Raw genomic sequence first — 54,603 nt, forward strand, 5'->3', positions numbered from 1 at the left:
GAGGGGACCGAGCGGATCGAGCCAGAGGGCGGGTTCGAGCAGGCTGGCGCCGGCAAGATAGGCGAATGACACGGCCAGCATGCCGAGAAGGGCACGTTTCGCCAGCGGGCGAAGGAGGACGGCGGCGCCGAGAGCGATGTCGATCAGGCAGGTTGCAAGCGTCAGCGCCGTGGCTGCGGTCTCCGGCATGAACGGCAGGAAGTGAGCGGATGTCTTCTCCAGCGTCAGCAGCGGGATCAAACCTGAGAGCAGCCAGAAAGCGGATAGGCCCGATATGACGAGCGGCTTCAGAAGATAGAGCCTGGCAAACCAGAGATCCTGTACGCCGGACGGATTGGCCGAGAGCGTCGCTGCCGCGGGTGTCGTGGCAAGACCGCTCTCCGCTTTCAAGCTCCGCACACCTTCCGACATGATGGTCATCGCCGTGGAGCGCAGCGGCGAACGCCAACCGAGCAGTCCTGATAGATCGGCCAGCCACGTGACCGGGCTGGCAAGCCAGCGAGGGAGAGCGAACACGCGGGCTGGCGCCAGGCCGAGCCACTGGCGGTGAAGGCGGACGAGATCGGCGAGCGTCAGAACTTCGGCGGCGGCAAGATCGATATCGCCGGAGATGCCGCCGGAGACCGCCCGCGACACGGCTTCCGCCACATCGTCCAGCGAAAGCGTTTCGACCGGACTTTCGGCATGGACCAGCGGGAGCACCAGGGGAAAGGCGGCAAGCGCCCGCAGCAGCGCCGAGCCGCCATGGGCATTGCGGCCAAGAACGAGGGCAGGGCGCAGGATGAGGTAAGGCAGGCCGCTTGCCGCCAGCGCCTCGTCGGCCCGCCGCTTGGTGGCGAGGAAGGGAAGATCGCCAGCGGCTCCCGTCGTCCTTGCCGATATCTGCACGATCAGCGGGCGCGACGAGCGTTTGGCGGCGGAATAGAGCGCCAGCATCGCCTCTGCCTGGGTGGCCGACAGATCATCCGACAGGCCGTCCTGCAGGGTGCCGGCGCAATTGACGACGACATGCTGGTCTTTGAGGAGATCGTCCCAGTCGTCAGCCTCCGTCATGCGCGAGAGATCGGCCTGGCGCCAGTCGATCGCAGGCTGCTTCAAGCGCGCACGCACTGGATTGCGCCCGAGCCCGGTTACGGCGTGGCCATCGGCCACGAGCCGGGCCGCGATGACGGAGCCTATGAAGCCGGTTGCGCCGAGAATCAGGATGTTCATGACAGGAGATTAGCGGAAAAGCGTGAGTGGTATAGGAGGGCTTGGCGGGCGTGCGGTGTGTGATAGAAGTAGCAGAGAGGACGTTTTTAGGGACGCGACAGGCTGCCACGATTCCGCTTCTCCCCAGCGGGGAGAAGATGCCGGCAGGCAGATGAGGGGTGAGCGGCAACGCCGTGAATGCGCTAAGCGCAAGCGAAGGGCAACAATGGATGGCGTGCCGTGCGGCCCCCTCATCCGACCCTTCGGGCCACCTTCTCCCCGCTGGGGAGAAGAGGGAACCAAGCCGCGGACCTCGCTTACTTTTCAGACCCGCCAGAGAGGGTGAGAGCCGCCTTTCTGCCGTACCGGGAGGACATTGCCTTGCACGACCATCATCACGATCACGACAACCATTATTCCGACATGCAGGCGCGCGTGAAGGCGCTGGAAACGCTGCTGACGGAGAAGGGGCTGATCGATCCGGCGGCGATTGATGCCATCGTCGAGACCTACGAGACAAAGGTAGGGCCGAGGAACGGCGCGCATGTCGTGGCAAAAGCCTGGAGCGATCCTGATTTCGCCGACTGGCTGAAGCGCGATGCGACGGCGGCCATCGCCAGCCTCGGTTACACTGGCCGGCAGGGCGAGCACATGCGCGCCGTCTTCAACACCGCCGATACCCATAATCTCGTCGTCTGCACGCTCTGCTCCTGTTACCCCTGGTCGGTGCTCGGCCTGCCGCCGGTCTGGTACAAGGCGCCGGCCTATCGCTCGCGCGCCGTCATCGATCCGCGCGGCGTGCTGGCCGAATTCGGCCTGATGCTGCCGGAGGATAAGAAGGTGCGCGTCTGGGATTCGACGGCGGAGCTGCGTTATCTCGTCATCCCCGAGCGGCCAGAAGGTGCAGAGGAAATGGACGAGCAGTCGCTCGCCGGCCTCGTCAGCCGCGATGCGATGATCGGCACGGCCGTTGCCCGCAAGCCGGAGAGCTCCACATGAACGGACCGCACGATCTCGGCGGGCAGATGGGCTTCGGTCCCGTCGCGCCCGAACAGGACGAGCCTTATTTCCATGCCGAATGGGAAAAGCGGGCGCTCGGCATCACGCTTTCCTGCGGCGCTTTCGGCGCATGGACAATCGACGAAAGCCGGCATGCGCGCGAGAATATTCCGCCGGCCGATTACCTCGCCGCCAGCTACTACGAGATCTGGATCCGCGGCATCGACAAGCTGCTCGAACGACACGGCTTCGCGACGCGTGAGGAGCTGCTTTCTGGGCGGAAGCTGCAGGACGGCGCTGTGCCGAAGCGGGTGCTGAAGGCGGACATGGTGCCAGCGGTGCTGGCCAAGGGTGGGCCTTGCGATCGTCCTGTCGAGGCAGCGCCGCTCTTCGTGGTCGGTGAAACGGTAAGGACGAAGAACTTTAATCCGGCGACGCATACGCGCCTGCCGCGTTATGCCAGGGCCAGAACCGGTGTGGTCGAGGCGGTGCAGGGTTCGTTCGTTTTTCCTGACGACAATGCACACGGCAAGGGCGAGAACCCGCAATGGCTCTATACGGTTGTCTTCGATGGTGCGGAGATCTGGGGCGAGGATGCCGATCCCACGCTGACGGTGTCGATCGATGCCTGGGAGAGCTATCTTGAGCCGGCATGAGATATCGCCGCTGACGCTATCGTCCGGGCTGCCGAGATCGCCGGAGGGCGAGCCGGTTTTTCCCGAGCCGTGGGCGGCCGAAGCCTTTGCCATAACCGTGCACCTCAACGCAAAAGGCCTGTTCAGCTGGAGCGAATGGGCTGAAACGCTTTCCGCGCAATTGCACAAGCCTGGCCGGGCCGAAGATGGCAGCGACTATTTCGACTGCTGGGTGGCGGCACTCTGCGACCTTCTCGTCAGCCGCGGCATCGCCGATGCGGAAACGATCCTGGCACTGCAGCAGAGCTGGCAGCGGGCGGCGGAAGCGACGCCGCACGGACGGCCGATCGAGCTTAGCAACGATCCCTCGCGCTGATCCTTAGATCGGTTCAGCTGTCGAAGCGCAAAACCGCTCTAACCTTTTGTTTCTTGAGGCAATTCCGGGCGGAAAACCGCTTTGCCTTTCCTGGAATTGCTCTAGGACGGGAACTGCTTGTAGCACTCCTCGGCTATCTCCCGCAGCGTCTCGCGTGAGATTTCGCCGGTGACGGCATAACCGAGTTCGCCATCGATCCAGTAAAAGGTTTCGAGATTGCCCGATGAGGCGAAGCGGAAGCTCGTCGTGCGATTTTCCGTGTTGCGGCCGACCATGACAGTCAGGCGCTCGCCGGGCTGGTTCTCATACATGAACAGGGCGCCCGGCCTACCGTCGACCGGCAGCAAGCGGCCGCCGACCAGCTTGAACCCGAGCGGCTGCAGGTTCGGGATCTTGAGGTTCTGAATTGCCAGGCGCTTGCCGAGCCAGGTGGCGAGGTGGACCTCCTCGTTTGCGAAGACCTCGACGGGGTGGCGAACCTCGGCGGCATAGACCATGAAAGCGGTCTGGGCCTGTTTCGGCAGGGCTTCGGAGCCGGCAAGCTGCAACTCCGGCTTTTCCAGAAGTGCGGGGCCATAATGGCCGCTGGCGGCGCCGAGCGTGAAGACGAGGAGGGCTGATGCGGCGATCGCCCAGCGTTTCGGTCCCGATGAAACGGCGCGCGGGGGGACGACGAGCAGAGGATCGGTGTCCTTCGCCTTCTCATAACCGGCAAACAGCGATCGGACGCCCGAATTCTGCGCCTGCCATTCGGCGACCATCGCCGCCTCGTCGGGATTGTCGGCCAGGAAGGCCTCGATGCGGGCGCGCGCCGTTTCCGGCAGCTGGCCGTCGGCATAGGCGTGAAGGTCGGCTTCGGTGACGCTCGGATTGGTCTCGTTCATTTCGGTCTCCGAAGCGTGATGATGTTGTCGGCCTTCAGCCGTTCGGCGACGCGCCGGCGGGCGCGCGACAGTCGCGACATGACGGTGCCGATCGGGATATCGAGCGCGGCTGCGACCTCGCCATAGGTGTATCCCTCGATGACCACGAGCATCAGCACGGCGCGGTGTTCTTCCGAAAGGCTGTTCAGCGCATCGTCCAGCCGGGCACGTTCCAGCGGATCGGCCGGCGGTTCGGGCGCGGCCAGATTGTCTGCGGCATCGAGCTCGACAAGGCCGTCGCGCGTCTTGCCGCGCCGGCCGTTGCGGTAGAGATTGGTCATGATGGTCAGGACCCAGCCGCGCAGGTTGAGGCCGCGCCATTGGCCGCGGCGCGTGAGAACTTTTTCGACGCAATCCTGGAGCAGGTCCTCGCCATCGGCATCCGAGCGCGTCAGGCTGCGCGAATAGCGCCTGAGCGAGGGGAGGAGGGCCAGAATCTGGCCCTCGAAGGTTTCGGGTGCGGGTATCTTCATGCCGGCTCTCTTGGCATCAGGGTCCGACTATCAAGGTTTGGCGAGATCCCAGTTGCCGCCGACGCCGTCGCCGGTGATGTCGCCCGTCTTCTTGTCCTTGACCCAATAATAGAGCGGCATGCCGTCCTTGGCCCATTGCTTCGTGCCATCCTTACGGTCGATGATCGAATATGCACCATCAGCCTTGGCATCGGAAGCCGCCATCAGCGGCGGCCAGTTCTTGGCGCAATCGTCGTAGCAGTTGGAAACGCCCTTGACGTCCTTCTTGAAGGTGTAGAGCGTCATGCCGTTTTCGCCGGCAAGCACCTTGCCCTTGGCGGATTCCACGGTCGTGACAGGAGCGGCGGCGAAAGCAGCGGTCGCGGCAAGGATGGCGGCCGCCACGACGGACAGGAATTTCACGGATTTCATGATGTCTCTCCTCAGATTGGGCACGCAATCTTGCGCTACCTGAGATGAGACACGAGGCGCGGTGGTTTTATTCCAGGCGCAGTAAAAGTTTTCATGGCGGGCGAGGAGGGCCGAAGCCCGTTTCGCCCGCGCATGGCGCGTCGGGCGCCTTGCCGGCTATTCTCCGGTGGCGGTCGCCGCCGCCATGTCGACCCACACCGCCTCGAATATATGGCCATCGGGATCTTCGAAGGCACGGTTGTAGAGCCAACCCATGTCCGTCGGCGCGCGCGGATCGGCTTTGCCCCCGGCGGCTGCGGCTGCCTCGACGATGGCGTCCACCTCTTCGCGGCTGTCCATCGTCAGCGCGATCAGCACTTCGCTCGCCTTTTGCGCTTCGGCAACGGGTTTGGGCGTGAAACTCGCGAAAAAATCGCGCGTCAGCAGATGGAAGAAAATGGCGTCGGTCCAAACCATGTTCGACGCCTGGTGATCGCTGAACTGTTCGTTCTTGCTGCAGCCGATCGCTTCATAGAAGCGGGTCGCAGCGGCAAGGTCTTTCACCGGCAGGTTCACGAATATCATCTTGGGCATTGCAGTTCTCTCCTTCTTTTGTCTCCAGGCTTTGTCTTAAAGGCGAGGGCTTTGCCTCACACAAATTCCTGCACGATGGTGTCGCTGGCATGAATGCAGACGATTTCGAGCCGTCCGGTGCCGACATTCTCGAAGCGGTGGGGAATGTTGGCGGCCACGACGACGATATCGCCGGGAAAGGCGCGGGTCTTGGCGTCGCCCACCGTGAATTCCGCTTCGCCTTTCCTGACAGCCCACGTTTCGGAATAGGGGTGGACATGCAGGTCAGGCCCTTGGCCGGGCTCATTGTCGACCAGGAAAAGCGATATCTCGCCGCCATGGTCGCGGCCTTCGAAACGGACAGTGCGACTCTGATCGGGTCGCGGTTCCTGGTGGCGAAGAATCCTGAACATCACGTGCCTCCTGCTGGTGCTGTCTATGAACAAAACTATCTTCGCGAGAAGATATATTCCTAAAACTATCTTCCTGTCAAGATATCTTCCGTAACTCGGATAGAAGGTGTATGTCTCGCTTGTGGTGATATGAGGCAGAAGATGACGAATGGATCTAAAGGAGACGACTCCTGCGAGGATCATGTCGACCGGCTGCGCCGGCAATGGGCGGTGGAACTGCCCGACCTCGACACGGAGCCGATGGCGATCCTGGGGCGAGCCTTTCGATTATCCAACCTAGTGCGCCCCAGCATCGAGGCGACTTTCGCCGATTTCGGCCTCGACCGCGGCGAATTCGATGTGATCGCAACGCTTCGCCGTTCCGGGCCGCCTTACCTGATGACCCCGACGGAGATGTATTCGGCGCTGATGATCTCGTCCGGAGGCCTGACTCACAGGCTTGACCGGCTGGAGAAGGCGGGACTGATCCGCCGGGAGAAATCGCCGCGTGATGGGCGCAGCGTGCTGGTGGCTTTGACCGAGGCGGGTGCGGCACTCGCCGAAAAGGCCTTCCGCACCGACATGGCGAGCGAAGCTTTTTTTCTGCAGGCTCTTGACGGAAAGGAGCGCGAGGCGCTCGCCGTGCTGCTGCGCAAGCTGATCGCCGGAATTGAAAATGAGCAGGCGAGGGGAGAGGACGAGAACGAGGGCTGAGGGGAGATCGGAGCCCGCATCGCCGTTCAGGCACCAACACGCTGCTTCGCAGCTCATTTACATCGCGTGGCTTTTCGGATAAGATATGTCCTTAATTACATTGCAGAGCCAGCCATCACACGAGTTGCTGAATGATCCTGAAAAGCCAGGTCGAATGGGCGCTTCACTGCTGCGCCATTCTCGCGGGCCTGCCAGAGGGCAGGTATCTTTCCACCAAGGCGCTCGCCGAGCTTCATGGTCTGCCGAAGGAATATCTCTCCAAGGCGTTGCAGAGCCTTTCGCAGGCGTCGCTGGTCGAGACCACGCTCGGTCCGAGTGGCGGCTACCGGCTTGCCAAGACCCCCTCGGATATCAACTTTCTCGAGATCGTCGAGGCAGTCGAGGGGAAGGCCCGCAGCTTCACCTGCACGAACATCCGGGAGAACAATCCCTGCCGGCCGGCCGGTTATTGCGACAGCAAGCCATGCGCGGTGGCACGCATCATGTGGGAGGCCGACGAGGCCTGGCGGGATGCGCTGAGGCGCGTCCGGCTTTCCGATCTGGTCGGCACCTTGTCCGAGGAAGTGCCGGCCGACATTTGGCGGAGCACGTTCGAATGGGTGCTCAAGCGCGCCGGCTGAGCGGGGTGCCGATCTCTATGCCTTGAAGATGGTTTTGATGGTCTTCAGAATGGCATGGGCGCTGTGGGCATGTTCCGGGGGCAAGGAGGCGCCATTGCGGAAACGCTCGGCGCGGCTGGCGAGGTGGTCGGCGATTTCTTCCGCCAGCGCCGGGCGTTCGCTTAAGAGCGGCGCGAAGGCCTCCTGATCGATCTCATAGGCGGTCACGGCGGTCAGAGCCTCCAGGGTGCAGACTTCCTGCATGCCGGCGAGCAGTCCGGTCTCGCCAAAAAAGTCACCCGGCGCGAGCCGTCCGCGTTCCTCGCCTGCGTTCCGCGCCGCGATGATGCCGGCGCGCACCATCATCAGTGAGGGCAGCATTTCGTCCTCCCGCACGATCACATCGCCCTTGCGGAACTCCCGGACAGTGGTGGTTTCGGCGAGCCTGCGCTTTTCATCTGATGTCAGCGTCGTAAAGACCGGAATGGCCTCGATCAGGGCAAGCGGCGTTATGCTCGGCGGCTTTGCGCTTTCTTCCGTCGGCAGATCAGCGGTCAGCACCGTCGCCGACGGCGGAATGGCCAGCAGCAGGCCGGCGGATTTGCAATGGCGATAGACGAGATCGAGCACTTCGTTGCGCGCCGGCACCCGCTGGCTCGGGCTTGTCACCCGAAACTGCAACTCGACCTCAAGTGCCGTGGCATCCAGCCCTTTCAGCGCGACGACCGGCGGCGGTTCGCGCACGATCGAATTGCAGCTCGCAAGTGCCGTTGCCATGACGTGGCGGACCGATGCCGGCATGCGCGTCGGGGCGATGCGGATGGTGAGGATCAGGAGATGGCTCTCGTCAGGCCGGCTGACATTCGTCAGGCCGAGCTTTGCCAGAAAACTGTTGGGCAGTACGACGACATTGTTGGCGCTGGTCAGGATGTGTGTCGCGCGCCAATTGCTTTCGACGACGCGCCCCTCCGTGCCGTCGCTGAGAAGGATCCAGTCGCCGATGATGTACGGCCGGCCGAGTGTCAGGGCGATGCCGGAGAAGACGTCAGCGAGCGTGTTCTGCAGCGCCAGGCCGAGAATGATGGCGACCACGCCCGAGGTCGCGACGAGGGTTCCGATCGGCACGCCGAAGACGAAGGCCAGAACCGACAGGGCCATGCCGATATAGACGACGCCGATGACCAGATCCTGGAGCAGGCGAGCCTCTCGCGGACTGCCCTCCAGCACCAGATAGAGCCTGATGAAACCGATGACGGCCCATGCCAGATGGATCCACCAGAGCGTTTTTGCGACGATGACCAGCAGGGCCCGCGGATCCTCGGACTCATATCCTTGAAACCGGTGGGGTTCGATGCCGCTGCCGACGAGGATCAGCGTCATCACTGCAAAGAAGAGGATCTGCACCACCAGCCGCGTCGTCGGCCGCTGGCGGGAGAGCAGATGCCAGACGACGATCCCGGCGAATCCGACTGTTATCAGGGATATCAGAGGTTTGCCGAAGAGGGCGTCGTCAATCATCTCTTTGTCTCCGGGGTGCGTGCTATACATGATTCAGCATCTCGGCCGCCCGCGCAAGCATCAGGCCCGCCCGGGCAGCATCGCATCGGCCCGAAAATCGGAACCGATTTTCGGAAAGCACGATGCGTAGATTCAAAGTGTTACAGCGTCCTTTGCGCGTCTGAAAGACGCGCGGCGCTGTAATGCGATCGTCACTTCTTGAGCGGATAGGTCAGCTCTTTCTGGTTGGTGTCGACGACGAAGACGGCGAGCAGGCGGGCGGGCTTGATCTCGCTGTCGTTGGCGCTGACGCCGTGGCGGTCGCCCGGCATTTCGGAGAAGCTTTCTCCGGCCTGATAGACCTTGACCGGGCCGTCATTGACCTGGCTGCGGATTGCTCCTTCAAGCACGGTGGCGTAGATGAAGGCGGTGTCGGGATGAGTGTGGCCTTCGGAGAAGCCGCCCGGGCCGTATTCGACCAGCACGCCTTTGATGCTCTTACCCGGCACGTTCGGAAGCTCGTGCTCATAGACGAGTGTCACCTTCGCAGACTCGCTGCTGTCATAGGCGCTGACGCCGGTGGCAGCCGGAAAGGCGAGGGCGGCGGCGAGGAAAAATGTTTTGATCATCGGAATCTCCATGGTTGCTGGGTCGGGGGAAGACGCGCCCGAGCGGTCGCGTCTTGAGGGCATGTCAATCATGTCGGCTGGGTGGACTTTGCGAACCACTGCTCGAAGGTGATTGAACCAAGCCGCGGATTGTCGTCGGAAACGAGCGACTGGTCGTTCAGTCTTGCGCCGAAATATCTCGCCTCGACGTCAGCCTCGGTGGTGCGCGGGTCTTTCATGGCCTTCAGATAGCGGGCGACGAGCTCGCTGAGGCGCGCCCGTTCCGGACCAGCGATCTCGATCGTCGCATTGGCGGGAGCAGAGAGGGCCACGTCCGCCATGGCGTCTGCCACGTCGTCGGAAGCAATCGGCTGCACATAGGCCGGCGACAGGTGGACCGTCTGGCCGACCGTTCCCGATTGGGCGATGCCGCCGAGGAATTCCATGAACTGCGTCGAATGCACGATGGTGTAGGGAATTCCCGATGCCTTGATCAGTTTTTCCTGGGCAAGCTTGCCGCGGAAATAGCCGCTTTCCTGCAGACGCTCGGTGCCGACGACGGAGAGGGCGATATGGTGCTTGACGCCGGCGAGTTTTTCGGCGGCGAGAAGATTGCGGCCCGAGGTCTCGAAAAATTCGAGCACGGCCTTATCCTCGAAGGACGGCGAATTGGCGAGGTCGAGCACGACTTCGGTGCCCGAGAGCGCCTCTGCCAGTCCTTCTCCCGTGATCGTGTTGACGCCGGAGTTCGGCGAGGCGGCAATCACGTCATGGCCGCGTTTGCGCAGGCGTTCGACAGTCTTCGAACCGATGAGGCCGGTTCCGCCGATGACAACGATTTTCATAATGGATCTCCGTTCGCTGTCGTGGTGCGGCAGCGTCAAAGGTGAATCTTCTCAATGAATTGCGCGGTTTAGTTCAGGCCAGCCTTATCGAGACCGTAGGCCTTGTCGGCCGTGCCGGGCACGGTCTTGAAGCCGACATTGACGCGGTTCCAGGCGTTGATCGCCATGACGACGAAAGTCAGATCCGAGATTTCCTTCTCGGAAAGCTGGCCGCGCACCCGTTCGTAAATCTCGTCGGGAACGCCGCCTTCGGGAAGCTTGGTCAGTGCTTCGGTCCAGGCAAGGGCTGCGCGCTCGCGGGGGATGAACAGGTTCGATTCCCGCCAGATGGCGACGTGGTAGAGCCGCAGTTCGGTCTCGCCATGGATCTTGGCCTGCTTCACATGCATATCGAGGCAGAAGCCGCATCCATTGATCTGCGAGGCGCGGATCTCGACGAGGGCCTGCAGCTTCTCATCGATCACGCTGCTTTTCAGCGCCATGCTGAATTCCATGAATTTCTTGAAAAGCTCGGGGGACTGTTGGGCGTAGTTCAGTCGCTGGGTCATGTGTCTCTCCTTTAATTAAGGATACTAGATATCCTTATGGATATAAGATATCCTTAATTGCTGGACTGTAAAGCCATTCTCGCTTAGTCTGGCTGCATAAAGCCTATGCGCAAAAGTATGAGGGGCAGGGGATGGATATCGTTTCGGCATTGCGGACCTTTCAGCGCGTCGTGGAGACGGGTTCATTTTCGGCGGCGGCGCATGATCTTGACGTGACGCAGCCAGCGGTCTCGCGACAGGTCGCAGCCCTCGAAGGCCATTTCAACACCCGCCTCCTCCATCGCACGACGAGCGGCCTGTCGCTGACGGCAGAGGGGGAGCGGATGTTGCCGATGGCGCTGCGGATTCTCGAAGCGGTTGAGGAGCTTGGCGATGCGGCCGGATCGGACGGAGCCATGGCCTCGGGAAAGGTCAGGCTCAGCGTTCCAGCACCACTCGGTCTCTATCTCAGCGAGCGGCTCGGCGATCTTCTCGCCGCCCATCCGAAGCTCTCGGTCGAACTCATCTTCAGGGAGCAGGGCTCGGATATGATCGAGGAGCGCCTGGATCTCGAAGTGCGCTTGGGCCCGGTCGCCGACAGCAGCCTCGTCTGCCGGCGGATCGGCTGGACGACCGCCTTCCTCGTTGCGTCTCCCGCCTATCTCGCGCGCAGGGCGGCTCCCCGCGCACCGAAGGAGATCAAGGACCATGAATGCCTGTGCTACAACAGGGCAGGCGAGGCCAATAGCTGGTCCTTCTCGAATGGTTCGGAAGACATATCGGTGCGGATCTCACCGCGGCTGACCGCCTGCAATGCCGTCGCCATTCACCGGGCAGCCCTTGCTGGAGCGGGTCTTGCGGTGCTTTCGCACATCATCGCGATACCCGATATCGCCGCCGGCCGACTGGTCCCCGTCATGAAGGATTTCCAGCCGAGCCGGCTGCCGGTTACCGTCGTCTATCCCTCGCGGCGCAACATGCCGTTGCGCGTCAAGACGGTTCTGGATTTTCTCACCGACGCTATGGGCCAGGACCCGTCGATGTGCGCCAGCGGCGCGGACCGGCAGTGGAACTGATGATCGTCCGGCCGGGCGATTTGCCGTTTTCCGCCTTGCCTAAATCCCGCGAATCCTGCCAAGTCCTGCGATCATGCAATTTGCGCCGCAACAAGATGAAGCCCTGAAGGCTGTTTCGAAATGGCTGAAGGAAGGGCGCTCGCCGCTCTTTCGCCTGTTCGGCTATGCCGGAACGGGAAAGACGACGCTTGCCAAGCATTTCGCCGAAAATGTCGATGGCGACGTGCTGTTTGCCGCCTTCACCGGCAAGGCGGCGCAGGTGCTGCGCTCGCGCGGCGCCTCCAACGCCCGGACGATCCATTCGCTGATCTATCGGCCGCGCGGCGAGGAGGCCGTGGAAGACGAGGAAACAGGCAAGACCTCGATCGCGCCGATGTTTTCGATCAACCGGCAAAGCCCGGTCGCCAAGGCGGCGCTGATCATCGTCGACGAATGTTCGATGGTGGACGAGGCGCTCGGCAAGGATCTGATGAGCTTCGGCACGCCGATCCTGGTGCTCGGCGATCCCGGCCAGTTGCCGCCGGTCACAGGCGGCGGCTACTTTACCAATCAGGATCCGGACTACCTGCTCACCGATATCCACCGGCAGGCGCGCGACAATCCGATCATCAAGCTCGCCATGCAGGTGCGCGAAGGCAATGAGGTGATGTACGGCGATTACGGCACGGCCAAGGTGATCTCGAAGAACGAGGTGACGCAACAGCTGGTGCTCGATGCCGATCAGGTGCTCGTCGGCACCAACCGCACGCGGCGGCGCTACAATCAGCGCCTGCGTGAGTTGAAAGGCTTCAATGCCGATTATCCGCAGACCGGCGACAAGCTCGTCTGCCTGCGGAACGATCCGGCCAAGGGACTGCTCAACGGCTCGCTCTGGCAGGTGATGACCTCGTCAAAGGAAACGACGAAGCCCGGTATCAATCTGCTCGTCCGGCCAGAGGATGACGACATGGACCGAGGAGCGGCCAAGATCAAGCTGCTGAAGCAGGCCTTCGAGGATGTCGAGGGCGAGATTCCCTGGAACACCCGCAAACGCTACGACGAGTTCGACTATGGCTATGCGCTCACCGTTCACAAGGCTCAGGGTTCGCAATGGAACGATGTCGTGCTCTTCGACGAGAGCTGGGCATTTCGCGATACCCGGGAACGCTGGCTCTATACCGCGATCACGCGCGCGGCGGAGACGCTGACGATCGTCCGCTAATCCCGATCGCACCCGTGATCCCAGTCGCATCTACGACCAGGTCGCATTGCCGATCTGGACTGGCGAGGAAGAAACGGTGGCGGCCGTGTCTCAGGCGGATGGTACTAAGCCTGCACGATGCCGAGCAGAACTGCCTTGGCAATGGCCTGGAAGCGGTTGTTGGCGCGGAATTTCAGGATGATTCCGGCCTCCAGGTCACGGGTTTCGTCATGCTTCAGGTCGAGCGCCCGAGCGATGCGTTGGGTGGAATAGCCTTCCGCCATCAGTTCCAGGCAACGCCGCTCCTGTGCGGTCAGGCTTGCACTGTCCTGATTGTCGTTCAATGGCGGCGACTCGACGCCGCCGTCGAAATCCAGGAGGTCGCCAACCTGCTGGAGCTGGCGGTGCAGCGTCGACATCTCGGCCGTCAGTTCGCGCTTGCGCACCTGCAGGGCCTCGCGGAACATCGCCTCAGCCGTTTCCTGCGAATCGGCGTTGCGGAGTTCGTCCATCAGTTCCTGGATAACGGCGATCGGCATGCCGGTTTCGCGGCAGACTGTAATAACGGCCATGCGCATCACGTCATCCTGGCCGTAGACCCGCATCAGGCCGATGCGGTTGGCTGAAATCAACCCTTTCTCTTCATAGAAATGCAGTGTCCTGTGCGTGACGCCGAATGCGTTTGCCATGTCGGCAATGGGCACCGGACCATCAGGTAGATCCGGCGGTAGCGCGGCCGAAGGCAGGAACCGATACTTCGATCGGGCCTCCGAAGCGATACCGGCGGTGGCAAACAGGCGTTTGGAACCGTCTGGCATGAACCCTCCTGGGGCATGTTGTTGCACCTCATGCGGCTTTGCCAGTTGCTTCCCATGCGCGGCGAGTGGGGTTTCCTCTAGGCGTTCTTCTCATTGGGAAAGAAGCAGTACACGGCGTACTCTACGCGATACGATCTCCACGTTATGCGTGAACGATCTTTTTTATAAGTGCTAAAAATAATCTCTTTTAAATGGGATAGCAACTTGACGGCATATTTTGCCGAGGTTTTCGAGTGTGCTGCAGCAAAACATGCGCTGCTTTGCGGTATCGGTCGGTCGTCTTCACGGGCGACGAGAATTACTGTTTGCGGTACGCAGGTGCGGTCGAATGCCCACCCAACAGCGATGCGCATCAACGATCGGCATCGCACCCATCTGCGAATCTCGTTGGCCATCGCACGGCCCTTGGCTTAAAAGCAGGGCCTCCCGTTTCCGTGACCGATGGATATCTGCCATGCCCGCCAAGCTCTCCGTGAACCTCAATGCCATCGCCATGCTGCGCAACCGGCGCGATCTGCCCTGGCCGAGCGTCGAAGCGCTCGGGCGGATCGCGCTTGCCTCCGGCGCCAGCGGCCTGACGGTGCATCCGCGCCCCGATCAGCGGCACATTCGTTTCTCCGACCTGCCGGTCATCCGCAATCTGATCGACGATGAATTCCCCAAGGCCGAGTTCAATATCGAGGGTTATCCCACAGAGGAATTTTTCGAACTCTGCGCCGGGGCAGCACCCGAGCAGGTGACGCTGGTGCCTGACGATCCCGCGCAGGCGACCTCCGATCACGGCTGGGATTTCCGCAAGCACCAGGCGTTCCTGACCGATGCCGTCGCGCGGCTGAAGACGATGGGATGCCGGGTGTCGCTGTTTGCCGACGGTGACGGGGACGCACAGGCGGTTGAGATCGCCAAGGCGGTCGGCGCCGATCGAATCGAACTCTATACCGGCCCCTATGGCGGTTGCTTCGACGCTCCGGAGCGGGCGGCTCCAATCCTCGACGCGCTCGGACGGACGGCGGATGCGGCCCTTGCAATCGGCCTCGCCGTCAATGCCGGCCACGATCTGACGGTCGAAAACCTGCCTGACCTAGTGAAGCGCATTCCCGCTCTTGCCGAGGTCTCGATCGGTCACGGGCTGACGGCCGATGCGTTGGAATACGGCATGGCGGAAACGGTGCGGCGCTTTTGCCGGGCTTGCGGTCAGGCGGTTTGAGGGGGGCGTTTTCTTCAACGCTTTGACTAGGAGCGGGTTATTACGGCTTCTAGCTGCGAGTCACACAGTGCCTCGTGAAGGAAGAGTCTCCTGCGCCCAAGGACTTGGACGCGCTGGATTCCTGTGACAGGCACAGGAATGAGGGTAGGAGAGGTAGCGCTTCCCATCAACCGTTGTCTCAATGTCGACGGGAAATTTTGGCGAAGACGCTTAATTCACCCTCCCTCATTCCTGTGCCTGTCACAGGAATCCAGCCACGGCGCGTCCGCGCCGTGAGTGACTCATCTGACGTGATGAGGGATCCAGAATCGGAGTTCGCTCATCCCTGCGACTAATGCAGGGATGAGCGAAAGGCTTCAATGCGCAGCATTGCCTGAAGCAGTCAGGGCCGCCTTGTGCTCCACGAAGAAATCCTTCAGCGGCTGCGGCTGTTTGCCGGTCAGCTTGGTGAAGTCTTCGGTGACGATGTCGAACTTGCTGGCGCGGGTGTTAGCGTCGGCAGAAACCAGCATGTCGGCGACAAAACCGGGGAGGCCGGCGCCGCGCATACCCTGGCCGAGCTGTTCGTCGGTGACGTCGACCACTTCGAGCGGCTTGCCGGCGACGTCGGAAACGATGGCGGCAATCTGCCGGTTATTCAGCGATTGCGCGCCGGTTAGCGTATAGGTGGCGCTGGTCGAGGTGCCGGAGGCAAGGGCTGCGGCGATCGCCAGGGCGCAGTCATCACGCGAGATGGTCGAGATCTTGCCGTCGCCCGTGGCGCTGTACCATTTGCCGCCCTGCAGGTTGTGCGGCATGCCGTGCAGGTAATTGTCGTGATACCAGGCATCGCGGATGATCGTATGGGCGATGCCGCTTGCCTTGATGGCGTTTTCGCTGCCGAGATGATCGGGCGCGAAGGTGACGAGCGAATTGTCCGGCGCCGGCATCGAGGTGTAGGAGATGTGCTTGACGCCTGATTTGACTGCTGCCGCGACGGCACCCTGGTGCTGGGCGAGGCGCTTGCCGGGAGTATCCAGTGCGTCGGTGCTGATGATCAGCAGCCGGTCGACGCCGGCGAAAGCCTTCTCCAGACCTGCCGCGTCATCGAAATCGGCCTTGCGGGTGACGACGCCCTTCTTTTCGAGTTCGGAAAGTTTTTCCGGGCTGCGGGTTGCCGCGACGATGTTGCCGGGGGCGACTTTGTAGGTCTCGATGAGGTGATGGATGACACGCCGGCCGAGCTGCCCGGCAGCGCCGGTGACCAGGATGATTTCGCTCATACGTCGTTTCCTTCTGTGTTGTGCTGGCGGTGTTGCGCCGGTGGTCTCGAAAAGAGAGTAACGCTAGAATAGGAATTGACTTGGCGGTGTAAAGGAGGCAGTTTTTCGGCTCTACGTTACCAAAAGGGAACCAGCAGATGAGCGGTGCGGTCGTCAGTCTGAAGAACAGGACGCCGGGGGTGCGGCGCGAGATCGATCTCGCCGGCCTCGATTTCGGCAATTGCCCGGTCAGGGACATGATGCAGCAGATCGGCGGCAAATGGTCGACGCTGCTGCTCGAGGTGCTGGCGGATCGGCCTTATCGCTTCGGCGAGCTGCGGCGGATGATCCCCGATATTTCGCAGCGCATGCTGACGCAGACGCTGCGCGACCTGCAGAGGGATGGTTATATCGACCGCGAGGTATTCCCAACCAAGCCGCCGAGCGTCGAATATTCGATGACCGAACTTGGACGTTCGCTCTACCAGCCGCTGTCGCAGCTTCTGAACTGGGCGGAAGCGAACCATGATGCCGTTCGCGCCGCCCGTTCGCATTTCGATTCCGTCAGCGGCTAGTACCGTTGATAAAAGCGAATTCCGCGTTTCTGGAAACGGGAACAGCGATCATTTGGTTGGCCGCATGAACAGAGCGCGGAACAATTCCTCCGATCGTCGCAAACCTTCGTCACTCAGAACGACAGACTTGGCCTTGCCCGCGGGATTTGCAATCAGACCTTTCTGATGCAAACGGTCCATCACGCCCCAGTCAAAACCCTTCCAGGCACGATCTCCGTCATGCAGCGTCAGCCATAACAATGCGAGCACAGCATCGTCGATTTTCTCTTCGTCTATCTCCATGTCGGAATCCCATGCATAAAGGCGAAAATTCTGCAGCTCTCAAACGGCTGCATACGCTGCTTCCTGGATGTGGGCATCTATAAGTCGGCTCTGTCAAGATTTTAGATGTTCGATCCTGGATTCTGATGGTGCCTTACTTGCCGCGTCCTTCCGTCAGGAACAGCAGGAAGGCCAGCGCCGGGAAGCAGAAACCGATCCAGGTCGTCATCGTCCAGCCGCCGGTCGCATAGGCCCAGCCGCCGAGTGCTGAGCCCAGCGCGCCGCCGGCAAAGAAGGTCGCCATGAACAGGCCGTTGAGCCGGCTGCGGTGTTCCGGGTTCAGCGCATAGATGGCGCGCTGGCCGCAGACGAGATTGGTCGTCACGCCGAAATCGAGAAGGATCGCCGCTGCCGTCAAGAGCAGCAAAGCGCCAAGCGAGCCGTCGCTAGCGAAATGGCCAATCAGGAAGGCAGCCATGCCGAGCAGCATGGCAAGCGTCGAGGCGATCTTCGTCATACCGCGATCGGCAAGCCGGCCGGCAATCGGCGAGGCGATGGCGCCGGCAGCACCTGCGAGGGCGAAGAGGGCGATGCCGTTCTGTGTCAGGCCGAAGGCGGGACTTGCGAGCAGCAGCGGCGTCGTCGTCCAGAACAGGCTGAAGGCGCCGAACATGCCGGCCTGATAGAGCGCCCGGCGCTGCAGCACCCGCGAGGTGAGCGCCAAATGGCCCATGGAGGCGAGCAACTCGCCGTAGCGTAGCCTGGTCGTCGGACGGCGGACCGGCAGGTTGGCGCGGAGCACGACGGTGAGCACGAGCATGACGCCAGCAGTGACGTAGTAGACCACATGCCAGGACGAGGCCTCGGCGACAAAGCTTGCGAAGGGGCGCGCCAGCATGATGCCGCAGAGCAGGCCGCCCATGACGTTGCCGACGACCTGGCCACGGGTGGCATCAGGCGCCATGTTGGCGGCAAAGGGAACCAGGACTTGAACTGCGACCGATGAAAGACCGATAGAGAGCGAGGCGACGAGGAAGGTTGTGGGCGTCGAAGACAGCGCCGCGGCGATGAGCGCAACGGCGGAGACGGCGATCAGCATCAGCACCAGACGGCGGTTTTCGGTGAGATCGCCGAGCGGCACGATCAGCAGCAGGCCGAGGCCGTAGCCGATCTGCGTCAACGTGACGATCAGGCCGGTGGCGGCTGGCGTGAAGCCGAGATCGGCGCTGATCGGGCCGGCGAGCGGCTGGCCGTAATAGAGATTGGCGGCCACCAGCCCACAGGCGGCGGCGAAGAGGAAGGTGAGCCAGGGGGATAACGCCCGGGGAATGGCCTTATCCGGTGTGGTGGCTGAAATGCTCATCAGAAACTCCGGTATTCAAAGATTGTAAGGCTTGAATGAAAATTGTTGGCTGCAGCCACCCGATCCTTGATCGAATGCCGGTATTTCTCTCGTCCACAGTGCGGGCAGATCAGGTCACGAGCTTCATCGCGGCCTCGGCCGCAGACATCATCTCTTCCCTGCTGCGTCCTGTTTTGCCGATGACGCGCAGGCCCTTGGTAAAGCAGAGGAAGGCGAGGGCGGCGGCATCCGGGTCCACCGTCTTCGGAATGCTGCCGTCTGCCTGGCCGATGCGGATGAGATCGGCCATCAGCTTTTCGTCTGCGGCAAAGGCAGTCACGACGTGGGCAGCGGCTTCCTCGTCAAGCAGGGCGAAGTCGTTGGCGCCGCCAACGACGAGACAGCCTTTACGGCCGGCCTCGCCATAGGAGAGCTCGGTATAATACGTCACCATCTGGAAGACCTTCTCGCGACCGGTCTTCGCAGACGCGATCATCGCTTCCAGCCGCCGTCGGCCGAGCTTTCGATAATGGGCGAAAGCAGCGAGGAAGATACCGCGCTTGTCCTTGAATGCCTTGTAGATGCTCCCCGAAGCAAGGCCCATTGCTTCGGTCAATTCGCTGATGGAGGCGGCGTGGTAGCCGCGTTCGGAAAAGACGCGCAGCGCCGCATCGAGCGCTGCGTCCATATCGAACTCGCGCGGACGGCCACGGCTGCGGGTCTTTGCTTCTGACGTGAGGATGGCGTCGGTCATGGCGCCTTAATTAGGGAATGGTCGTTTCCAAATCAAGTGAAATTTCTGCGGCGCAGCAAATTCAGAGATCGAGCACCCAGTTCTGGCCGTTCGCCTCGGGGCCGAACATGCGATGTCTCTCCTCGGAGACAAGGCGGAAGCCCGCCTTGACGTAGATGGCGCGGGCGGTCTCCAGCATCTCGTTGGTCCAGAGCGAGAGTTCGCGGTAGCCTTTCTGCCTGGAGAAGCGGATGCATTCGTCGACCAGCAGTTTGCCGAGCCCGAGGCCGCGGGCTGATTTGTCGACATAGAGCAGGCGGAGCTTGGCGATGCCGTCGCCGCTATTGGTGACGAGGACGGAGCCGATATTGACGCCGCCGCGTTCGGCGATCCAGCAATATTCCTTGGCCGGATCGAAATTGGCGAGGAATTTTCCGGCGACGTCGGCCACCAGCGCCTCGAAGCGCAGGTCCCAGCCATATTCCTCGGCATAGAAACGGCCCTGGCTCTGAACGATCCAGCCGATATCGCCGGCGCGGTGGGCGCGGATGATGGCCGGTGCGGGCTTTGCCGCCGGGTCGAGCAGCGTGCGGATCGTGTGCATGGCGGAGACCGCGGCCTCCGGCTCGCCGCTGGCGAGATTGTCGAAACGGGCGGCGATCTGCGCATTGGCGCGCCGGCCGAGTTCTTCGAACTGCTCTCGTCCCCGGTCGGTGACAATGATGACCTGGCTGCGCAGGTCGGCCGGATCGGGGCTGGTCTCGATCAACCCCTCGGCGCGGAAACGCTTGAGGATGCGGCTGAGATAAGCGGCGTCGAGATGCAGGTCGCGGACAAGTGCGGCGGCGCTGACGCCGTCATGCGAGCCGACCTCGAAGAGGATGCGGGCATCGGTCAGCGTGAAGGGCGTGTCGAGATAGGCCTTGTTCAGCAGGCCGAGGAAGTTCGTATAGAAGCGGTTGAAATCGCGAGCGGTTTCGATGAGGGCAATATCGGACATGGCAAAAATCTCCAGATGGAGATCGTTGCCGGACTGCTGACAAAGTCGGCCAACTCTTCTTTCGTCATGCTCGGGCTTGTCCCGAGCATCTGCCTCCGGTCGATACGTGGCAGATCCTCGGCACAAGGCCGAGGATGACGCCGAGGAGAGAGTGAGGTGTCAGCAACTGACAAAATCTCCGAAACAGAGACTTTGTCGTGCATTTAGTTGACTGAGTCAACTAAATTGTCCGTGTGATCTCAGGCGGCTTCCTCTTCTGTCGCTTCGTCTGCGCCGAGCGCAAAATCGACCGCCGCCCGCGCATGGATCGCGGTGGTGTCAAAGCCCGGCAGCGGCAAATGGTCGGGATCGAGGATCAGGCAGATCTCGGTGCAGCCGAGGATGATGCTGTCGGCGCCGTTGTCGATGGCGCGTGCAATCACTGCCATGAGCTTGTCGCGAGAGCTGTCGAGCACCTTGCCGGCGCAGAGTTCGTTGAAGATGATATCGTGCACGGTCGTGCGGTCGCTCGCATCTGGCACTATGATATCAACACCAAGGCTCTTCATGCGGTCGCTGTAGAAGCCGTGCTCCATCGTGTAGCGGGTAGCAAGCAGCAGCGGTCGCTTGCGGCCGGCCGCATGCAGCGATTTCGCGGTCTCGTCAATGATGTGGATCAGTGGCACGGAGATCTTCTCTGCGACCTTGTCGGCGATCAGATGCATGGTGTTGGTGCAGATGAGGATGCAGCCGGCGCCGGCGATCTGCAGGCGCAGCGCCACGTCGGCGAGGCGACGGGCGGCCATATCCCAGTCGCTGGCCTTCTGAAGCGCGACGATCTCCTCGAAATTGACAGAATGCAGGATGAGTTCGGCCGAGGCGAGGCCACCCTTGCGGTCACGCACCATCTCGTTGACGAGGCGGTAATAGACCGCCGAACTTTCGAAACTCATGCCGCCGATAAGGCCGATCGTTTCCATTTCTTCATGCTCTCCATGCTTCTGAACTTTAGAAAATGATGCCGCAATCCCGGCGCGATGTGTTTGCTTTGTTTGTCCCTTGAATCAGATATGTGATAGGATTTTGCGTCATTTTATGAAATTCTGCAAAAAAGACGCGAGAGGTATATGTTCGACACATGCTTGATGATCGCGACAGGCGCATTCTGGACATGCTGCAAAAGGATGCGGGCATATCCGTGACCGATCTTGCCGAGCGCGTGGCGCTTTCGATATCGGCCTGCTCACGGCGCATCCAGCGGCTGGAGGAGAGCGGCCATATCGCCCGGCGCATCGTCGTGCTCGACCGGGAAAAGATGGGCGTGCCGACGACGGTCTTCGCGCTGGTCAAGACGGCGCACCATTCCGACGAATGGACGGAGACCTTCCGCCGGATCATCAGCGACATTCCCGAAATCGTCGAAGCGCACCGGCTGACTGGCAATCACGACTACATCCTGAAGATCGTGCTGCCGCGCGTCGAGCATTACGATGTGATCTACAAGCAGATCGTGCGCAAGATCGAGCTCTTCGACGTCTCGGCCTCGATCTCGATGGAGCTTCTGAAGGGCGGCACGGCGATTCCCGTAGGATATGCCGATTGAGCCAGCTCCTGCAGGGGAGCTATGCCGAAACGGCAGTTGCAACCATCGCGGCGAAGGCCACATTGGCTTTGAGCGAAATGGCGCAAAAGGGGTAGGTCATGAGCGATCATCATGTCGTCGTTGTCGGCGGCGGTTTCGGCGGGCTGCAACTCGTCAATGGCTTGAAAGGCACCGGTGTCAGAATCACGCTGGTCGATCGGCGCAATCACCATCTCTTCCAGCCGCTGCTCTATCAGGTGGCGACCACCATTCTCTCCACCTCGGAGATCGCCTGGCCGATCCGCCGCCTCTATGCCGACCGGCCTGACGTGACGGTGCTGCTCGGAGAGGTCACCGGCGTCGACAGCGGTGCGAAGACGGTTTCCTTAAGCAACGGCATGACTCTTGGTTACGATACACTCGTGCTGGCGACTGGGGCGACGCATGCCTATTTCGGCCACGACGAATGGGAGCCGGTGGCGCCCGGCTTGAAGACCCTTGAGGATGCGACGACGATCCGCCGGCGCGTGCTGCTTGCCTTCGAGAAGGCGGAGATGGAGGCCGATCCTGCCGCACGCGATGCGCTGTTGACATTCACCATCGTCGGGGCGGGGCCAACCGGCGTCGAACTGGCCGGCATCATCGCCGAACTCGCGCATTTCACGCTGCCCAAGGAATTCCGCAACATCGACACGCGCAAGACCCGCGTCGTTCTGGTCGAAGCAGGCCCGCGGGTGCTGCCGACCTTTGCCGAGGAACTCTCGGCCTATGCGCAGAAAGCGCTGGAGAAACTCGGGGTCGAGATCCATCTCGGCAAGCCGGTGACGGAGTGCAACGCCGACGGCGTGAAGATCGGCGAGATTTTCGTCGCCAGCAGGACGATCGTCTGGGCCGCCGGCGTCACCGCCTCGCCGGCGGCGCAATGGCTCGGCGTGCCGGCGGATCGGGCAGGGCGCGTCGTGGTCGAGAAGGATCTGAGCGCGCCTGGTTTGCCCGACGTCTTCGTCGTCGGCGATACCGCCTCGGTCATGCGCGAGGACGGCAAGCCGGTGCCGGGCATTGCGCCTGCCGCCAAGCAGCAGGGCGGTTACGTCGCCAAGGTCATCCGCGCCCGCATATCCGGCAAACCGGCGCCGGCGCCCTTCCGCTACTGGCATCAGGGCAGCCTTGCGACGATCGGCAAGAGTGCGGCAATCATCGATTTCGGCCGGATCAAGCTGAAAGGCTGGCTCGCCTGGTGGATCTGGGGCCTTGCCCATATCTACTTCCTGATCGGCACCCGCTCGCGCTTCTCCGTCGCCTGGAGCTGGCTGTGGATCTATCTGAGCGGCCAGCACAGCGCCCGGTTGATCACCCAGCGGGAGACGATGCGGGAGGAGGGGTAAAGCCCCTTCTTCGGGTCAAGTTGGGGACAGCAGGAGAAGGCATGCCGCGGGGCACCCCCTCTGCCCTGCCGGGCATCTCCCCCACAGGTGGGGAGATCACAAGTGGCATGACCTTCCCGCATCCTGAACGTCAAGCCGAGCTGAATCGCTGATTGTTTGGGGAAGCCGTTGCGCCCAGCCAATGTCCCCACCTGTGGGGGAGATGCCCGGCAGGGCAGAGGGGGGCGGCCACGGCACGCTGGTCCAGGCAACCAGCCACGCGTGAACGTGATACGCTCAAGCTTGACATATCTCCCGACACGCCTCTAGCATTCCGCCCGCGTCTTCCGAAAACCACCAGCGGTTACACATCCAGCCGTCGCCATCACCAGGTAGAGGTTCCAATGCGCCGATTCACTTCTCACGAAAATCACATTCGAAATTCTGAGAAGTTGGTGGTTCATGCGCACTTTGAATCTGGGCATCCTCGCCCATGTGGATGCAGGCAAGACTAGCCTTACCGAAAGACTGCTTTTTGACGCCGGCGTCATCGACAAGCTCGGCAGCGTCGATACCGGCAATACACAGACGGACACTCTCGAGCTCGAACGGCAACGCGGCATCACGATCAGAGCCGCGGTGGTGTCGTTCACGGTCGGCGACAGGATCGTCAATCTCATCGACACGCCCGGTCATCCGGATTTCATCGCCGAGGTCGAGCGGGTGCTCGGATTGCTGGATGCTGCTGTCGTTGTCGTTTCGGCGGTCGAAGGCGTTCAGGCCCGGACACGGGTGCTGGTGCGGGCGCTGCGGCGGCTTGGCGTTCCCTTCGTCTTCTTCGTCAACAAGGTCGATCGTCTCGGCGCGCAATATGAGGATGTCCTGAAGGCTCTTGCCAGCCAATTGCTCGTTCGCCCCATCGCCATGTCTTCCGTCGTTGATGCCGGCAGCAGGCTTGCTCGGGTGGAGGCGTTGGCTCCCGGATGCGAACCGCTTTTCACGCCGCTCTGCGAAGCACTCGCGGAGAATGACGAGGCGCTGCTGGACGATTACGTCTTGGCGCCCGATCGCCTGACGGCGGATAGGCTTGGACGCTGCCTGACCGATCAGGTCGCGAGCGGTCTGGTGCATCCTGTCTTCGCAGGTGCGGCAACGACTGGCGTCGGCGTGCCGGCCCTGACATCGGCCATCGCGACGATATTGCCCGGCCGGCGCCTCGATCCGGACGGGCCGATCGCCGGAAAAATCTTCAAGATCGAACGCGGCTGGGGCGGTGAAAAGCTGGCCTATATGTACCTGAGGTCAGGCACGGTCCGGCTCCGGCAACATCTAGATTTGCCCAAAGGCCCGGATAGGGTGAGCGCAATCGAGGTTTTCGAGGCCGGCCGGGTTCATGGCGCCGCAAGCTTCCGCGCCGGGCAGATCGCGCGCATCAGCGGCCTTGCCGGCGCCCGTATCGGGGATGCGGTGGGCGGCGACCTGCTCGCGGGTGGGCCGCCGCAGTTTGCCCCGCCCAGCCTCGAAACCCGCGTCCTTGCCCGGCGGCCCTCCGACAAGGCGGCCCTCTGGCTGGCGCTAAACCAGATGGCGGAGCAGGACCCGTTGATCAATCTGCGCCGGAACGATGATGCCGACGACATCTTCGTATCGCTCTATGGCGAGGTGCAGAAGGAGGTCGTCCAATCGACCCTGCTGACGGATTTCGGTCTCGATGCCGGGTTCGAGGAAAGCACGGTCATCTTAGTGGAAAGGCTTGCAGGAACAGGGGAAGGCCTGCAGATCCTCTTCAAGGAGCCCAATCCATTTCTCGCCACCGTCGGTCTGCGCGTCGAACCGCGACCAGAAGGGGCAGGCAACAGCTTTGCACTTGATGTGGACGTGGGCCAGATGCCCGCCAGCTTTTACAGGGCAGTCGAAGAAACCGTATTCGAAACGCTGAAGCAGGGCGTTTTCGGCTGGCAGGTCATCGATTGCCACGTGGCGATGACGGCAGCCCGGCACAGCTCGCCTGCAAGCACCGCCGCCGATTTCCGGCAACTAACGCCATGGGTGCTGGCAACGGCGCTATCGGCCGCCCAGACCGTGATATGCGAGCCGATCGACCGCTTTCATCTCGAAGCGCCCGCGGAGAGCCTGAGCGGTGTGCTCACTTTGCTTGCGAAATCTGCTGCGACGATGACGGATTCCGTGATTGCCGACGGCATGGCCCGGCTGGAAGGCACCATGGCGTCCGCGATGATCCAGAGCGTCCAGCAGCAATTGCCGGGTCTGACGAGCGGGGTGGGGACCATGGAAACCTCTTTCGACCATTATGCCCCGATGGCCGGCCCGCCACGTTCGCGCCAGCGTTCAGGCCCCGATCCGTTCAAACCAGTCGAATATCTGCTGCGGCTGCAGTCCACGAGAGCCTCATGCTGAGGTGCGGAGGCCGAAGCCTCGAAGCACGGGGCGGGCGCTCCGACGTGGCGGGCAGGAGTGGTGTTTGCGGGTGATGCTTCGAGGCTTCGCCCTAAGGGCTACGCGCCTCAGCATGAGGACGGATGGAGGATGCCGTTATCAAAAAGGCGGCTCTCGCGAGCCGCCTCTCGTTTTTCAAGCTGCCAGCGAGGCGATGTCGATGACGAAGCGGTAGCGGACGTCGCTTTTCAGGACGCGTTCATAGGCTTCGTTGACCTGCTGGATGTTGATCTTCTCGATCTCGGAGACGATGTTGTGCTCGCCGCAGAAGTCGAGCATTTCCTGGGTTTCCTTGATCGAACCGATCATCGAGCCTGATATGCTCTTGCGGCCGGGGATGATCGCGAAGGCATGCACGGGGATTGGGTTTTCCGGGGCGCCGACCACCACGAAGGAACCATCCACCTTCAGCAGGCCGAGATAGGCATTCCAGTCGATCTCGGCGCTGACGGTGCAGATGATCAGGTCGAAAGTGCCGGCGAGCTTCGTGAAGGTTTCCGGGTCGTTGGTGGCGTAATATTCCTTGGCGCCGAGCTTCAGCCCATCTTCCTTCTTGGAAAGGCTCTGGGAGAGAACGGTGATATCGGCGCCCATGGCGGCGCCGAGCTTGACGCCCATATGGCCGAGACCGCCCATGCCGACGATCGCGACCTTCTTGCCGGGGCCGGCATTCCAGTGGCGCAGCGGCGAGTAGAGCGTGATGCCGGCGCAAAGCAGCGGCGCGGAGGCATCGAGCGGCAGATTGTCCGGAATGGACATGACATAGCCTTCCCTGACGACGATCGAGTCGGAATAGCCGCCCTGGGTCCGTGTCTTGCGGTCGGCTTCGAAGTCGTTGTAGGTGCCGGCGAGTCCAGGCATATACTGTTCCCGATCGAGGTCGCGCTCGGCGCAGCCGATGCAGGAATCGACGAAGCAGCCGACGCCGACGCGATCGCCGACCTTGAATTTGGTCACATCGGAACCGACAGCCGAGACGATGCCGGCGATCTCATGGCCCGGTACGATCGGATAAACGGCGTTCTTCCATTCGTTGCGGACAGTGTGGATATCCGAATGGCAGATGCCGGCAAATTTGATGTCGATAACGACGTCATCGGGGTTCGGATTGCGGCGTTCGAAGGTGAAAGGGGCCAGTGGCTTGGAAGCGTCGGTCGCGGCGTAGCCTCTTGCAATAGGCATGGGAACCTTCCTTTTCGATTGTGGGAGGGGTTGAACGGGATGGCGGACTATTGCCTGGAACTGCGGCAGAGGGTTAGAGCGATCCTCTCAGCTTTTTGCACGATCCTGCAAAAGTGAGACGCCTGCCTGTTTGCGAAATGGCCAAGACACTTTAGATAGGGCGGTATAGCCGGCGTCAGACAGTTGACAGAAAGAGTTGCCCCATGACTTTGCCTTTCAACCCCTATCGGGAGATCGTCGACATTGCGATGCGCTTCGCGCCTGGTGACGGCGAGTTCTCAACTAATATTGGCAATCTTCATGTCAGCCGCCGGTCCAGGCCCAGCGATCCGCTGCACAGCAGCTATCGGCCCTGTTTCGCCTTTGTACTGCAGGGGGCCAAGAGCCTGCGCCTCGGCACGGAACTTATCAGCTACGGGACCGGCGACTATCTGCTGACCTCGCTCGACCTGCCGGTCGCCTGGCGCGTCACCGAGGCGAGCCCCGAGGTTCCGCATCTCTGCCTGGGGCTGGCAATCGATTCCGAAAAGCTGCTGGAGTTGCTCAGTCGCATCGATATTCCGAGCCCGGCCGCCCATACCGACGGGCAGCGCGGGATGGCGGTGAACGTCGCTCCGCCGGAGCTCCTGGATGCTGCCGTTCGCCTGCTGCGCTTGCTCGATCGTCCAGGCGACATTCCTGCCATGGCGCCGCTGATCGAGCAGGAAATCCTCTACCGGGTGCTGACCGGGCCGGATGGTGCGCGGCTGATCAACATCGCCACTGCAGACAGCCACAGCAACAGGATTGCGCGCGCCGTTGCATGGCTGAAGGAGAATTTCGCGCGGCCATTGCGCATCGAAGACCTTGCCGACCGCGTCAGCATGAGCGTGTCGTCCTTCCATCATCACTTCAAGTCGGTCACGGCAATGACGCCGGTGCAGTATCAGAAGCAGCTTCGCCTGCACGAGGCGCGCCGTCTGATGCTCGTGGAGCGGCTCGATGCGGGCACGGCCGGTCACCGCGTCGGCTATCAAAGCCCATCGCAGTTCAGCCGCGAATACAGCCGCCTCTACGGCGCTTCACCGGCCCGCGATGTCGACGGCGCCCGCGAGGTCATGGCGGCGGAATAGAGTACCGCGCCCAGCAAGAACGTGCCAAAGTGCGGTGGGATCATTAAAGGATTGTTTGACGTTTCCGACTAGTCTTGCGGCAGATATCAAGCAGGCCCAGATGTCCGCATGACGCAAGCACCGTTTCTCTCCATCGTCGCTCCTTGTCACAACGAGGAAGAGGGCTTGCGCGAATTCTGCCGCCGCGCCGCTGCTGCCGCGCATAGTGTTGCCGGCGATGGCTTCGAGCTCATTCTCGTCGATGACGGCTCGTCCGACCGCACGTGGGAGATCATTTCGGATCTGGCGGCAGATGTGCCACAGCTGCTCGGTGTTCGTCTTCTGCGGAATCACGGCCACCAGTTGGCATCGACGGCGGGTCTTTCCGCGTCGCGCGGCGAGCGCGTGCTTTTGATCGATGCCGATCTTCAGGATCCCCCAGAGCTGCTTTTGATGATGATGCCGATCATGGAGCGCGGCGCCGACGTCGTTTACGGCCAGCGCACGCGCCGTCAGGGCGAAAGCTGGTTCAAACTGGCCTCCGCTTCGCTTTTCTATCGCGCTTTGTCCAAGCTCGCTTCCGTGACCATTCCGCGCGATACCGGTGATTTCCGGCTGATGCGCCGACGTGTCGTCGATATCCTGCTGGCGATGCCGGAGCGCGATCGCTTCATCCGCGGCATGGTCAGCTGGATCGGCGGCAGGCAGGTGGCGCTGCCTTACGAGCGCGACGCCCGTTTTGCCGGCACGACGAAATATCCTCTGCGAAAGATGATCAATTTCGCTCTCGATGCGATCACCAGCTTTTCGACGACGCCGCTGCGCATCAGCACTTGGCTTGGCATGATGAGCGCGGGCGTCGCGATCGCGTTGCTCGTCTACACCTTCGTTCGCTGGCTGCAGGGCGAGACGGTGACCGGCTGGTCGTCGATCATGGCCGCGGTCAGCGCCTTCAGCGCCATCCAGCTGATCTGCATCGGCATCATCGGCGAGTATCTCGGCCGTCTGGTACAAGAGAGCAAGAAGCGGCCGATGTTCATGGTCGAGACGATCGTGCGCGGCAGTGAACACGCAGAATTGTCGATCGCTTTCTCGGAGATGAGCGCCAGCGACAAACGCGCCGCGCTGGATGCGGCCTTTGCATCCGAAGAGCCGCCGCGCTCGCAAAAGAACAGCCGGATCGGATAATGGACCGGATTGCCGCGCCTGCTGTGGCCGCAGCCGGGCCTGAGGAATCGATCGCCAGGCAGGATTCCACCGTTGCGATCGTCGCATTCGTCGGACTTACGGCGGCTTTGGTCCTCCTGTTTCCCTTTCCGCCGGTTCTCGATTACGCCAATCACTACGCCCGTATCTGGCTCCTTTCGGGCGGGATCGGCGAGCAGCCGTTTCCTGAGATCTATGCCGTCGATTGGAACCGCACCTTCACCAATGTCGGGATCGACGTTCTAGCCACCTGGCTGGGGCCGCTTGTCGGTGCAGACAGGCTTGCGCGGGCTTTGCTTTTCCTGGCGATCGTGCTGCCGCCACTGGGCGCGATCGGCCTGCACCGCGCGCTGTTCGGCGGTCGGCACCACTGGCAGACCGCCATGCTGTCGCTCGGCTGGTGCGCCACCATGATCGGCGGCTTCATCAACTTCCAGATCGGCCTCGGCATGGCCTTGTTCTTCGCCTGCGTCGATCTGCGGCTGCAGCGCAGAAATCCCGCCCTGGTTTTTGCATGGCGGCTCGCCGCCGCGCTGCTGCTGACGGTGATGCATCTCTTCGCGCTTGGCTTCTATATGGCGATCGTCTGCGGCCTCGAATTTTCCTGGCGCACCGATATAGTGCGATCTAAGGCGGGTCTGATGAGGCTCGCCGGCCGGTTGGCGCTGGCGCTCGGCGCCTGCGCCCTGCCGCCGCTCGCGCTCTATCTCCATACGGCGGCTTTGCCCAGCGCCGGCGGCGATGGCCTTGGCCTTGCCTGGAACGATGGCATCGTCCTGATCGTCCTTAATCTGCTCTCCGCCATCACGACCTATGTCCCGGTGGTGGATGTCGTGCTGGTTCTGCCGCTGATCCTCATCTGCACGCGTGCCGTCCGCTCGGGCGACATCCGCGTCCATGCGGGGCTTGCCGTCGCCGCCTGCGGCCTACTGCTTCTGTCCTGTGTTTCGCCTCGCCACATGCTCGGCACCGGGTGGATCAGTTGGCGCTTTCCGATCATGACGGCGCTCGTCGCCATGGCGATGGTGTGCCCCTTCGCCAATCTGACGCGCCGGCAAGCGCTGTTGCTGGCGCTCATCATCAATCTCGCAGTCTTCGGTCGCACCGGCTGGGTCGGCTGGAACTGGTGGCTGGCACAGAAGGATGTTGCTGCCGTCGAGACTGTGCTTAAAAGGGTGCCGGCCGGTGCAACCGTGCTGCCTCTGGGACATGAACCCGAGACAGTGAGCGGTCTTGCCCACTCGAACCGGCATTTTGCCTGGGGGTTGGATACTTTCCGGCACCTGCCGACGCTTGCCGTGCCCTTGTCGCATGCTTTCGTGCCGACGCTCTTCACGGCAAAAGGCAAGCAGCCGCTCTCCGTTCTGCCGCCATGGTCTGAGATCGCAGTTCCCGAGGGCAATCTGCTGTCGATCGGCGTGCTTTCATGCCCGGCAATGATGCAGGAATATAGAAACTTTACGCCTTACCTGTCGGATTGGCGCAGACATTTCGATTTCGTCCTTGTCGCCAATGCCGATATACCCGACCGCTATGTCGGCACCTTGATGCCGGCGGGCCTGACGCTGGTCGAAGATGCGGGTTTCGCAAAGCTCTATGCGATCGAGAAGACGATTCCAGCGGATACTCTCTTGATTCCCGCAGGTTGCGTTACGGCGTCATAAGCTACTGCTCTTCGCGGATCAGCCGGGAAATTTCAGCGCCTTGTCGGCACGGCATTTGGCGAGCTTTAGCTGACGGAAGGAGAGGATGCGGGTGATGCGATCCTTGCCATCCGTTTCCACACTCATGCAGGCGCAGGCATAGCCGTAATTGCCGTTGGTTTTGACATAATCATGTTCGGAGATGTCGGAGATCAGCTCCATGCCTTCGACCTCGCCGGCATCGTCGCCCTGGGTCATGATTGTCCAGGTATTCTCCGCGTCCTCCAGCCACCAATTGGCGGGCGTCGGATTCTCGATCCAGCCGCAGCGCGTTTCGGCCGCCTGTGCGTTTGCTGCGATGGCGAGAGCTGTGGTCATGACCGCGGCGGCTATCCAGTATCTCATTGCCTTTTCCCCACGACAAATATCAGTTGTTGATCGCGATGATCGCCCAATGGCTCGCCTCGCAAGCGTTGTCGTCGCAGACCGCGCCCATCCAGACGGCGCCGCCGGCCAGCATGACGCCGTCGCTGTTGACGAAAAGGTCCTCGTATTGCTGGCGTCCGACGGCGCGGCGCGTTTCCGGCGTCACGAGATCGTCGAAATTGTCGATGAAATCCTCAGCGCTCTCGACGTCGTAGCTCTCGCCGTTGGCCTTGACCGTCAGCGGGTATTCGGCAAGGCCGGCGATGGTCCCGGCGTCGCCTGAGCGCATCGCCCGAACGAGTTGGCGCAGCGGCCGGTCGAAGCTTGCGGCATCGCCGTGCAGTTCCTCGATGCGGTTATAGACGTCGCTGTCGGACTGCGCGAGAGCGCTTGAGCCGACAAGGAGAATTGCTCCGAGCAGGAGAAGAGCTGCAGAAAGGCGTGACATCGAAGCCTCCGGGCAAATGGCGTAGCGCGACATTATGCGATCGCCGAGGATTCGCGCCTATCCAATTCTGGTGTTTCATCGCGGTTTCCCGTATTAAAAAAATCTATCCAGGCTTCTTGACGACCTGATCGGTTTATCGCATAAACCTCACGAACCGTACCGTACGGTACGTATATGGGAGCCATGATCGTGTCCGTCGATACCGCAGAGCCGAGCGAATTTTCGCCGCGCCAGAACGCCGTTCTGGAGCAGGCGCTGCAGTTGCTCGTGGACGGCGGCGAGAAGGCGCTGACGACCTCGGGTGTGGCGCGAGCCGCCAATTGCTCGAAGGAAAGTCTCTATAAGTGGTTCGGCGATCGCGACGGGCTGCTGTCGGCGATGATCGCCTATCAGGCCAGCAAGGTGCGCACCTTCGAGCGCAACGGCGAGCGGCTGACGGCGGCGAGCCTGCACGACCATGTCGTCATTTTTGCGCGTGACCTGCTGGAGGTGCTTGCCGGCGACGTCTCGCTGGCGCTGAACCGGCTGGCGATCGGGCAGTCGAACCGCGACGGCTCGAAACTCGGCAAGTTGCTGCTCGAGCGCGGCCGTCGCCAGATCGACCGGCGCGCCATGGCGCTGATCGATGCCGGCAAAAGGGCAGGGCTCCTGCGTTTTGCCGATGCCGACGAGGCTTATCACACGCTTTACGGCCTTGTTGTCTCCGACCTGCATGTGCGCATGCTGCTCGGCGAACCAGGCCTCAAGGATACCGCACGCCAGGCGGAGAGGGCGGTGACCGCCTTCCTCAGGCTTTATGGCACGGACAAGGTTCTGGCGGAGATGCCGGTTCTCGGCTGATTCCGCTTTAATGACAGTCAACAAGACAAGCAAAGGGAAGGAACTTCAAATGCGCGTCTATTACGATCGTGATGCCGATCTCAACCTCATCAAGGCCAAGAAGGTCGCCGTCATCGGCTATGGTTCGCAGGGCCGTGCCCATGCGTTGAACCTCAAGGACAGCGGCGCTCAGAACGTCGTCATCGCACTCAAGGCCGGTTCGCCGACCGTCAAGAAGGCCGAAGCCGATGGCTTCAAGGTCATGACGGTTGCCGAAGCTGCCGCCTGGGCGGACCTGATGATGATGGCGACACCGGACGAATTGCAGGCCGACATCTACAAGGCCGACATCGCCGGCAACATCCGCGATGGCGCAGCCATCGCCTTCGCTCACGGCCTCAACGTTCATTTCGGTCTCATCGAGCCGAAGGCTTCAGTCGACGTCGTCATGATCGCACCGAAGGGCCCGGGCCACACGGTTCGCGGCGAATACCAGAAGGGCGGCGGCGTTCCCTGCCTCGTTGCCGTTCACCAGAACGCTTCCGGCAATGCGCTTGAACTCGCTCTCTCCTACGCCTGCGGCGTCGGTGGTGGCCGTTCGGGCATCATCGAAACCAACTTCCGCGAAGAGTGCGAAACCGACCTCTTCGGCGAACAGGTCGTTCTCTGCGGTGGTCTCGTCGAGCTCATCCGCGCTGGTTTCGAAACGCTCACCGAGGCCGGTTACGCGCCTGAGATGGCCTATTTCGAGTGCCTGCACGAAGTGAAGCTGATCGTCGACCTGATTTATGAAGGCGGCATCGCCAACATGAACTACTCGATCTCCAACACGGCCGAGTGGGGCGAATATGTCTCCGGTCCGCGCATCATCACTGCCGAGACGAAGGCCGAGATGAAGCGCGTCCTCAAGGACATCCAGACCGGCAAGTTCACGTCCGATTGGATGCAGGAATACCGCGCCGGCGGCTCGCGCTTCAAGGGCATTCGCCGCCTGAACGACAGCCACCCGATCGAAGAAGTCGGCGCCAAGCTGCGCGGCATGATGCCCTGGATCGGCAAGAACAAGCTGGTCGACAAGTCGGTCAACTAAGCGACTTTCCGCGCCGCATCGAACCTGGTTCATGCGGCGCGCTTTGCGGTTATCCTCCGTGCATGTCGTCCTGCCAAGCCGTTGCCATCGGTAGCGGCTTTCCGCTTGCGTCGGACTAGCCGGACAAGAGCACGCGACGGTCGAAGCGTCCGGCTGCAACGTCAGCGGCCGGAGCCATGATGACGAGATCGCAGGCGTCCCAAAAGACGCGACCCGTTGCCGAGCCGGCGCGCAGCCGTGCGAGAACAATCCAGCCGTCCAGGTCGTCCAGGTCGCCAAAGCCTTGCGAGGCGGCTAGGCTTGAGGCCTCTCCGCAACACGAGAGGCCTCCCTGGATCGTGGCATGGCCAAGCATCTGGTGGACCTGAGGCGTCGCAGACCCCGGCATAGGGGCCGGTCAAGGCGCGCTCGAAAGCCTCATTCGTGTCGGAGAGCTCATCGAGCGATCCATTGTCTCATCTTCATGACGCAAGAATCATAGGGCGGAGGCAACGTGCCGACTACGGCAATGTCCGGTCTTGGCCTTCACTGAGCCGTGTCGCTCCTGCCTGAGAGAGAGAACAGCATCCCTAAGACGTTCCTGTCGCAAAACCGTAATATCGCGCCTTTAGCTTTAGAATGGATCTAAAACAAGACAATTTGACACTAGTTTTCAACCGTGGAGGCATTGGATGAACGAGCATCTTTCCCAGAAGCTTTTCCCGACGACACAGCTCGAAGACGCGGATGGTGACGGCCACAACACCAGCGCCAATCCGACGATGGGTGAAATCATCGGCAAGCGTTTTTCACGCCGCAATTTTCTGCAGGGCTCGCTTGCCGTTTCCGCCATTGCAGCGACGGTAAGCCCGATCGTGCTGATGAGCGCGGACGAGGCGCGCGCTGCAGACAATAAAGGCTCTGCCTTCAACTTCTCCGAAGTGGCGGCCGGCGTCGACGACAAGCATCATGTCGCTGAAGGTTATGATGCCGAAATTCTGCTGCGCTGGGGCGATGCCGTGCTGCCGGGTGCCCCGCAATTCGATCCGGCGAAGCAGACGGCCGATGCACAGAACAAGCAGTTCGGCTACAACAACGATTATGTCGGCTTCATTCCGCTCGACGGTTCGTCCGAACATGGCCTACTCGTCGTCAATCATGAATACACGAACCCGCACCTGATGTTTGCCGGGCTCGTGCAGGTGATCGACGGCAAGATCAAGCAGGGCGCGCTCAGCAAGGAGCAGGTGGATGTCGAGATGGCGGCCCACGGCGGCACCATCGTCGAGATCCGCAAGACGGGTGGCAAGTGGCAGGTCATCGCCGACGGCAAGTACAATCGCCGCATCACCGCCAACACGCCGATGGAAATTACCGGCCCCGCCGCCGGAAACGACCGCCTGAAGACCAGTGCCGACGCGACCGGCACCCGCGCCATCGGCACGATCAACAACTGCGCCGGCGGCGTCACGCCCTGGGGCACCTACATCATGGCGGAAGAGAACTTCCACGGCTATTTCTCCGGCGCGCTGCCGGAAGGTCACAAGGAAGCCCCGAACTATAAGCGTTACGGCGTTCCGGAAGGCGCCTACGAGTGGGCCAATTTCTACGATCGCTTCGATCTTTCCAAGGAGCCGAACGAGCCGAACCGTTTCGGCTGGATCGTCGAGATCGACGTCATGGACCCGACGTCGGCGCCGAAGAAGCGAACCGCGCTCGGCCGCACCAAACACGAGGGCGCCGAGTCGATCGTCGCCAAGAACGGCAAGGTCGTCTTCTATCTCGGCGACGACGAGCGCTTCGACTATGTCTACAAGTTCGTGACATCAGCAGCGTTCAACCCGAATGATCGCGACGCCAATATGAACCTGCTCGACAGCGGCACGCTCCATGTCGCCAAGTTCAACGAGGACGGCACCATGCAATGGCTGCCGATGGTCTTCGGCCAAGGCCCGCTGACGGCGGAAAACGGCTTCACCAGCCAGGCCGACGTGCTGATCGAATGTCGTCGCGCCGGCGACGCGCTCGGCGCCACCAAGATGGACCGCCCGGAAGACGTCCAGCCGAACGGCGTCAACGGCAAGGTCTATGTCATGCTGACCAACAACACCCGCCGCAAGGCCGACCAGGTGGATGCCGCAAATCCGCGCGCGGAAAACGCCTTCGGCCACATCATCGAGATCTCTGAAAACGACGGCGATTTCACTGCCACATCGGGCAAGTGGGAAGTGCTGCTGAAGTGCGGCGATCCCTCGATTGCGGCCGTCGGTGCGACCTTTTCAACCGAGACGACCAAGAACGGCTGGTTCGGCATGCCCGATAACTGCGCCGTCGATGCTGCCGGCCGCCTCTGGGTTTCGACCGACGGCAACAACAACAAGGCCACCGGCCGCACCGACGGTCTGTGGGCCGTCGATACGGAAGGGGCGGCGCGCGCCACTTCGAAGCTGTTCTTCCGCGTGCCGGTCGGCGCCGAAATGTGCGGCCCGCTCTTCACACCGGATGACGAAACCGCCTTCGTCGCCGTGCAGCATCCTGGCGATGGCGGCGAGGACTGGCCAGGCCATGGCCGCCCGTCCTATTACGAGGATCTTTCCACCCGCTGGCCGGACTTCAAGCCTGATATGCCGGTACGTCCTGCGGTCGTTGCGATCACCAAGGCCGGCGGCGGTAAGATTGCCGTCTGACGGTTGAACGCGGAGGCTGCCACCTCGCTGTAAATGCCCTTTGGCGGCCGGGGATGAGCCCATCTTCCGGCCGCCTGTCGCCGCGTCCGTATGTGCGTTATGCAGCTCTCATTTTGAGCACGGGCGTGGCCGTCGTATCGGTGGGGAAACTCAAGGCCATCCCGACCCATTGAGAAGTAGCCTGCTATGGATGCAGGGTTTCTTGAAGCACGGTTTGGATTTCAGATAGCAGCCGCAAAAATTGGCGGGGCAAAGCGAGACATAGACCGATCTCCGTCAACTGCAGAGAAATCCGCCTCTGCCAATAAGATCATGATCTCAACCGGGAATGGACGCTCAGCCCGGAAAGCAAGCAGCCTCTACCGATGCGCCATCACCGTGATCCACCGCGTCGGCTTACCGTCATAACCGCCGCCGTCGTTTTCCTCGATGGTGATGTCATGCCAGCCGCCTTTTGTCAGAAGCGCCGACAGTCCGTCGGCGGAGGGATAGTTGTAATAACGGCCGAAGCCGTCATGGCCCTCCGCTCCCCCTCCCTTGAAGGTCGCATGAATGATGCCGCCCGTCCTCAGCGCGCGCCGGATGCGGGCGAAGACGTCGGGCAGCTCAGGTCTTGGAACATGGAGAAGGCTTGCATGCGCCCAGACGCCGTTGAAGGCGCTGTCGGCGTCGAGCTCCTGGAACAGCATGACCGTGACCGGCCTGCCGATCAACGCCTCCGCTTGTCTTGCAAGCTCGGTCGAGCCATCCGTCGGCGTCACGTCGAAACCCTGCGACAGCATGTAGGCGCTGTCCTGCCCGCCGCCGCAGCCGAGTTCGAGGATTGCCGCACCCGGCGCAAGCCCGGCGAGGAAGGCATCGAGCTGCTGCTTCGGCAAGCTGCGCGCCCGCTTGGCGTATGTCTCGGCATTTTCCTCATAGAAGGCGGAGGTGCGGTCAAGAGGCATGCTGTTCGGCCGATCGCGGGCGTCGATTGGATTGAAGATGTCTTTCAGGAAGCCGGTCGGCGTCGATGATGTCAATGACGACAATCCCTTCCGATGTCACCCGGTAGAAGGCGACGTGGCGCATGTGGAGGAGGCGGCGAAGGCCCGCGCCGAGTTCGTCGCACTCTTCTCCCATGGAGGGAGCATGCGAAAGAAGCACGAAAATCCTGTCCCAGTCGAGAAGATAGGCGTCTGCCTGCGCCTCGCCGAAATTGAGGCAAGCATATTCGTCGATGCCTGATAGCACGGAGTACGCGGTTCGGGTCAGCCTATAGGTGGTTGTCACGCAGCTTTGCCTTCGTTTCCGACAGGATGTCGGGAATGCGTCGCTCGCTCGGGCCGCTTTCCTCAGCCTGTCTCAGAATGTTGCGCAGTTCTTCGTCGTCAAGCTTGTGATGGAGCTGATCCTTCAGAATAAGCTCTGCCAGGAATGCGTCGGCACTGCTGTATCTGCCGCTTGCGACACGGTTTTCGAGGTATTCCGCCAGATTATCCGGAAGCGAGATCGTCATTTTCGCCATTGGATTCGGTGCCGCCTGCACATGCCGGTTATCAGCCATTCCAGATGCCAGATTATCATTTCCCAGTTTGTGATAGAAGCGTTGTGCCGCGCCGTCGAGGGCTTGGGTCACATGCAGATCAGTCTTTTTTATCGATATAGATGACGCGATCGAGATCCTTGAAATGGGCGTCGCAGGTCAGGATATCGGCATCGTGGCACTCCGCGGTCGCATAAATGATCGCATCGGCGGTGGCGAGTTTATGTGCTGCCGATATTTCGGCAGCACGGCGGGCAAGCGTCGTGTCGAGAGAAACAACCATGCATGTCGCGGTATAGGCGATGAAGCTGTCGACGGCTTCCTCGTCCTTTTCTCGTGCCAGCCATTTGGAAAGCTCGAGTTGCACGATCGTCGGAACGATGCATTGATCGCGTTCCGGGATTTCGGCCTGCAGCCGGGTTCCGGCAGCACTTTTCGTCAGCCATTCTATCCATGCGGAACTGTCGATCACGCGCATCAGAAACGGTCGTTCCGGTCGCGGTAGTTTGCCTTGTCTGCGCCTTCGGCGATGCCGCGAAGATCGGCAAGCGTCGGGACCGGCATCAGCAATACGCCTTTGCCTTTGGGTATGAACACGAATTCCTGTCCCGCTGACCAGTGCTGTTGTTCGCGCACTTCCTTGGGAATGGAGATCTGGAATTTTGTAGAGAGGGTTGCAGTTGCCATTCTTACCTTTCCTCTATCGATTGGTAATAGTAAGAATTCACTTGGCGTCGGTCAATGGCGAACCGTTTTTGGCGTTGGTGCTATTTCGGTCGCCAAATGGGAAGTTGACGACGGTTTTTCCCGGCTGACTCGGCCACTAAAAACGGGCGGCGTCCGTTTTCGAAAGCGATCCGCGGATTGCTCAATGGCTGTCGGCTCGAAGAACATCGTATCTTGCAGATCGAAACGAACTCCGACGAGGGCGGAATAGATCGCCAGCCCGACAGCTTTTCCGGGCGAGGCGGAAGCGGTGTCCACCAAGTCGGTGTTGACGCCGCCATTCGCGTGAAGCGTCTGGAGTTCAGGCCGGAACAAGGCGCGTCCAGCCGCGCTCATCGTTGGTTACGCCCTTCTGCAGACTGACGAGTTGCTGGCGCAGTTCGCTGGTCAACTTGCCGGTCTGTCCGTCTCCGACCAGAAACTCGCCGCCGGCATGTCGAACCAGTCCGATGCCCGCCAGGACCGCGGCAGTGCCGCAAGCGAAGGCTTCGACGAGCTTGCCGCTGGTTGCGTCCTGCTGCCATTCTTCGAAGGAGTAGGGACGCTGCTCGACGCGCAAGCCCTTTTCTTCGGCGAGTACGATCACGGAGGCTCGGGTGATGCCCGGCAGGATCGTGCCGCCGAGGGGCGGGGTCACCACAGACCCATCATTCATCACGAAGAAGACGTTCATGCCGCCGAGTTCTTCGACCCAGCGATGCTCTGCGGCGTCCAGGAAGACGACCTGATCGCAATCCTTCTTCGCTGCTTCGGCTTGCGCCACGAGGCTGGCTGCGTAGTTTCCGCCGCATTTTGCAGCGCCGGTGCCGCCGGCGGCAGCACGGGTGTATTCGGTCTCGACCCATAGGGAGACCGCCTTCGCTCCGCCTTTGAAGTAGGCGCCGACCGGAGAGGCGATGATGCAGAAGACATATTCCTGAGCCGGACGAACGCCCAGGAACGCCTCGTTGGCGAACATGAAGGGGCGAAGGTAGAGGCTGGCGTCGCCGGATGGAATCCAGGCCTTGTCAACGCGGACCAGTTCTTCGACTGCCTTCAGAAAGAGTTCTTCGGGCACAGGAGGCATAGCCATGCGGATCGCCGATTGCGCGAAGCGGCGGGCGTTTTCTTCGGGCCGAAAGAGTAGAATCCGGCCATCGTCTGCCTTGTAGGCTTTCATGCCTTCGAAAATTTCCTGAGCATAGTGCAGCACGGCGCTCGCAGGATCGAGCTCCAGAGGACGCCTCGGCGTAACCTTGGCATCGTGCCAACCCTTGTCGGCAGTCCACCGTGCCAGGACCATATGATCCGTGAAGACCTTGCCGAAGCCGGGCGTCTCCAGTGCCTGGATGCGATCGGCGTCCGAGACGGGAGACTTGTGGAGTTCGATTTTGATTTCGGGAGAGGTCGTCGTCGCGGTCATTGCTGGCACCTTGATAGTACATTGAATAGTGGCGGCGACACTACCGCCGCCGGGCTGGTCTTGGAAAGGCCTGAATCAGCCGGTTTCGGCATCGATCAGAGGAATCATCGCTTTCTTGTCACCATGACAAGAAAATAGGTCAGTATTATTGACATAATTCCGGTGGCATGGTTTGTCGGCGGTATAGAAAATATGAGGAAACTCCATGCTGAACTGGGACACCATGTTTGCGTCGCGCTCGTCGCGCATGCGCGCATCCGAGATCCGCGAGCTCTTGAAGCTTCTCGACCGGCCGGACATCATCTCATTTGCCGGCGGCATTCCGGATTCGGCGCTCTTTCCCGATCAGGAATTCAAGCAGGCCTATGCCGATATCTTCGACGGCGCCGCCGTCAACTCAGCGCTGCAATATTCGGTCAGCGAGGGCTACAAGCCGCTGCGCGAATGGCTGGTCGGGCAGATGGCGGCTCTCGACATCCCCTGCGAACTCGACAACGTTTTCATCGTGTCCGGTTCGCAGCAGGGCCTCGACTATCTCGGCAAGCTCTTCCTGTCGCCTGATGACACCGCGCTGGTGACATGGCCGACCTATCTCGGCGCGCTGCAGGCCTTCAATGCCTATGAACCGGCCTACGACCAGCTGACGCCGAACGGCAACCGGACCCCCGAGTCCTACCGCGCGTCCGCTTCCGCTGCCGGCGGCAAGGTAAAATTCGCCTATCTCTCCACCGACTTCTCCAATCCGACCGGCGAGACCGTCGATCTTGACGGCCGCAAGAAGGTGCTGGCGCTGGCGGAAGATCTCGACATCGCCGTCATCGAGGATGCGGCCTACCAGTCGCTGCGTTACGACGGCGATCCGATCCCGCCGATCCTGGCGCTGGAGATCGCCGAGAAGGGCCATATCAACGATACGCGCACGATCTATTGCGGCAGCTTCTCGAAGACGCTGGCGCCCGGCCTTCGCGTCGGCTTCATCGTCGCCAATGCGCCCGTGATCCGCAAGCTGGTGCTGATGAAGCAGGCGGCCGACCTGCATTCTTCGACGATCAACCAGATGGCGATATCAGATGTCGCCGAGCGCGGCTTCGATGCGCAGGTCGCCAAGATCAAGGCCGCCTATAGCCAACGCCGCGACTGCATGCTGGCCGCACTTGAGAAATACATGCCGGAAGGCACCAGCTGGACGAAGCCGGAGGGCGGCATGTTCATCTGGATCACACTGCCGGAGGGCATGGACGGCGCCAAGTTGCTGGCGAAATCGCTCGAAACCGCCAAGGTCGCGTTCGTGCCCGGCAAGGCGTTCTTCGCCGATGGTTCCGGCGCCAACACCTTCCGCCTCAGCTTCTCCTGCGCCAACGAGCAGATGATCGAGGACGGCATCGGCCGCCTGAGCGCGCTGATCTCGGCCGAGATCGGCGAGTGATTGCTTGCGAGATGAGAAGGCGCAGCGACATTCACTGCCGTCCCTCATTCCTGTGCTCGTCACAGGAATCCAGCCAAGGCGCGTCTGCGCCGTGATTGACTCTTACTTGTGAAAGCCTCTCTCGTGCCCAAGGACTTGGGCACGCTGGATTCCTGTGACGAGCACAGGAATGAGGGAGGAGAGGGAAGTGCTTCCGCCTTTTTTCTCAGAGGGAGGGGTAAGCGATTAATCCTTCCAATGCATGTTTCGGCACCAGCCAGCCAGAACGCCGATCAGAAGATCGTCGTCCAGCCTTCGTTCGCCGTCTCGCTCTTGCCGTAGCCGACCCGATCGGCAACGGCGCCGTCGGCATTGCGCAGGATGATGTCGCCGCCCCGATTGGCAAGCTGCGGGCCGCCGGCTGCGGCATCGAGCGCGATGGTGCGCAGCTCACCTGCGGCGAGCGATCCCGACAGCGTCTGGGTTCTGCCGTTTTCGTCCTCCAGCTTCCAGCCTTCGAGCGATGCCTCCATGTCGGAGCGGTTGATGATCGTCACCGTTTCGGCCTCGGTGCCGCCTGCGCCGTTCACCGGATTGATCAGCGCGGCGATGATGCGCAGCGACGAGGCGACGACCGGCTGCGGCCGCCGCGTGCCTTCGCCGCGGCCCTGGCCGCCGCGGTTCTCCGAAACGGGATGGCCGGTCGCCGCGTCGGTGTTCCAGTTCTGAGACTGGAAGCAGAGGAAGATTGCCGCCCATTCGTCGGTATCGGTGAAATGGACGAGCAGCGCCCCGTCCTGGTTCGGGCCGTTGGTGGCCTTGAAGCTACCGCCGTCGCCCTGATTCATGTGGATGTCGTGGATGCCGTTGCCCGGCTCGAAATCGAAATATTGGTCGGGCTTGTTGTGCTCGGGGCCCCAGGCCTCGCCGAAGGCATAGAAATGGATGTCGGGATCGGCAATGCCTTCCTCGACGATCGGCTCGATGAATTCCCTGAGATCGTTCTTCGGGCCGGAGAGCTGGAAGGGCGCGACATCCATGTCCTCGCGCTCGATCATTCCGCCACGGACATAGTCGATCGCAAGCTCCGGACGGTCCTTGCGGATATCGGTCAGGCCCATCGGCAGGGCTTCGAGCGCGTCCGTCAGTGCCGGATGCTTGAAATCGACGATATTGGCGTAGAGGAGGTCGTGCGGTGACATCTTCGAGCGGACGTTCAGCGCGATGCGGTAGCTGACGCCGTCCGCCTCGATGCGGATCTCGATATGGGGATCGTTGTCGTCATCAAGGGCGAGTGCGCTCGCCGTACCCTTCAGGACCTTGTAGTTCTTCAGCATGGAAACCCTCGCTGCGGTGGCGGGATCTCATGGTAGCACGGTGAAAGTGCATCTTTTGTGACGCATATCTTTCACCGTGCATGGGAGGAGCGCCGACGCTATTGCTGAAGATGCGGGCCGAAAAGCTCGAGATCGGCTTCACCAAGCCTGTCGCTCACCGTGTTCAGCTGGTGCCAGTAAGGATAGATCACCGGCGGCAGGCTGACCGCGTCGAGGCGCTTGCGCTCCTCGTCCGTGAGCTTCAGCTCGGCGGCTGCGATGTTGTCGCGGAACTGGGCTTCGGTGCGGCCGCCGATGATGACCGAGGTCACCGCCTTGCGGCCGATCAGCCAGGCGAGCGCAACTTGAGCGGCGGAAACGCCGCGTTCCTCACCGATCGCGACCAGAGTCTCAACGATGTTCCAGAGGCGGTTCTCGTCGCGGATCGGCGGTTCGGTCCAGCCGGCGAACTGGCGCGTACCTTCGGGCGCTGCCTGGTTGCGGCGATGTTTGCCGGAGAGGAGGCCGCCGGCGAGCGGGCTCCAGACCAGCACGCCGAGGCCCTGATCGATCGAGATCGGCAGCAGCTCGTATTCGGCGTCGCGGGCTTCCAGCGTATAGTGGATTTGCTGGCTGACGAAGCGCTGGTACCTGTGCTCGTTGGCGATGCCGAGCGCCTTCATGATGTGCCAGCCGGAATAATTCGAGCAGCCGACATAACGCACCTTGCCCTGCCGGATCAGGGTGTCGAGGGCTTCCATCGTCTCTTCAAGCGGCGTCTGACCATCCCATTCATGCACTTGGTAAAGGTCGATGACATCGGTCTTCAGGCGCTTGAGGCTCGCCTCGCATTCGCGGATCAGGTGGTAGCGCGACAGACCCTGGTCGTTCGGGCCGTCGCCCATGCTGAAGCGGGCCTTGGTGGCGAGCAACACGCCTTGCGGCCGCTTGCCGGAGAGCACGTCACCGATGATGTTTTCGCATTCGCCTGATGAATAGGCGTTGGCGGTGTCGATCAGGTTGATGCCGGCATCGATGCACATATCGATCATCTTTTTCGCCTCGGAGATGCCGAGATCGCCGACCATCTTCGCCCAACCGACGCCGCCGAAGGTCATCGTGCCCATGGTCAATGTGGAAATCTTCAGGCCCGAACGGCCAAGCAAACGATATTCCATTGGAACTCCTCCTTTAAACGAGACTGACGTACCTCAACGCTCCGAGATGGCAATGGCGGCGTGTTCGCGAGCCTTAGGTAAAGATTCCTGAGCGCCGGCATCTTCCGGTCATGTGGCGGCTATGGCCGATCACGAGCCGGGCGGCAGATCGTACAATATGTCATCGGCTTGTCGACGGAAATCGTCTTGGCGCAGTCGACGCGCTGGAGGCCGCATCAGCTCTCGTGCTTGTCCTTGTTGTGAATATTGTCGCGAAGCGAAGCAATCGTGTCCCGAATCTTGTTGACAGTCTCGGCGTCGAGACCGACGGCCTTGCCGATGCAGTCGAACACATGGGTGGCACGGCTCTTGAGAGCCAGTCCCTTCTTCGTCAGGCGCAAGAGCACCTGGCGCTCATCGGCGGGATTTCGGTTGCGGGTGACAAGGCCGACATTTTCCAGCCGCTTCAGCAGCGGCGTGAGGGTGCTGGAGTCGAGAAAAAGCGTCTCGCCGAGATCCTTCACCGTGCGGTCGTCGCGCGCCCACAAGGCGGTCATGACAAGGAATTGCGGATAGGTGAGTTCCAGTTCGTCGAGCAGGGGACGGTAAAGCTGGTTAAAGGCGTGACTTGCCGAATAGATCGAGAAGCACAGCATTTCATCGATCTTGGGCACGTCGGCGAGATCATTCGATGTGGTGTCTGTCATCACGCTCTCCTCTGGCTTCAATATAATTTGTGCGCGATCTGTTTGCAAGCTATTGACGCGCCAGAAGAGATGATCTAGATAGATTGCGCACAAAGAAATCTCTTACAAATTAAACGACGAACTTAAGAGCCGGAAAGCACGTCAACTCCGCTTCGGCTCTTGCGATATCCAACCGAAGAAAGGAATGACCAATGTTCAAGTTTGCTGCTGCCGTCGCCCTGGCCGGCGCTCTTCTTTCCGGTGCTGCCGTTGCCCAGCCGGCCAAGCCGACCGTCGTCCTCGTCCATGGTGCCTTTGCCGATTCATCCAGCTGGAACGGCGTCGTCGAAATCCTGCGCAAGGATGGCTTTTCTGTCGTGGCAGCCGCCAATCCGCTGCGTAGCGTTGCGAATGACGCTGCCTATGTCTCCGACGTGGTCGGCAGCATCGCCGGCCCCGTGGTCCTCGTCGGCCATTCCTATGGCGGCCAGGTCATTTCGACCGCGGCCAACGGCCACGACAATGTCAGGTCGCTGGTCTATGTCGCGGCATTCGCGCCGGATGCCGGAGAATCCGTCGCAGATCTTGCCGGCAAGTTTCCGGGCGGCACGCTGAGCGGAGCGCTGGCGGCCCCGGTAAAGCTCAGCACCGGCGGTGTCGATCTCTATATCGACCAAGCGAAGTTCCATGATCAGTTCGCCAGCGACGTGCCGGCCGGGCAGGCGGCCCTGATGGCGGCTGCCCAACGTCCGGTCACCGAGGCCGCCCTGACCGACAAATCCGGCGAGCCCGCCTGGAAGAAGCTGCCGTCGTGGTTTGTCTACGGCACCGGCGACAAGAACATCCCCGCTGCAGCCCTTGGCTTCATGGCCGAGCGGGCAGGCTCGAAGAGGACCGTCGTGGTCGATGGCGCCTCCCACGTCGTGATGGTGTCGCATCCCGAGAAGGTGGCGGAACTGATCGAAGAGGCCGCAAAGTAGTATTCGATCCGAGCGGCCACGGCGCGTGAGCGCCGTGGCCGAATGCTGTGAGCCTGATCATTCGGCTTGAAAATGCCGCCGTCGTTAAAGCCGGGCTCAGCCCGTTCCATTCGATGCCGACACAGCAGCCCTGGATAGGTTACGACTGCTCGATGACAAAGTAGTGGTGCAGGGCGTGGACCAACCGACGCGCCCTGTCACATCTCTGTCAACGATCCCTAATAAGGGAGGGTGACGCAATTCCGAGGACCCCTCCCCATGAAAACGATCGTTTCCGCCGCAGCCCTTCTCGCCGCGAGCCTCTTTGCCATTCCGGCTTCGGCCGCAAACCTGGTTCTCTACACCAGCCAGCCGAACGAAGACGCGCAGGCGACGGTCGATGGCTTCATGGCCGCCAATCCCGATATCAAGGTCGACTGGGTACGCGACGGCACACCGAAGATCATGGCGAAACTCCAGGCCGAGATCCAGGCCGGCAACCCGGTCGCCGACATTCTCCTCATTGCCGACATGGTGACGCTGGAGCGCCTCAAGGAAGACGGCAAGCTCTTGGCCTACAAGTCGCCGGAAGCCGCAGGGTACGATGCCGCCCTTTATGACGCTGACGGCTATTACTATTCGACCAAGCTGATCACCACCGGCATCATGTACAACACTTCGGCCGCGATGAAGCCTGCGAGCTGGAAGGACCTGACAAAGCCGGAAGCCAAGGGTCTCGTCACCATGCCGAGCCCGCTTGCCTCGGGTGCGGCCCTCATCCACGCCCAGACGCTCGCCGCCGTTCCCGGCCTCGGCTGGGATTTCTACAAGTCGCTTGCGGAAAACGGCGCGATTGCAGCCGGTGGCAACGGCGCCGTGCTGAAGTCGGTCGCCTCGGGCGAAAAGGCCTATGGCATGGTCGTTGACTACATGCCGATCCGCGAGAAGGCCAAGGGCGCGCCTGTCGAGTTCGTCTTCCCGAGCGAAGGCGTTTCGGCCGTCACCGAGCCGGTCGGCATCCTTGCCAGCACCAAAAATGCCGATGCCGCCAAGAAATTCGTCGATTACGTGCTCTCCGAAAAGGGCCAGGAGGGTTTCCTGAAGCTCGGCTACATCCCGGCCCGCAATGGCATGAAGCTGCCGGACGGCTTTCCGGCGCGCGACACCATCAAGGTCCTGCCGATCAAGGCGGCCGAAGCATTGAAGAATACCGACCAGGATCTGAAGACCTTCTCGGGCATCTACGGCTCGAACTGATCCTTTCATGCACGGATACATCAAAACCGGAAACAGCCAGCCCGCCTGGCTGTTTCCTTTTGTCGTCATCGTCGTCCTGATCCTCAGCGTGCTGCCGCTCGCCCGCCTCGCCATGGTCGGAATAGCGGCCTTTGCCGGTGGCGGCGTGATTGATGTTTTGAGCGAAGCGTCGCTGTGGTCGGCGACCTATTACACCATTGTCACCGCCATTTTGGGCACGATCATCTCGCTCGCCATCGGCTGCCTCTTTGCCTTCCTGCTGACGCTGACCGATATCCGCGCCAAGGGGCTGCTCAGCTTCTTCTTCGTGCTGCCGATGATGATCCCGCCGCAGGTGACGGCGCTTGCCTGGGTGCAGATGTCAGGCCCCTCCAGCCCGCTGTTGAAGGCGCTCTCCATCGCGCCGCCGCTCGGCTCGCCGCAGCCGCTCTATTCGGTGGGTGGCATCGCGCTGCTCTATGGCGTGCAGCATGCGCCGCTGATCTACCTGGCGCTCCGAGCCGGGTTAATGACGCTGCCGCGCGATGGGGTCGAAGCCGCACGGCTTTCCGGCGCTTCCAGCTTGCGGGTGTTCCGCGATATCATCCTGCCACTATCGCTGCCCGGCATCGTCGCGGGTGCGGCGATCTCCTTCGTCTCCTGCACCGGCAATTTCGGCATTCCCGCCATTCTCGGCATTCCGGCCTCGATCTTCACGTTGCCAACGTTGATATTCACCAAGTTCTCCGCTTTCACCAGCCGCACCTTCGGTGATGTCGCCGTGCTCTCGGCGATCATCGCCATCATCTCGGTCGTCGGGCTGATGATCCAGGACCGGGCGTTGCGCGGCCGCGACTACCGCGTCATCGGGTTATCCGGGGCGAGTGCGGCCTTCGAACTCGGCGCCTGGCGGTTTGCCTTCACGCCGCTCATCTGGGCGATCCTGTTCTTCATGCTGGCAGCACCCTTCTTCGCGCTTGTCGCCGGCGCGCTGGTGCCGGCCTATGGCGTGCCGCTCACGTTCAAGACGATGTCGATGCATGCCTTTGAGGAGATCCTGTTCCGGCAGGCGGTGACGCGCACCGCCTTTATCAATTCGCTGTCGCTCGCCGGCGCGACCGCGCTTTGCCTCCTCGTGGTGACGGTGCTCGCAGCCTACACGCTGACGCGGCGCAAGGATGCGGCTTCCCGCATCGTCTCCAGCCTGATCGAGATACCCTATTCGCTGCCCGGCATCGTCATGGCGGTCTGCTTCATCCTGGTGTTCGCAGTACCGATCCCGATCCTCCACGTCTCGCTCTACGGCACCATCTGGATCATCCTGATCGCCTATTTCTCCTCGTTCTTCGCCGTCAGCCTGAAACCCGTGGTCAGCGCCTTCCACCAGCTCGATCCGGCTCTGGAAGAGGCGGCGCGGCTTTCCGGCGCCGGCTTCTTCCGCCGGCTTGCCGATATCATCGTGCCGCTGATTGCGCCGGCCGCCGGCGCCTCCGTTATTCTTGTCTTTCTGATTGCCTGCAACGAGCTGACGATCTCGGCGCTGCTCTGGTCTGCCGGCACACAGACGCTCGGCGTCGCCATCTACAATCTCGACGACAGCGGCAGCTCGGACCTTGCTTCGGCGCTCTCGGTGCTCGTCGTCCTCATGGTCGTCGTGCTGATGCTGCTGCTCGAACTTCTGGCGAAACGCCTGCCGAAAGGAGTGGTCCCATGGCGAGGTTGATCCTCAACCAGCTCGGCAAGGATTTCGGCACCGGTCGCGCCGCCGTCAGCGGCTTTTCGCTCGATGTGCGCGAGGGCGGCTTCCTGGCGTTGCTCGGGCCTTCCGGTTGCGGCAAGACGACAGTGCTGCGGATGATCGCCGGTTTCGAGACGCCGAGCGACGGCTCGATCCATCTCGGGGAGAGATTGCTTGCCGATGCCGCGCAGTCGCTGCCGCCGGAAAAGCGCAACATGGCGATGGTGTTTCAGTCCTACGCGCTGTGGCCGCATATGAGCGTCGCCGACAATGTCGGTTATCCCCTCAAGGTGCGCGGCATATCAGGCGAAGCCTACCGGGCGAAGGTGCGCGATGCGCTCTGCACCGTCCGGCTCGCCGACTACGCCGAACGGCGTCCGGCCGATCTTTCCGGCGGCCAGCGACAGCGCGTGGCGCTCGCCCGCTGCCTGGTGACATCGCCGGACGTCGTGCTGCTCGACGAGCCGCTTGCCAATCTCGACCGGCACCTGAAACAGGAGATGGAGGAGACTTTTCGCGAGTTCCACCAGCGCTCGGGCGCGACGATGATCTACGTCACCCACGACCAGAGCGAGGCGATGGCACTGGCGACCGACATCGCCGTCATGTCGGAAGGGCGGCTGCTGCAGGTGGCGCCGCCCGCCGAGATCTACGCGCGGCCTGAAGGGCGCATCGTCGGCGGGCTCATCGGACGGGGGGCCATTCTCACGCTGCCGGTTGTGAACCGTGAACGCCACCTGGAATGGGATGAACTGCAGGATGCGCTTCATGCTGCCCATACCAATGGCGCTGATATCCTTGTGCGGCCGGAGGATGTGGTCATCGGCGGCGAGGGGGCTCCGGCAATCGTCGAATCCGTGCTGTTCGAGGGCGAGCGCTACGCCGTGAAACTGATCCTCGGCAATGGCCAGACGCTACGCGCATACAGCCGCGGGATCGTCGAGGCGGGCGAGACGGTGCGCGCCGTCATCCGCGCGGGCTGGCGGCTTTGATAGGTCGAGAGTCGGCGTCTACGAAAGCAATGGAAGCTCGACAATAGAAGTTGAAAATTACCCAAATCTTCTTTCGAATCACCATAAAGTTGAATAGTTCTTCCGGCTTCGTGGAGCCGAGCAACGGACTGAATTAACAGAATCGCATGGGATGAGTAAAACTCGCGCGATAATCGACTAATTGAAAGGACATATTAATATGCCAATTCCAGTAAAGCGTATTCGATCCGTTTTCGTGCTTTCGGCGGCTCTTCTAAGCGCTGCGAGCGTTCTCCAGGGATGCCCATCTTTGGAGCGGGGCAAACGAACCCAGACATTTAGCCCAAGTGACATATACCGCGGTTCGAGCAATAGGAGCTCGTCGAGCAGTCCTGATGGCGGGCACAGCCAACCTCATGACAGCGCCACTTCAAGCCCGCCCAGCCGTATCTAGGGCGCAGACGGCACTTGTCCGCATTTTTCTTGGTCTGCCGTCTTTTCCTGCGGCCATTGCCGGTTAAGGTACTGCCCGCAACCGGACTCCTGCCATGTCGCTTCGCCTCGCCACCTTCAACGTCGAAAATCTCCTGACCCGTTTCGATTTCACCGGCTTCCGCAACCAGCTGCGCCAGGACCGGGTCATCAAGCTTTTCCAGGTGTCGAGCGAGGGTGTGTACCAGCAGCTCGAGCAGGCGCGGGTGATCGCTGCGACCGACGACACGCGGCAGATGTCGGCCCTTGCGATCGCCGATGCTGACGCCGATATCCTCTGCCTGCAGGAAATCGACAACATGGCTGCACTTCAGGCCTTCGAATACGGCTATCTCTTCCGCATGGTCGGAAACGGCTACCGGCAGAAATTCCTTGTCGAGGGCAATGACAGCCGCGGCATCGATGTTGCCGTCCTCATGCGCGAGGAAACGCGCGATGGCCAGAAGATCGAGCTCAAGGACATTAGAAGCCATGCGATGACGACCTATCGCGATCTCGATCTCTTCGACGAGGAACTGGCGCTCACCAACCGCATTGACGACAAGATCTTCAAGCGGGACTGCCTGGAGCTTGATCTTCTGATCGGCGGCCGGCCGTTTTCGCTCTACGTCGTGCATTTCAAGTCGATGGGCAATCCGCGCGACGGGCTGGACGGGCGGCAATCGACGATGCCGGTCCGCCGCGCCGAGGCGCGCGCCGTGCGCCGCATCATCGAGGATCGCTTCGGTGCGGAGCAAGCCGGCACGAACAGCTTCGCCATCTGCGGAGACATGAACGATTATCAGGAGCGTGTCGATGTCATCGGCCGCCGGGGCAGCGGTTATCGCTTCGAACATCACAACGAGACCGAAAGCGCGCTCGACGTTTTCAGTCGCGACGGCTTTGCCGAAAATGTCGTGCGCCGCCGCGACCCCCTCGACCGCTGGACGCTCTATCACGCTCGCGGGCCACAGGAGCAGTGGCTTTGCCAACTCGACTATCTCTGGCTTTCGCCAGCACTTGCCGCCCATAATGCCGGCCGCCTGCCCGAAATCATCCGCAGCGGCCAGCCCTACCGCACCGTCTTCCCGCCGGGGCAGGAAGTGGAGCGTTATCCGCGCACCGGCTGGGACAGGCCGAAGGCGTCCGATCACTGCCCCGTCGTCATGACACTGGATCTCCCATGAATGCAAATTTGAACGCGAATTTCACCAACATCAATTTTTCCGATGATTTCGCCGGCTGGCCACCGGAGGCGACGGTCTTTCCGATTGCCGGCGTGGATCTGCGCATTCTGCCCGGTCCCCATCCCTTCGTCGCCGCCGAAGAGGCGGCGATCCGGGAGAACTGGGGCAGGGAGACTGCTGCCAATCCGGCGCTGTTCGACGGGCGCATGGTGTTCCAGCGGTTGGTATCGCTCGGTGAAGACGGGATTGCCGGCGAGGGCCACGTCATTCCCTTTTCCGCTTTCATGTGGTGGCGCCGGCAGCCGCAGCGCCAGGGCGGCATTCACATCTTCGCCTATCCAGTGCTCGAGACCTCCGACGGCGCACTGGTGGCGATCCGCATGGGCGCCCATACCGCCAATCCCGGCCAGGTCTATTTCGCCGCCGGCTCGCTGGAGCGGGAGGATATCGTCGACGGGCGCTGCGACATCGAGGCGAACATGCGCCGCGAAGTCCACGAGGAGACCGGGCTCGATCTTGCCGAATCCGTCGCGGGTGAGGGGCTGTTCGCCACCCATAACAAGCGCACGGTGACGCTGCTGCGGCTATTCCGCTTCGACATGACGGCGGACGAGATGATCGAGCGGATCGAGCGGCATATGCTCGTCGCCGAGGATCAGGAGATCGCGGGTGCGGTGGCGATCCGCTCGGCCGATCCCTCCGCCCATGCCTATAACATCGCCATGTTGCCTGTGATCGACTGGTATTTCGGTAAGGCCGAGCGGAGTTGATGTATGCCGCCCAAAGCCATGTAGCGTTTCGGGATAACGACACGCATCACGTAAAGATCGAAAGCGCGTCGTGTGAATCCGGTTGACGTGACGCGTTTTAGCGCCTTGCACTCGCTCGCGTGGTCGGGCAGGTTGGCGGCGCGATGACGATTCAAGGAGGCCGATGTGGCGCGAAGCTACAGCGTCTATGACGTGTTCACCGATCGAAAGCTTGCGGGCAATCCGCTGGCGGTGATCTTCGACGGAGACGATCTCAGCGACGAGGCGATGCAGGCGATCACCCGGGAGATCAATCTCTCCGAGACGGTCTTCGTGCAGCCTTCGACCAATCCCGCCTATGCGGCGAAGCTCAGGATCTTCACGCCGGGGCGCGAACTGCCCTTTGCCGGCCATCCGACGGTCGGTACGGCGGTGGCGCTGGCCGAACGGGCACATGGTGCTGCTACGCGCGATCTCGTCTCGGTGCTTGAGGAAAATGTCGGGCCGGTGCGCTGCGCGGTTCGGCTGAGAGAGGGGGAGGCGAGCTTTGCCGAATTCGACCTGCCGCGCAAATCGCAGCCGGCCATCATGCCGCTCGACAAGCTCGGCATCGCCGATGCGCTATCGCTGAAGGTGACCGAGATCGGCTTCGAAAATCATGTGCCCTCCGTCTGGAGCGCCGGCGTTCCCTTCCTGCTCATTCCGGTGCACGATGTCGGAGCCACGCAGCGGGTGGAATTCGATCCGCAACTCTGGGAAAAAATCGTGCCCTTCGTCGATGGCGCGCTTGCCTCGGCCTATGTCTATTGCCGCGGCGGCGTCAACCACGTGGCGAAGTTCCATGCGCGTATGTTCGCAAGCGGCATGGGCATCACCGAAGATCCGGCCACCGGCTCGGCGGCGGCCGCACTCTCCGGCGCGATCCACCATTTCGACCGGCTGACGGACGGGCATCACCCGATCATGATCGAGCAGGGCGTCGAGATGGGCCGGCCGTCCTTCATCCACCTGCATATCGATGTCGACGGCGGGGCGATCTCCAACGCGCGGATCGGCGGCCAGGCAGTGCGGCTGGCCAGCGGCACGCTCGACCTTTGATTTCGTTAAAGCGCGTCGCGTCAATCCGGATTCATGCGACGCGCTTTAAGTCTTTGTTTTATGCAAGTCGTTATCCCAAAACCGCTGCGCACTTTTGGGCGACATGCATTGGAGCGCCGCGCCCAAGGACGCGCTAAGGGACGCTCTATCACTTTGAATCTGCGCATAATCCTTTCAGAAAATCGATTCCGATTTTCGGGGTTATGGGCTGCGTTTCAGCCAAACCGAAAAATCTTCGCGATTAACCAAAGAAATTTCGGCTATGCGCTGGACAAGGCTGCCGATCCTGTTTATACGCCCCGTCACACCGCGCAGCCAAGCGCGAACGGGTGATTAGCTCAGTTGGTAGAGCAGCTGACTCTTAATCAGCGGGTCGTAGGTTCGAGCCCTACATCACCCACCATTTTTCCTTACCCATTCTGTTTATGATTTAGAGTTTTAAGGCTTCTGGCGGTCGCAAACAGGCACAAGTCCTCTCATATTGGGAGTGCCCTGCATCGATCCAATCGCTGATGTCGCCCTTTAGCGGCAGGTCTGTCAGGTCAATGCGATAGGCGGTCTCGATACCCAAGAGACGATCAATGGTCGCGACCGCCCTTCTGTCGCCGGTCGCGTCGTTGCCGACCAGGACTAACCCATGCGACGGGAGAGCACTGGGATATCCTCTGGCCAAGAGCCGTTCTGGCCGGTCGTCGCTAGATAGACGAGCGACGCTAACCTATCAGCGTCCTTCCCTCTACCACGAAAATGGGATCCACGGTATTCGCCGCCAACTCGTCGCCGTGGCGGCCAATGACAACGCCTGTTGTTCAGCCCTATCCATCTTTGAATGACGGTTGATCGCTTCGTAGGTGAGGCGCCTGCTGTCCAATATCTGGTCGATGGCGTGATTGCATTGGGGATCTCCGGCATGGGGCAGCAGCGGGCGATACCGGCAAATCATTTGCGCTTCTTGGACTTCATCGAAGAGTGGCATTCGGATCAAGCATATATGCTCAACTCATCTTTGGTGGCGGATGGTAAAGGGGGCACGGAACATTCAGTACATTTCGACATACTAACTCAAGCGCCCTCTTCTTAACAGAGGGGCGCTTTTTTCGCTTTCAGCTATCGGCCGCATAAGTGGGTTTGCTGTGAGTATATTAGGTTGTATTTACGGTGTAAGCGGTATACAATTTCTACTAGATATATGAGATCGCGCACAACACCCATTGTAACATGAGCGATACCGACAAATCCGATATAGAAAGCGCCGTCGGTTTTCGCTTGCTCGAGCCGGGACGGTATGAAGCTCGTATAGCGAAAACTGAGGGGGCAATTCAACGGTCTTTGCTAGTACTTGTCGCTATATTTGCTTTCTATCTTGCAATAGAGGGAAGTTTTGCGCGCTATGAGCAACTCGCGAAATTCGAGTCAAACAGTCGGCGTGTAGTCATCCTCCAGCTTCAAAATAGGAATGCAGAGAGAGAGTTGGCGTCCACGCAATTAACCAGAAATGACATTTCAGAATTGAAGTCTAATATTGATGCTAGAAATGAAACGATAAAATTACTAAATGAACAAAACAAAAAAACACAAGACAAGATGGATGAATTAAGGGAGCAGGCGATATCTTTTTCTTTAATAGGCACCAGTCTCGGGTCTCAGTTATATTTAGCACCATCACTTTGGTTCTTGGCCATGGGTTGCTGGGCGCTATATTTTACCGGATCTCGCCAGAAAATTTATAAAAATCTTGCATTTTTGCATTGTGCCATACCTGCTCCTCAGCGGGAGACAACATCGTTGGATGTGAGCGGGTTTATACTGTCGTCCCTTCCTGCCAAAATAATATGCAAGTATGGTTCTG

Annotated in this window: 59 protein-coding genes and 1 tRNA gene (2 of these 60 running past the window's edge); 29 read left to right on the top strand and 31 right to left on the bottom strand. The window is 61.2% G+C overall.

Features of this window, described 5'->3' with window-relative positions; translation table 11 throughout:
- A protein-coding gene (locus GFM02_RS08640; RefSeq protein WP_168321415.1) for an SDR family oxidoreductase crosses the window boundary here: on the bottom strand, positions 1-1,212 show its 5' portion. 63 nt of this gene lie to the left of the window's left edge; the window shows 1,212 of its 1,275 coding nt (coding positions 1-1,212); it begins with the start codon at positions 1,210-1,212; the stop codon falls past the left edge of the window.
- A 402-nt stretch (positions 1,213-1,614) separates the two neighbouring features.
- Between GFM02_RS08640 and nthA the strand changes: the two genes are divergently transcribed.
- Genes nthA through GFM02_RS08655 form a run of 3 tightly spaced genes read left to right on the top strand, consistent with a single transcriptional unit; the run spans position 1,615 to position 3,201 of the window.
- Positions 1,615-2,190 (top strand): nitrile hydratase subunit alpha, encoded by a 576-nt coding sequence (gene nthA, locus GFM02_RS08645; protein ID WP_246792175.1) that lies wholly within the window; start codon positions 1,615-1,617, stop codon positions 2,188-2,190.
- Positions 2,187-2,846 carry a nitrile hydratase subunit beta gene (gene nthB, locus GFM02_RS08650; RefSeq protein WP_020050769.1) on the top strand — a complete coding sequence of 220 codons (660 nt, stop codon included), beginning with the start codon at positions 2,187-2,189 and terminating at the stop codon, positions 2,844-2,846. Before nthA ends, nthB begins: the two co-directional genes overlap by 4 nt.
- Positions 2,833-3,201: a nitrile hydratase accessory protein gene (locus GFM02_RS08655; RefSeq protein WP_168272658.1), complete on the top strand. Its 369-nt coding sequence runs from the start codon at positions 2,833-2,835 to the stop codon at positions 3,199-3,201. The genes nthB and GFM02_RS08655 overlap by 14 nt, the downstream gene beginning before the upstream one ends.
- 101 nt (positions 3,202-3,302) lie before the next feature.
- Here the strand turns inward: GFM02_RS08655 and GFM02_RS08660 are convergent, their stop codons facing one another.
- From GFM02_RS08660 to GFM02_RS08680, 5 genes are all read right to left on the bottom strand, one after another.
- On the bottom strand, positions 3,303-4,085 hold the full coding sequence (locus GFM02_RS08660; protein ID WP_168272657.1) for an anti-sigma factor family protein: 783 nt from the start codon (positions 4,083-4,085) through the stop codon (positions 3,303-3,305).
- Positions 4,082-4,597 carry an RNA polymerase sigma factor gene (locus GFM02_RS08665; RefSeq protein WP_131620286.1) on the bottom strand — a complete coding sequence of 172 codons (516 nt, stop codon included), beginning with the start codon at positions 4,595-4,597 and terminating at the stop codon, positions 4,082-4,084. Before GFM02_RS08665 ends, GFM02_RS08660 begins: the two co-directional genes overlap by 4 nt.
- A gap of 30 nt (positions 4,598-4,627) precedes the next feature.
- On the bottom strand, positions 4,628-5,008 hold the full coding sequence (locus GFM02_RS08670) for a COG4315 family predicted lipoprotein (protein WP_168321416.1): 381 nt from the start codon (positions 5,006-5,008) through the stop codon (positions 4,628-4,630).
- Between the two features lie 156 nt (positions 5,009-5,164).
- Positions 5,165-5,581, bottom strand: a complete 417-nt coding sequence (locus tag GFM02_RS08675) for a VOC family protein (protein WP_168321417.1) — start codon at positions 5,579-5,581, stop codon at positions 5,165-5,167.
- Between the two features lie 56 nt (positions 5,582-5,637).
- The gene (locus GFM02_RS08680) at positions 5,638-5,973 is read right to left on the bottom strand and encodes a cupin domain-containing protein (protein WP_032992058.1); all 336 of its coding nucleotides are present in this window, start codon (positions 5,971-5,973) and stop codon (positions 5,638-5,640) included.
- Positions 5,974-6,114: 141 nt separating this feature from the next.
- Here GFM02_RS08680 and GFM02_RS08685 point away from each other — a divergent pair, with 141 nt between their 5' ends.
- Together GFM02_RS08685 and GFM02_RS08690 are read left to right on the top strand one after the other, a co-directional pair.
- The gene (locus tag GFM02_RS08685; protein WP_168321418.1) at positions 6,115-6,666 is read left to right on the top strand and encodes a MarR family winged helix-turn-helix transcriptional regulator; all 552 of its coding nucleotides are present in this window, start codon (positions 6,115-6,117) and stop codon (positions 6,664-6,666) included.
- Between the two features lie 131 nt (positions 6,667-6,797).
- On the top strand, positions 6,798-7,286 hold the full coding sequence (locus tag GFM02_RS08690; protein WP_168321419.1) for an RrF2 family transcriptional regulator: 489 nt from the start codon (positions 6,798-6,800) through the stop codon (positions 7,284-7,286).
- 15 nt (positions 7,287-7,301) lie between these two features.
- Here the strand turns inward: GFM02_RS08690 and GFM02_RS08695 are convergent, their stop codons facing one another.
- From GFM02_RS08695 to GFM02_RS08710, 4 genes are all read right to left on the bottom strand, one after another.
- On the bottom strand, positions 7,302-8,783 hold the full coding sequence (locus GFM02_RS08695) for a cyclic nucleotide-binding domain-containing protein (protein WP_168321420.1): 1,482 nt from the start codon (positions 8,781-8,783) through the stop codon (positions 7,302-7,304).
- 191 nt (positions 8,784-8,974) lie between these two features.
- Positions 8,975-9,391, bottom strand: coding sequence for a cupin domain-containing protein (locus GFM02_RS08700; protein ID WP_168321421.1), 417 nt, complete (start codon positions 9,389-9,391; stop codon positions 8,975-8,977).
- 68 nt (positions 9,392-9,459) lie between these two features.
- Positions 9,460-10,215, bottom strand: a complete 756-nt coding sequence (locus tag GFM02_RS08705; protein ID WP_168272649.1) for an SDR family oxidoreductase — start codon at positions 10,213-10,215, stop codon at positions 9,460-9,462.
- A gap of 68 nt (positions 10,216-10,283) precedes the next feature.
- Positions 10,284-10,763: a carboxymuconolactone decarboxylase family protein gene (locus tag GFM02_RS08710; protein WP_003560866.1), complete on the bottom strand. Its 480-nt coding sequence runs from the start codon at positions 10,761-10,763 to the stop codon at positions 10,284-10,286.
- Positions 10,764-10,894: 131 nt separating this feature from the next.
- Between GFM02_RS08710 and GFM02_RS08715 the strand changes: the two genes are divergently transcribed.
- Positions 10,895-11,818: a LysR family transcriptional regulator gene (locus tag GFM02_RS08715; protein ID WP_168321422.1), complete on the top strand. Its 924-nt coding sequence runs from the start codon at positions 10,895-10,897 to the stop codon at positions 11,816-11,818.
- A gap of 73 nt (positions 11,819-11,891) precedes the next feature.
- Positions 11,892-13,019: an ATP-dependent DNA helicase gene (locus tag GFM02_RS08720; protein ID WP_003541249.1), complete on the top strand. Its 1,128-nt coding sequence runs from the start codon at positions 11,892-11,894 to the stop codon at positions 13,017-13,019.
- Positions 13,020-13,123: 104 nt separating this feature from the next.
- Here the strand turns inward: GFM02_RS08720 and GFM02_RS08725 are convergent, their stop codons facing one another.
- Positions 13,124-13,816 carry a MerR family transcriptional regulator gene (locus GFM02_RS08725; protein WP_077978732.1) on the bottom strand — a complete coding sequence of 231 codons (693 nt, stop codon included), beginning with the start codon at positions 13,814-13,816 and terminating at the stop codon, positions 13,124-13,126.
- A 454-nt stretch (positions 13,817-14,270) separates the two neighbouring features.
- On the opposite strand from GFM02_RS08725, the gene GFM02_RS08730 reads away from it, so the two are divergent.
- Positions 14,271-15,023 carry a pyridoxine 5'-phosphate synthase gene (locus GFM02_RS08730; RefSeq protein WP_168321423.1) on the top strand — a complete coding sequence of 251 codons (753 nt, stop codon included), beginning with the start codon at positions 14,271-14,273 and terminating at the stop codon, positions 15,021-15,023.
- A 356-nt stretch (positions 15,024-15,379) separates the two neighbouring features.
- On the opposite strand, the gene GFM02_RS08735 is transcribed toward GFM02_RS08730, so the two are convergent.
- Positions 15,380-16,285: an SDR family oxidoreductase gene (locus tag GFM02_RS08735; protein WP_168321424.1), complete on the bottom strand. Its 906-nt coding sequence runs from the start codon at positions 16,283-16,285 to the stop codon at positions 15,380-15,382.
- Between the two features lie 137 nt (positions 16,286-16,422).
- On the opposite strand from GFM02_RS08735, the gene GFM02_RS08740 reads away from it, so the two are divergent.
- On the top strand, positions 16,423-16,839 hold the full coding sequence (locus GFM02_RS08740) for a winged helix-turn-helix transcriptional regulator (protein WP_018482855.1): 417 nt from the start codon (positions 16,423-16,425) through the stop codon (positions 16,837-16,839).
- Between the two features lie 48 nt (positions 16,840-16,887).
- On the opposite strand, the gene GFM02_RS08745 is transcribed toward GFM02_RS08740, so the two are convergent.
- The 5 genes from GFM02_RS08745 to GFM02_RS08765 all read right to left on the bottom strand — a co-directional run bounded on the left by GFM02_RS08745 (position 16,888) and on the right by GFM02_RS08765 (position 21,134).
- A complete protein-coding gene (locus tag GFM02_RS08745) occupies positions 16,888-17,121 on the bottom strand; it encodes a DUF6429 family protein (RefSeq protein WP_168321425.1) in 234 nt (77 codons plus the stop codon).
- Positions 17,122-17,254: 133 nt separating this feature from the next.
- On the bottom strand, positions 17,255-18,463 hold the full coding sequence (locus tag GFM02_RS08750) for an MFS transporter (protein ID WP_168321426.1): 1,209 nt from the start codon (positions 18,461-18,463) through the stop codon (positions 17,255-17,257).
- Positions 18,464-18,572: 109 nt separating this feature from the next.
- On the bottom strand, positions 18,573-19,196 hold the full coding sequence (locus GFM02_RS08755; protein ID WP_168321427.1) for a TetR/AcrR family transcriptional regulator: 624 nt from the start codon (positions 19,194-19,196) through the stop codon (positions 18,573-18,575).
- A 61-nt stretch (positions 19,197-19,257) separates the two neighbouring features.
- The gene (locus tag GFM02_RS08760; RefSeq protein WP_168321428.1) at positions 19,258-20,175 is read right to left on the bottom strand and encodes a bifunctional helix-turn-helix transcriptional regulator/GNAT family N-acetyltransferase; all 918 of its coding nucleotides are present in this window, start codon (positions 20,173-20,175) and stop codon (positions 19,258-19,260) included.
- Between the two features lie 239 nt (positions 20,176-20,414).
- Positions 20,415-21,134: an aspartate/glutamate racemase family protein gene (locus GFM02_RS08765; RefSeq protein ID WP_168321429.1), complete on the bottom strand. Its 720-nt coding sequence runs from the start codon at positions 21,132-21,134 to the stop codon at positions 20,415-20,417.
- A 158-nt stretch (positions 21,135-21,292) separates the two neighbouring features.
- Between GFM02_RS08765 and GFM02_RS08770 the strand changes: the two genes are divergently transcribed.
- The 3 genes from GFM02_RS08770 (at position 21,293) to GFM02_RS08780 (ending at position 25,518) form a co-directional block, all read left to right on the top strand.
- Positions 21,293-21,757 carry an Lrp/AsnC family transcriptional regulator gene (locus tag GFM02_RS08770; RefSeq protein ID WP_003541227.1) on the top strand — a complete coding sequence of 155 codons (465 nt, stop codon included), beginning with the start codon at positions 21,293-21,295 and terminating at the stop codon, positions 21,755-21,757.
- 98 nt (positions 21,758-21,855) lie between these two features.
- On the top strand, positions 21,856-23,121 hold the full coding sequence (locus GFM02_RS08775) for an NAD(P)/FAD-dependent oxidoreductase (protein ID WP_168321430.1): 1,266 nt from the start codon (positions 21,856-21,858) through the stop codon (positions 23,119-23,121).
- Positions 23,122-23,562: 441 nt separating this feature from the next.
- A complete protein-coding gene (locus GFM02_RS08780; RefSeq protein WP_168321431.1) occupies positions 23,563-25,518 on the top strand; it encodes an elongation factor G in 1,956 nt (651 codons plus the stop codon).
- 174 nt (positions 25,519-25,692) lie between these two features.
- Here GFM02_RS08780 and GFM02_RS08785 read toward each other — a convergent pair whose 3' ends face one another.
- Complete coding sequence (locus tag GFM02_RS08785; RefSeq protein ID WP_168321432.1) at positions 25,693-26,739, bottom strand: NAD(P)-dependent alcohol dehydrogenase; 1,047 nt, start codon at positions 26,737-26,739, stop codon at positions 25,693-25,695.
- Positions 26,740-26,942: 203 nt separating this feature from the next.
- On the opposite strand from GFM02_RS08785, the gene GFM02_RS08790 reads away from it, so the two are divergent.
- The 3 genes from GFM02_RS08790 (at position 26,943) to GFM02_RS08800 (ending at position 30,700) form a co-directional block, all read left to right on the top strand.
- On the top strand, positions 26,943-27,851 hold the full coding sequence (locus GFM02_RS08790) for an AraC family transcriptional regulator (RefSeq protein WP_168321433.1): 909 nt from the start codon (positions 26,943-26,945) through the stop codon (positions 27,849-27,851).
- A 108-nt stretch (positions 27,852-27,959) separates the two neighbouring features.
- A complete protein-coding gene (locus tag GFM02_RS08795) occupies positions 27,960-29,018 on the top strand; it encodes a glycosyltransferase family 2 protein (RefSeq protein ID WP_168321434.1) in 1,059 nt (352 codons plus the stop codon).
- Positions 29,018-30,700 (top strand): hypothetical protein, encoded by a 1,683-nt coding sequence (locus GFM02_RS08800; RefSeq protein WP_168321435.1) that lies wholly within the window; start codon positions 29,018-29,020, stop codon positions 30,698-30,700. The genes GFM02_RS08795 and GFM02_RS08800 overlap by 1 nt, the downstream gene beginning before the upstream one ends.
- An 18-nt stretch (positions 30,701-30,718) precedes the next feature.
- Here GFM02_RS08800 and GFM02_RS08805 read toward each other — a convergent pair whose 3' ends face one another.
- Together GFM02_RS08805 and GFM02_RS08810 are read right to left on the bottom strand one after the other, a co-directional pair.
- Positions 30,719-31,084 carry a DUF4087 domain-containing protein gene (locus tag GFM02_RS08805; RefSeq protein ID WP_077978716.1) on the bottom strand — a complete coding sequence of 122 codons (366 nt, stop codon included), beginning with the start codon at positions 31,082-31,084 and terminating at the stop codon, positions 30,719-30,721.
- Between the two features lie 22 nt (positions 31,085-31,106).
- Positions 31,107-31,586 (bottom strand): hypothetical protein, encoded by a 480-nt coding sequence (locus GFM02_RS08810; RefSeq protein WP_205930237.1) that lies wholly within the window; start codon positions 31,584-31,586, stop codon positions 31,107-31,109.
- A gap of 141 nt (positions 31,587-31,727) precedes the next feature.
- On the opposite strand from GFM02_RS08810, the gene GFM02_RS08815 reads away from it, so the two are divergent.
- Together GFM02_RS08815 and ilvC are read left to right on the top strand one after the other, a co-directional pair.
- Entirely contained in the window at positions 31,728-32,393 is a 666-nt protein-coding gene (locus tag GFM02_RS08815) for a TetR/AcrR family transcriptional regulator (RefSeq protein ID WP_020050738.1), read from the top strand.
- A 49-nt stretch (positions 32,394-32,442) separates the two neighbouring features.
- Positions 32,443-33,462: a ketol-acid reductoisomerase gene (ilvC, locus tag GFM02_RS08820; RefSeq protein WP_003560822.1), complete on the top strand. Its 1,020-nt coding sequence runs from the start codon at positions 32,443-32,445 to the stop codon at positions 33,460-33,462.
- Positions 33,463-33,577: 115 nt separating this feature from the next.
- Here ilvC and GFM02_RS08825 read toward each other — a convergent pair whose 3' ends face one another.
- On the bottom strand, positions 33,578-33,817 hold the full coding sequence (locus tag GFM02_RS08825; RefSeq protein ID WP_020050736.1) for a hypothetical protein: 240 nt from the start codon (positions 33,815-33,817) through the stop codon (positions 33,578-33,580).
- 316 nt (positions 33,818-34,133) lie between these two features.
- On the opposite strand from GFM02_RS08825, the gene GFM02_RS08830 reads away from it, so the two are divergent.
- Positions 34,134-36,128 carry a PhoX family protein gene (locus GFM02_RS08830; RefSeq protein WP_168321437.1) on the top strand — a complete coding sequence of 665 codons (1,995 nt, stop codon included), beginning with the start codon at positions 34,134-34,136 and terminating at the stop codon, positions 36,126-36,128.
- Positions 36,129-36,487: 359 nt separating this feature from the next.
- On the opposite strand, the gene GFM02_RS08835 is transcribed toward GFM02_RS08830, so the two are convergent.
- From GFM02_RS08835 to GFM02_RS08865, 7 genes are all read right to left on the bottom strand, one after another.
- The gene (locus GFM02_RS08835; protein ID WP_168321438.1) at positions 36,488-37,075 is read right to left on the bottom strand and encodes an SAM-dependent methyltransferase; all 588 of its coding nucleotides are present in this window, start codon (positions 37,073-37,075) and stop codon (positions 36,488-36,490) included.
- On the bottom strand, positions 37,065-37,400 hold the full coding sequence (locus GFM02_RS08840; protein WP_011652706.1) for a type II toxin-antitoxin system RelE/ParE family toxin: 336 nt from the start codon (positions 37,398-37,400) through the stop codon (positions 37,065-37,067). Before GFM02_RS08840 ends, GFM02_RS08835 begins: the two co-directional genes overlap by 11 nt.
- The gene (locus tag GFM02_RS08845) at positions 37,384-37,635 is read right to left on the bottom strand and encodes a ribbon-helix-helix domain-containing protein (protein ID WP_026265338.1); all 252 of its coding nucleotides are present in this window, start codon (positions 37,633-37,635) and stop codon (positions 37,384-37,386) included. Before GFM02_RS08845 ends, GFM02_RS08840 begins: the two co-directional genes overlap by 17 nt.
- A gap of 118 nt (positions 37,636-37,753) precedes the next feature.
- Positions 37,754-38,131: a type II toxin-antitoxin system VapC family toxin gene (locus GFM02_RS08850; protein WP_168321439.1), complete on the bottom strand. Its 378-nt coding sequence runs from the start codon at positions 38,129-38,131 to the stop codon at positions 37,754-37,756.
- Positions 38,131-38,340 carry an AbrB/MazE/SpoVT family DNA-binding domain-containing protein gene (locus GFM02_RS08855; protein ID WP_025395208.1) on the bottom strand — a complete coding sequence of 70 codons (210 nt, stop codon included), beginning with the start codon at positions 38,338-38,340 and terminating at the stop codon, positions 38,131-38,133. The genes GFM02_RS08850 and GFM02_RS08855 overlap by 1 nt, the downstream gene beginning before the upstream one ends.
- Positions 38,341-38,391: 51 nt before the next feature.
- Positions 38,392-38,694 (bottom strand): hypothetical protein, encoded by a 303-nt coding sequence (locus tag GFM02_RS08860; protein WP_168321440.1) that lies wholly within the window; start codon positions 38,692-38,694, stop codon positions 38,392-38,394.
- Positions 38,681-39,781, bottom strand: a complete 1,101-nt coding sequence (locus GFM02_RS08865) for a branched-chain amino acid aminotransferase (protein WP_168321441.1) — start codon at positions 39,779-39,781, stop codon at positions 38,681-38,683. Before GFM02_RS08865 ends, GFM02_RS08860 begins: the two co-directional genes overlap by 14 nt.
- Before the next feature lie 205 nt (positions 39,782-39,986).
- Between GFM02_RS08865 and GFM02_RS08870 the strand changes: the two genes are divergently transcribed.
- On the top strand, positions 39,987-41,207 hold the full coding sequence (locus GFM02_RS08870; protein WP_168321442.1) for a PLP-dependent aminotransferase family protein: 1,221 nt from the start codon (positions 39,987-39,989) through the stop codon (positions 41,205-41,207).
- A 272-nt stretch (positions 41,208-41,479) separates the two neighbouring features.
- Here the strand turns inward: GFM02_RS08870 and GFM02_RS08875 are convergent, their stop codons facing one another.
- The 3 genes from GFM02_RS08875 to GFM02_RS08885 form a co-directional block, all read right to left on the bottom strand.
- On the bottom strand, positions 41,480-42,523 hold the full coding sequence (locus tag GFM02_RS08875; RefSeq protein ID WP_168321443.1) for a DUF2278 family protein: 1,044 nt from the start codon (positions 42,521-42,523) through the stop codon (positions 41,480-41,482).
- A 98-nt stretch (positions 42,524-42,621) separates the two neighbouring features.
- Positions 42,622-43,680 (bottom strand): aldo/keto reductase, encoded by a 1,059-nt coding sequence (locus GFM02_RS08880; RefSeq protein WP_072637882.1) that lies wholly within the window; start codon positions 43,678-43,680, stop codon positions 42,622-42,624.
- Between the two features lie 215 nt (positions 43,681-43,895).
- Complete coding sequence (locus tag GFM02_RS08885; RefSeq protein WP_168321444.1) at positions 43,896-44,366, bottom strand: MarR family winged helix-turn-helix transcriptional regulator; 471 nt, start codon at positions 44,364-44,366, stop codon at positions 43,896-43,898.
- Between the two features lie 191 nt (positions 44,367-44,557).
- Between GFM02_RS08885 and GFM02_RS08890 the strand changes: the two genes are divergently transcribed.
- From GFM02_RS08890 to GFM02_RS08935, 10 genes are all read left to right on the top strand, one after another.
- Positions 44,558-45,325, top strand: coding sequence for an alpha/beta fold hydrolase (locus tag GFM02_RS08890; RefSeq protein ID WP_168321445.1), 768 nt, complete (start codon positions 44,558-44,560; stop codon positions 45,323-45,325).
- 258 nt (positions 45,326-45,583) lie between these two features.
- The gene (locus tag GFM02_RS08895) at positions 45,584-46,561 is read left to right on the top strand and encodes an ABC transporter substrate-binding protein (RefSeq protein ID WP_168321446.1); all 978 of its coding nucleotides are present in this window, start codon (positions 45,584-45,586) and stop codon (positions 46,559-46,561) included.
- Between the two features lie 7 nt (positions 46,562-46,568).
- On the top strand, positions 46,569-48,263 hold the full coding sequence (locus GFM02_RS08900) for an ABC transporter permease (RefSeq protein WP_168321447.1): 1,695 nt from the start codon (positions 46,569-46,571) through the stop codon (positions 48,261-48,263).
- Positions 48,251-49,270: an ABC transporter ATP-binding protein gene (locus tag GFM02_RS08905; RefSeq protein WP_168321448.1), complete on the top strand. Its 1,020-nt coding sequence runs from the start codon at positions 48,251-48,253 to the stop codon at positions 49,268-49,270. The genes GFM02_RS08900 and GFM02_RS08905 overlap by 13 nt, the downstream gene beginning before the upstream one ends.
- Positions 49,271-49,797: 527 nt before the next feature.
- Complete coding sequence (locus GFM02_RS08910; protein WP_168321449.1) at positions 49,798-50,907, top strand: endonuclease/exonuclease/phosphatase family protein; 1,110 nt, start codon at positions 49,798-49,800, stop codon at positions 50,905-50,907.
- Complete coding sequence (locus GFM02_RS08915; protein ID WP_168321450.1) at positions 50,904-51,677, top strand: NUDIX hydrolase; 774 nt, start codon at positions 50,904-50,906, stop codon at positions 51,675-51,677. The genes GFM02_RS08910 and GFM02_RS08915 overlap by 4 nt, the downstream gene beginning before the upstream one ends.
- A 165-nt stretch (positions 51,678-51,842) precedes the next feature.
- The gene (locus tag GFM02_RS08920) at positions 51,843-52,754 is read left to right on the top strand and encodes a PhzF family phenazine biosynthesis isomerase (protein WP_168321451.1); all 912 of its coding nucleotides are present in this window, start codon (positions 51,843-51,845) and stop codon (positions 52,752-52,754) included.
- Positions 52,755-53,081: 327 nt separating this feature from the next.
- A tRNA-Lys gene (locus GFM02_RS08925) sits at positions 53,082-53,157 on the top strand.
- 426 nt (positions 53,158-53,583) lie between these two features.
- Positions 53,584-53,835: a hypothetical protein gene (locus tag GFM02_RS08930; protein WP_168321452.1), complete on the top strand. Its 252-nt coding sequence runs from the start codon at positions 53,584-53,586 to the stop codon at positions 53,833-53,835.
- Between the two features lie 137 nt (positions 53,836-53,972).
- Positions 53,973-54,603, top strand: partial view of a hypothetical protein gene (locus tag GFM02_RS08935; RefSeq protein ID WP_168321453.1) — the 5' end (the start) only. Its footprint extends 1,109 nt past the window's final position; 631 of the gene's 1,740 nt are visible here — the first part of the coding sequence; its start codon is at positions 53,973-53,975; its stop codon lies beyond the right edge, outside the window.

It is taken from the genome of Rhizobium leguminosarum bv. viciae, assembly GCF_012276115.1.
Classification (GTDB): domain Bacteria; phylum Pseudomonadota; class Alphaproteobacteria; order Rhizobiales; family Rhizobiaceae; genus Rhizobium; species Rhizobium leguminosarum_T.

Coding starts and splice junctions, on each gene's coding strand:
- nthA (WP_246792175.1), top strand. CDS start 1,615: ATGCAGGCGCGCGTGAAGGCGCTGGAAACGCTGCTGACGGAGAAGGGG.
- nthB (WP_020050769.1), top strand. CDS start 2,187: ATGAACGGACCGCACGATCTCGGCGGGCAGATGGGCTTCGGTCCCGTC.
- GFM02_RS08660 (WP_168272657.1), bottom strand. CDS start 4,085: ATGAACGAGACCAATCCGAGCGTCACCGAAGCCGACCTTCACGCCTAT.
- GFM02_RS08665 (WP_131620286.1), bottom strand. CDS start 4,597: ATGAAGATACCCGCACCCGAAACCTTCGAGGGCCAGATTCTGGCCCTC.
- GFM02_RS08670 (WP_168321416.1), bottom strand. CDS start 5,008: ATGAAATCCGTGAAATTCCTGTCCGTCGTGGCGGCCGCCATCCTTGCC.
- GFM02_RS08675 (WP_168321417.1), bottom strand. CDS start 5,581: ATGCCCAAGATGATATTCGTGAACCTGCCGGTGAAAGACCTTGCCGCT.
- GFM02_RS08680 (WP_032992058.1), bottom strand. CDS start 5,973: ATGTTCAGGATTCTTCGCCACCAGGAACCGCGACCCGATCAGAGTCGC.
- GFM02_RS08685 (WP_168321418.1), top strand. CDS start 6,115: ATGACGAATGGATCTAAAGGAGACGACTCCTGCGAGGATCATGTCGAC.
- GFM02_RS08690 (WP_168321419.1), top strand. CDS start 6,798: ATGATCCTGAAAAGCCAGGTCGAATGGGCGCTTCACTGCTGCGCCATT.
- GFM02_RS08695 (WP_168321420.1), bottom strand. CDS start 8,783: ATGATTGACGACGCCCTCTTCGGCAAACCTCTGATATCCCTGATAACA.
- GFM02_RS08700 (WP_168321421.1), bottom strand. CDS start 9,391: ATGATCAAAACATTTTTCCTCGCCGCCGCCCTCGCCTTTCCGGCTGCC.
- GFM02_RS08705 (WP_168272649.1), bottom strand. CDS start 10,215: ATGAAAATCGTTGTCATCGGCGGAACCGGCCTCATCGGTTCGAAGACT.
- GFM02_RS08710 (WP_003560866.1), bottom strand. CDS start 10,763: ATGACCCAGCGACTGAACTACGCCCAACAGTCCCCCGAGCTTTTCAAG.
- GFM02_RS08715 (WP_168321422.1), top strand. CDS start 10,895: ATGGATATCGTTTCGGCATTGCGGACCTTTCAGCGCGTCGTGGAGACG.
- GFM02_RS08720 (WP_003541249.1), top strand. CDS start 11,892: ATGCAATTTGCGCCGCAACAAGATGAAGCCCTGAAGGCTGTTTCGAAA.
- GFM02_RS08725 (WP_077978732.1), bottom strand. CDS start 13,816: ATGCCAGACGGTTCCAAACGCCTGTTTGCCACCGCCGGTATCGCTTCG.
- GFM02_RS08730 (WP_168321423.1), top strand. CDS start 14,271: ATGCCCGCCAAGCTCTCCGTGAACCTCAATGCCATCGCCATGCTGCGC.
- GFM02_RS08735 (WP_168321424.1), bottom strand. CDS start 16,285: ATGAGCGAAATCATCCTGGTCACCGGCGCTGCCGGGCAGCTCGGCCGG.
- GFM02_RS08740 (WP_018482855.1), top strand. CDS start 16,423: ATGAGCGGTGCGGTCGTCAGTCTGAAGAACAGGACGCCGGGGGTGCGG.
- GFM02_RS08745 (WP_168321425.1), bottom strand. CDS start 17,121: ATGGAGATAGACGAAGAGAAAATCGACGATGCTGTGCTCGCATTGTTA.
- GFM02_RS08750 (WP_168321426.1), bottom strand. CDS start 18,463: ATGAGCATTTCAGCCACCACACCGGATAAGGCCATTCCCCGGGCGTTA.
- GFM02_RS08755 (WP_168321427.1), bottom strand. CDS start 19,196: ATGACCGACGCCATCCTCACGTCAGAAGCAAAGACCCGCAGCCGTGGC.
- GFM02_RS08760 (WP_168321428.1), bottom strand. CDS start 20,175: ATGTCCGATATTGCCCTCATCGAAACCGCTCGCGATTTCAACCGCTTC.
- GFM02_RS08765 (WP_168321429.1), bottom strand. CDS start 21,134: ATGGAAACGATCGGCCTTATCGGCGGCATGAGTTTCGAAAGTTCGGCG.
- GFM02_RS08770 (WP_003541227.1), top strand. CDS start 21,293: ATGCTTGATGATCGCGACAGGCGCATTCTGGACATGCTGCAAAAGGAT.
- GFM02_RS08775 (WP_168321430.1), top strand. CDS start 21,856: ATGAGCGATCATCATGTCGTCGTTGTCGGCGGCGGTTTCGGCGGGCTG.
- GFM02_RS08780 (WP_168321431.1), top strand. CDS start 23,563: ATGCGCACTTTGAATCTGGGCATCCTCGCCCATGTGGATGCAGGCAAG.
- GFM02_RS08785 (WP_168321432.1), bottom strand. CDS start 26,739: ATGCCTATTGCAAGAGGCTACGCCGCGACCGACGCTTCCAAGCCACTG.
- GFM02_RS08790 (WP_168321433.1), top strand. CDS start 26,943: ATGACTTTGCCTTTCAACCCCTATCGGGAGATCGTCGACATTGCGATG.
- GFM02_RS08795 (WP_168321434.1), top strand. CDS start 27,960: ATGACGCAAGCACCGTTTCTCTCCATCGTCGCTCCTTGTCACAACGAG.
- GFM02_RS08800 (WP_168321435.1), top strand. CDS start 29,018: ATGGACCGGATTGCCGCGCCTGCTGTGGCCGCAGCCGGGCCTGAGGAA.
- GFM02_RS08805 (WP_077978716.1), bottom strand. CDS start 31,084: ATGAGATACTGGATAGCCGCCGCGGTCATGACCACAGCTCTCGCCATC.
- GFM02_RS08810 (WP_205930237.1), bottom strand. CDS start 31,586: ATGTCGCGCTACGCCATTTGCCCGGAGGCTTCGATGTCACGCCTTTCT.
- GFM02_RS08815 (WP_020050738.1), top strand. CDS start 31,728: ATGGGAGCCATGATCGTGTCCGTCGATACCGCAGAGCCGAGCGAATTT.
- ilvC (WP_003560822.1), top strand. CDS start 32,443: ATGCGCGTCTATTACGATCGTGATGCCGATCTCAACCTCATCAAGGCC.
- GFM02_RS08825 (WP_020050736.1), bottom strand. CDS start 33,817: ATGCTTGGCCATGCCACGATCCAGGGAGGCCTCTCGTGTTGCGGAGAG.
- GFM02_RS08830 (WP_168321437.1), top strand. CDS start 34,134: ATGAACGAGCATCTTTCCCAGAAGCTTTTCCCGACGACACAGCTCGAA.
- GFM02_RS08835 (WP_168321438.1), bottom strand. CDS start 37,075: ATGCCTCTTGACCGCACCTCCGCCTTCTATGAGGAAAATGCCGAGACA.
- GFM02_RS08845 (WP_026265338.1), bottom strand. CDS start 37,635: ATGGCGAAAATGACGATCTCGCTTCCGGATAATCTGGCGGAATACCTC.
- GFM02_RS08850 (WP_168321439.1), bottom strand. CDS start 38,131: ATGCGCGTGATCGACAGTTCCGCATGGATAGAATGGCTGACGAAAAGT.
- GFM02_RS08855 (WP_025395208.1), bottom strand. CDS start 38,340: ATGGCAACTGCAACCCTCTCTACAAAATTCCAGATCTCCATTCCCAAG.
- GFM02_RS08865 (WP_168321441.1), bottom strand. CDS start 39,781: ATGACCGCGACGACGACCTCTCCCGAAATCAAAATCGAACTCCACAAG.
- GFM02_RS08870 (WP_168321442.1), top strand. CDS start 39,987: ATGCTGAACTGGGACACCATGTTTGCGTCGCGCTCGTCGCGCATGCGC.
- GFM02_RS08875 (WP_168321443.1), bottom strand. CDS start 42,523: ATGCTGAAGAACTACAAGGTCCTGAAGGGTACGGCGAGCGCACTCGCC.
- GFM02_RS08880 (WP_072637882.1), bottom strand. CDS start 43,680: ATGGAATATCGTTTGCTTGGCCGTTCGGGCCTGAAGATTTCCACATTG.
- GFM02_RS08885 (WP_168321444.1), bottom strand. CDS start 44,366: ATGACAGACACCACATCGAATGATCTCGCCGACGTGCCCAAGATCGAT.
- GFM02_RS08890 (WP_168321445.1), top strand. CDS start 44,558: ATGTTCAAGTTTGCTGCTGCCGTCGCCCTGGCCGGCGCTCTTCTTTCC.
- GFM02_RS08895 (WP_168321446.1), top strand. CDS start 45,584: ATGAAAACGATCGTTTCCGCCGCAGCCCTTCTCGCCGCGAGCCTCTTT.
- GFM02_RS08900 (WP_168321447.1), top strand. CDS start 46,569: ATGCACGGATACATCAAAACCGGAAACAGCCAGCCCGCCTGGCTGTTT.
- GFM02_RS08905 (WP_168321448.1), top strand. CDS start 48,251: ATGGCGAGGTTGATCCTCAACCAGCTCGGCAAGGATTTCGGCACCGGT.
- GFM02_RS08910 (WP_168321449.1), top strand. CDS start 49,798: ATGTCGCTTCGCCTCGCCACCTTCAACGTCGAAAATCTCCTGACCCGT.
- GFM02_RS08915 (WP_168321450.1), top strand. CDS start 50,904: ATGAATGCAAATTTGAACGCGAATTTCACCAACATCAATTTTTCCGAT.
- GFM02_RS08930 (WP_168321452.1), top strand. CDS start 53,584: ATGACGGTTGATCGCTTCGTAGGTGAGGCGCCTGCTGTCCAATATCTG.